Origin of the sequence: Shinella kummerowiae (assembly GCF_009827055.1) — a bacterium.
Classification (GTDB): Bacteria; Pseudomonadota; Alphaproteobacteria; order Rhizobiales; family Rhizobiaceae; genus Shinella; species Shinella kummerowiae.
Map to the genome: position 1 here is coordinate 401539 of NZ_WUMK01000003.1, position 57671 is coordinate 459209.

The following is a 57671-nucleotide window of genomic DNA, read 5'->3' on the forward strand; positions in this document are numbered from 1 at the left end:
GAGCGTTATACCGTCGCCGATTTCCTCGACGGGCGCACGCCGTCCGCTCGTTATGCCACGCGCGCCCGAAGCCCGGCATTGCAGGCTTCGCCTGCCCTGCGGCAGCAGGATTGCCGTGGAAATTGAGCGCTATCAGGCGTTGGTTTTCAACCCGTCATCCGCCGGTTGTCCGGCGGTGTTCGTGTTGGCGACGACCGGTGTTCGCAGGTTTCGAACGGGCCGGCCGGCCACGAGGTTGCAGTCGAGGCAGGCGAGCCCCACCGTCTCTGCCGGTGCGACAAGATCGGCGACGGTAAATCGGTCGAGCAGGCGCACGAAGAAGGACGACGCGGCCGCGACGATGTTGTCGAGCAACGGCTGGGTACCCGGAAACCCAATCGACTCTTCGACGCTTTCGCCTTCGAGTTCTGGCTGCGTGATCCGCAACACGTCCACGAGCTTGATGTTCGCCGGCTCCATGGCAAGGCGCACGCCGCCGCCCGGACCACGATCGCTATTCAGGAAGCCGTTGCGCACGAGCAAGGCGACGACCTGATAGGCATGATCCTTCGTCGCGCCGACCTCACGTGCGAGTTGCTGCGCCGGGAACTTCGTTTCCGGGCTTCGGGCACAGGCCGCCAATATTCCGATCGCGATCTCGGATTGCCGTTTCAAACGCATGGGCTTTACCCGCTCGGGGCGCTTTCAGGTTAATATACGGTTAGGTTGTCGCATATCTGGTCAGTCGTGGCCATGGTCAAATATACCAGGCTCAGGATTCCGCCCATTAAGTTTAACAGGCTCAGAGGACAAGCTTGGCAGGGGCAAGAATTCTGCAGTCGATTTCCTTGATATCCATCAGCGGTATGCTTTGGAACTGCCGCGGTCGAAGGGGAACGGCACCCGAAATTGTGAGCGACAGGGCATATTCCCCCCCTGCATCGAACGACCAGAGTTGCCAGCGGGAAGCCTCGTCATCGACCCCGTCGGCAAAATGAATGGCAGGCGCGCCTTCCGCTGGAAAGTGAATGGAGAAATCCGTCAGGGGTATGGAGAGCCCCATTCCCCGCGCCTTGATATAGGCTTCCTTCAACGTCCACAGGTCGAAGAAACGGCGGCGCTGCATCAAGGGCGGAAGGGCGAAAAGCGCCCGCGTTTCCGTTTCGGCGAAGAACCGTGCGGCAATGTCGGCAACGGTCTCCAGCCGGTCGAGCCGCTCGATATCGACGCCGGGAGATCGCGCCCGGCAGACCGCCAACACAATCCGGCCGTCCGTATGTGAGAGGTTGAAATCCAGCGCCCCGGCACCGTCGCCCACAATGCGCGGCCGTCCGTATGCGTTGGCGGCGAACTGCCATTCGGCAGGTTTGATGTCGGGGCGGTAGAGCGACAGCGTGCTGCGCACAAGCGCACGGGCGACGAGAAACTGATGGCGGTGCTGCGCGAAATGAAAACGGTCCCGGCGCGCGCCTTCCTCCGGATTGAGCATAGCGCCATAGCGGGCCAGAAGCGCCGGCGCGGTGATGGCCGGGTCGTCCGCGATATGCATGTGGATCTCGTCGGAGGGCAGAGCGTCAGGCGACGGCATGATGCGACATCCATCGACGGCGCAGCCAGCGCTGCAGCATGAAACCGGCCTTGATCGTCTCCTCGATGATCAGCGCGTACCAGACACCCTCCACGCCCAAGCCGGCATGAATGCACAGCAACCAGGCAAGAGGGAGGCCGAACCCCCAGGTGATACTGACACTGGCGACCACCGGCCAGCGCACATCGCCGACCGCCCGCAGCGACTGGAGCAGGATCGTGTTGAAGGCGAAACCCGGCTGAAGGAAAATCGTCAGCAACAGGAGGTGCTGGGAAAGAGCAAGGACCGTGCCTACCTGGCCGAACAATCCGAGAAATTGCGCCGAAAGCAGCCACAGCAGCGTCGCGAGCGCCATCGTCACCGTTGTGGCGATCAGGCTCGATCGCAGGGCCTGGCGATAGGCGCGTTCCGGCCGGCCTTCCCCGCATCGATATCCGAGCAGGACCTCGTTGCCCTGACTGATCGCCACGATGACGAGCACCAGGAAGGACATGGCGATCATGACATAGGTGCGGCTCAACACGCTCTCGACGCCGAAACCGGCGACGAAGCCGAGCAGCACCAGTTGATAGAAGCCGTAGCCGATGTAATCCGACACGCTCGGGAACGACAGGACAAGCATTCGGCGCACGGTTGCGACATGCGTCTTCAGGCTGCGAAAATCCGCACGCAGCCCAAGCTCACGTAACAGGGCGAGCCCGAACAGCAGCGCCATCAACACCCTGAAAAGGAGTGCGGCCAGTGCGGCGCCCTGTACACCCAAGGCCGGGATCGGCCCGGCTCCCAGAACCAGGACATACTCCGCGCCCATATAGAGTATCGAAAGCACGAGACCGACGAGCACGATGACGCGGCCATTGCCGAAGGCGCGCAGGCACGACATGGCGGCGGTAGCAAAGCCGTTGAAAAGCATCGCCACCGCGACGATGGAAAGATAGAGTTGCGTTTCACCCGCCAGATCCTGCGGCACGGCGAGAAACCAGAGCACGACCGGTGTCGCCACCAGAAGCAGGACACCGATCAAACAACCAAACAGCGCATTGGCACCGACGGCCAGCGCTGCAATGCGGCGCGCCTGTTCCTCGTCGCCCCGGCCGAGGCTGTGCGAGATCAGGATGACAGCGCCGATACCCACCATGCTCGACATCTCGAACGCGATCTGAAGGACTTGCCTTGCCACGGCAACCGCAGCAGCAGCACCCGGCGAATGGGCGCTGATGATCATCATGTCGACCAGCATCACTGCAAATGTCAGCAGCGATTGCACGAACATCGGAAAGCTCAGGTGGAGCAGCGTCTTGCGCGACCGGGACGCCGGGTCGCGGTCCGGTTCCGCGACGGTGTCGCCATAAGCCTGTGCTGCATCCATCTGTCCGGTTTCCAGTCTCTATGCGACGGTGCGCAGGGTTCGCCGCTGGGCGAGACGCTCGCGGCCGGCGAGCCGTGGCGTAACACGGTCATTTTCATTGGGCGAGTCCGCCCCATTGCCGGTCAGCGCGGCGATGCGACCGGCCATTGTCTCCAACGTGGGAAACCGGAAGACATCCGTGATATCCAGCAGAAGGTCCAGTCGCTCGCGTACCGCGCTCTGGAGCGTGATGACGAGCAGCGAATGGCCACCGAGGTCGAAGAAATTGTCGCTCAGGCCGACATGATCGGTTTGCAGAACCTCCCGCCAGATCGCGGCCAGCGTGGCAGCCGGTTCGCCGAAGACGGGTGGTGCCGCACCGCTTTCCACGGCCGCCGGCGGGCGCTGGCCTCGCAGCGCCTTGCGGTCGACTTTGCCGTTTGGTGTCAAGGGGAACCGATCCAGCGGCACGTAGACGGCCGGCACCATATAGGTCGGCAACGCCGCAACCATGTGGTCGCGCAGCAGGCCCGACGGATCGCCGGATACCGCACCGTGCCAGCGCAGATAGGCGACGAGCTGCTGGCTTGCCCCACGCTGCTCGACGAGAACGGCCGACTCCGCCACCTGGGGATGGGCGCAAAGTCGCGCCTCGATTTCGCCCGGCTCGATACGGTATCCCCTGAGCTTGATCTGGTTGTCGATGCGGCCGAGAAAATCCAGTGTGCCATTCTCGCGCCAGCGGGCAAGGTCGCCGGTGCGATAGAGATACAGACCGTCGTCCGCATTCAAACGGTAGGGGTTTGGCACGAACCTTTCGGCGGTCAGGCCGGGCTTGCCCCAGTAGCCGGGGCTCAACCCGGCCCCGGCGATATGCAATTCGCCGGCGACGCCGAGCGGAGCGAGCGCGCCGCGTTCATCGAGCACATAAAGCTCCGTCCTGTCGATCGGCCCGGCGACCGACACGCCTGCACCGGCAAGCATGCCGGGCTCGACCCTGATGGCCGCCGACCAGATGGTCGTCTCCGTCGGGCCGTAGAGGTTCCAGAGTTCGCGGCCGCGCTCCAGCAATTGCGCGGCAAGGCGGCTGTCGAGCGCTTCGCCGCCGCACAGGATGCGCAGGTCCGGATCACCCTTCCAACCCGCTTCGACGAGCATGCGCCAACCGGCCGGTGTCGACTGCATGAGCGAAGGGCGCATGCGCCCGATGAGATCGACGAGGTGCGCGCCGTCGCGGCTGGCACTGCCATCGGTGAGGACGACCGTGCCGCCTTGCGCCAGCGGTCCGAAAAGTTCCAGCCCGGCAATATCGAAACCGATCGTCGTCAAAGCGAGAAGGCGGTCGTCCGCGGTTATTTCCGGCCGGTGAGCCATTGCCTGAATGAAGTTGCTGAGGGCGCCGTGCCGGATGGCGACGCCCTTCGGCAGGCCCGTGCTGCCGCTGGTGTAGAGGATGTAGGCAAGATCGTCGGCATCGAGGAACGCCGGCGCCGGGACGTTCCCCGGCTCGACGATGCGCGGCTCGTCCACGCTCATGATCGGGATATCGCCGGGAAAACGCACCCGGAGGGTCGACGCGCGATCCGCCAGAACCAGCACTGTGCCCGAATCCTCCAGCATGTAGGCGATCCGCTCGGCCGGATAATCCGGATCGATCGGCAGGTAGGCCGCGCCCGCCTGCATCGTCGCGAGGAGCGCGCACAGCAGGTCCGGACTGCGGTCGAGGCAGACGGCCACGACGGAGCCCCGCCCCACGCCGTGGGCACACAGCCGCGCGGCCAAGGCGCCGACGCGTCCGGCAAGCTCGTGATAGCTGAGGGCGCTGTCTCCGGCCGCGCCGGTATAGACGACAGCCGTCTTCTGCGGCGTCTGGGTCGCCCGAGCAAAAACCTGCTCATGAATCGGAGGCGTCAAAGGCGCGGGCCGCCCTCGCCCCATTTTCAGCAAGTGCGCCCGCTCCTCTGGGAGGAGAATGTCGAATTCACCCAACCGGGCGTCCGGGCGGGCGGCGAACGCGGACAGCAATCCCCTATAATGCCGCAGCACCCGCCGGGCATCTGCCTGGGAAAGACGTCCCTGATCGACGGTCAGTGCCAGCACCGTCTGTTCGCCGGGGAAAATCCTCAGCGCAATCGGATAGCTCGTTCGCTCGTAACTTCCGGGATCGCTAAGCGAAAGCGCGCTATTCTCCCTGGCAAAGGCATCCTGCATGGACAGCGGCAGATTTTCGACAATCAGCAGCGTTTCGAAAAGCGGCCGGTTCGCCCCTGCCCCGCTCCAGCGTTGGATATCGGAAAGGGCGGCATGGCCATGCTGCTCGCGCTGGCGATGCCCGGCCTGCAGGTCGCGCAGCCAATCGACAAGCTTCCGTGCGGGCGCGGTCTCGACCCGTAGCGGGACCGTGTTGAGGAACAGCCCGACCATGGTTTCCGATCCGGGCAGCTCCGCCGGCCGGCCGGCGAGAACGGTTCCAAAGATGACGTCATCCTTGCCGCAATAGCGGGACAACAGCAGCGCCCAGGCGCCTTGTAGGACCGTGGCGAGCGTCAGGCGTTCCCGTCGCGCGATCGTCGCAAGCTGTGAGGCTGTCTCGGCATCCAGGGTTTCGCGGATTTCGAAACCCGCGTCTTCCTGCTCGTCAGCACCACGCTCAAGACCGAACGAGACGTCGTCGGGTGCGTCCGCCAGCTCGTCGCTCCAATACGCCCTTGCCGCATCGACATCCTGACCGGCGCGCCAGTCGATATAGCGGCGATAAGGCGGAGGCGCGGGCGGCAGGGCGTGGCCGGCATAGGCTTTCAGCATCTCACCGACGAGCAGCGAACTGCACCAGCCATCCATCAGCAAATGGTGGAAGCTCCAGAGGAAGCGATGCCGATCCTTGCCGAGCCGGATGAGGGCGAAGCGAAGAAGCGGCGCCTCGTCGAGCCGGAAGCCGCGGCGGCGGTCGGCTTCGAGCCATTCGACGAAGGCCTTTTCCTGTTCGGGCGCGTCGAAATGTGACCAGTCGTCAATATGCCAGTCCGGTTCAGCCTCGTCATAGACGACCTGCACCGGCCGATCGAGATCGACCCAATGGCATTCGCTGCGCAGGACGTCGTGCCGGCCGATCACCCGCCGCCAAGCCGCCTTGAAAGCCTCGAGGTCGAGTGGTCCTTCCAGCACGCACCAGCATTGCTCGAAATAGGTTCCGGACTCCGGCGCTTTCAGGGAGTGGAAGAGCATGCCGCTCTGCACGGGCGTCATTTCGAAGACGTCGACAACCTCTGCCAAGGCCTATCCCTTTCGTTGTCTGAGTTTGTCGAGCAGGCGGTCGACTTTGGCGGCCGCCGCACCGTCATCGGCCTTGATGGCCGTCAGGGCGGCAAGATGCTGGGCGGCGATCCGCTCCACCGTCTCCTGCCCGAACTGGGCGGGATCATAGTGCCACCGCAGATCGAGAACGCCCGCGCGACGGGCTGTGTGCAGTACAAGGCCATAACCGTCCGGGAGGACAGGGTTTGGAACCGACAGCCAGTCCAGGTGCGCATCGTCGATTTCCTGCCAGCAGAACAGGACATCGCCGCGGCCTGCAGCCGGATCAAGCCCCTGGCCGAAATCGGCGAGAAAGGCACCGCGACCGGCAATCTTGGAGCCAGGCCCTTGCCGTGGAACCGGCAGGAGCCGCGTGAAGTTGCCGATCGTGCGTTGCTGCGCCGCGGTGGGCCGCGTGGAGGTCAACGCATCGATGCTTGCCGTTTCGCAACCTGCTGTCTGCGCCAGCACGTGCTCAAGTGCGGCCAACGCCATTGTCTCGATCGACGCTGCGAGATGGCGCGCCGTGGTCTCCAGTCCGCGCACGGCCTGTGCGTCGAGAAATGCGGAAACCTCGGCACGAGGCGCGATGGCGGCCGGTTTTCCGGTTTGCGCCGGCTCTATGGTGGACGGAACAGTCGCCATATCGTTTGCCAGCCATCCGTCATAGTCCCCCGTCGCATGCAGCGCGGGAATGCCGCCTGCGGCCAGCCTCGTAGACGTTTCCTTCATATCGCTGGCGATCCAGGTCAGCGCCTGGGCATCGAGCAGCAGCGGATGCGCCGCAATCGCGCAGGCCCGGTCGCCGCCCCGCTGGACGGTCCGCACACCGAAAGCCATGGCCTCCCCGTCAGACGCGACTGTCCGCGCCCATTGCAGAAGCGCTGCATCATCGTCCGCCGCTGTTTCCGACATAGCGTCGTAAAGACGCCCGCGCAGTGCGGGGTGATGGTTGGCGACGATCTCTGCTGCCTGCCTCGCATCATCGGCGGAACCCGGCCAAGGTAGGATGACGAGCCAAGGCTCAAGCGCAGCATTGTGGTTGTGGCGCTGCCAGATGCTCGATCGCGACGGCGCATCATCGTTCGCCATGACGGCCGCGGCCTGGGCGGCAACTGTCTGGAGTTCGAAGATCTGGGTTGGGCCGAGGCCGAAACCCGCCGCCTGTGCGCGGGCAACGATGCGCACACCGATAATGGAATCACCGCCAAGATCGAAGAAATTGTCCTCGACGCCGATATCGTCCCGCTTCAGCACGTCCTTCCAGATGGCCAGCAAAGCGTCTTCCGTCGCGTTACGCGGGGCGACGATGACGGAACGGGCAAGCGACACCTGCGGCACAGGAAGCCGCTTGCGATCGACCTTGCCACTCGGATTGAGCGGAAACGCTCGCAGCAGAACAAAAGCCGTCGGCACCATGTAGCGCGGCAGTTGCGCCATGAGCGACTGGCGAAGCGTCCGCTCCATCTGCCCGTCCTCGATCGCGACCGACGAATCCTGGACCAGCACATAGGCGACGAGCCGCTCGTTCGCCTCGTCGAGCATGACGATCGCCTGATCGACAACCTTGTCTTGCAGCAATCGATCCTCGATCTCACCGATCTCGATGCGGTAGCCACGGAGCTTCACCTGGAAATCGGTCCGCCCGACGAATTCGATTTCCCCGTTGTCCTGCCGGACCACGGCATCGCCGGTCTTGTAGAGGCGCGGCGCGGGGCTTTCCTCGTCATAGAACGGGTTGGGCACGAAACGTGCGGCGGCCAGCCCCGGGCGGTTCCAGTAGCCCGGGCTGAGGCACACACCGCCGATATAAAGCTCGCCGGTGATGCCGCGCGGAAGCGGCTCCAGATAGGGGTCCAGTACATGCAGATGCGTGTTGTCGAGCAGGCCGCCGATCGGAACTTTGCCGCTTTCCGCGTGCCGCATCGTCACCTGCAAGGCGCTCGCCCAGATCGTCGCCTCGGTCGGGCCGTAGACGTTCCAGAGGATCTTCGTGCGTTCCAGCAGGCGGCGGGCGAGCGGCGCATCCAGCGCCTCGCCGCCGCACAGCGCCGTCAGCGTCGCGCATCCCTGCCAGCCGCTGTCGAGCAGCATGCGCCAATAGGCTGGCGTCGCCTGCATATGGGATATCCGGTCGTCGGCCAGCACCTGCCCCAGCCGCACCGGCGCAAGCAGCAGGTCCTGGCCGTAGAGGATGACGGTGGCGCCGACGCTAAGCGGCAGCAGCATTTCGAGAATGGAGATATCGAATGTCGGCGTCGTGATGGCGAGCATCCGGTCGCCCGGCTTCAGGCCCGGCACTTCCGCCATGGACCGCAGGTGGTTCAGCAGGCTGGCATGGCCGATCGGCACGCCGTTGGGCCGTCCCGTGCTGCCGCTCGTGTAAAGCAGATAGGCGATGCGCGTCTGATCCGCCGACGGCAGTGCTGCCGGCTCAGCGGCCTGCGCCACCATTACCGATGGATCCATGCAGCGGTGATCGGGATAGGCTTGCGGCCGGTCCGTCAGGATCAGGCCGACGCCGGCGTCCTCCAGCACATAGGCGACCCGGTCCGCGGGATGGTCGGGATCGAGCGGCACGTAAATGGCGCCGGCCTTGAGGATGGCGAGGAAGGCGAGGATCGAATGTCCTTTGCCCGGCAGCGACACAGCCACCCGGTCTCCCGGCCGGACGGGGTCCGGCAAGGACAGCAGCGCGAAGGCAAGCAGATCCGTTTCGTGTTCGAGATCGCGGTAGGTCCAGATGCGGCCGTCGTTTTCCAGCGCGACGGCATCCGGATGATACCCGGCAACATCCGAAATTGCTTCGTGCACGGTCTTTGCGGGAAGAGGCCGCGCCACCGGTGTGCCGAGATCGATGACCGCCTGCCGTTCATCCCGCGCCATGTACGGCAATGCCGGCAGACGAGCATCCGGTGCCTGGATGATCGAGAGGAGAAGTTGCCAGAAATGCTGCGCCATGCGCTCGATGCGCCAGGAATCGAAGAGAGCGGCACGGTATTCGATCGTCAGGAGATATCCGGACTCACGCTCCATCATGTACCAGCTGAGATCGACCTTGGTTTCGCTCAAGGGTGCTGGGTGCTGGCAGACGGAAAGACCATCGATGCCGAAATCGACCGTCTCGGCGTTCTGTTGCCGGTATCCGCCCGATTGCAGCTGGAACATGATCTGCGAGAGCGGGTTTTGGCGCGCATCGCGGTTCATGCCGAGCGCATCGGCGAGCATGGGGAACGGGAAGTCCTGATGTTCGAGCGCGTCGGAAAAATTTTCCTGCACATGCGCGACCCACGCGGCGAAGGTCATACCGGGGTCGAGCCGGTTGCGCAGCACGAGCGTGTTGGTGAAGAGGCCGATCAGTTGCGCCGCTTCGGAGTCCGCGCGGCCGGCGACGGGCGTGCAGATGGTTAGGTCCTGTTGGCCGCAATACCGATGCAGCAGCAGCTTGAAGGCGGCCGCAAGCACGATGAAAGGCGTAGTGCCGAGCTGACTTGCGAGCGCGCTCACGCTTGCCGAAATCTCGCGGGAAACGGTCCGCGAAACGGTGGCCGACGCCATGTCGATGCTCGTGCGACGCGACCGGTCGGCCGGCAGTTCAAGCGGTTTGAGATCAGCGAGGTGTTTTTTCCAGTAGGCCTCCTGACGCGCGCATTGCGCGCCCTGAAGCCAAGCCTGCTGGTCGAGGACAAGATCGGCGAAACTGCGGGGAAGCGGTTGAAGGTCCGGTTCGACACCCTTCGAATAGGCGCGGTAACACGTCGTGATCTCGCGCATCAGCACACCGCGCGACCATCCGTCGGAGATGATATGGTGCAGGGTAATGGCCAGCAGGTGATCGTGTTCATCCACACGAACGAGATGTGCGCGCAGCAGCGGTGCCGTGGCGAGATCGAACGGTTCGGTGGCGATATTTCGTGCCACCTCTTCGAGCCGGTCGAGCGACCCGGCGACTTCGGTGTAATCCAGCCGGAATGTGCAGTGTGGCAAGACATCCTGCCACGGCTCGCCGTCGGTGACGGGGAATGCCGTGCGCAGAGGCTCATGCCGGTCGACGATCGTCTGCAGGCTGCGCTCCAGGGCATGGCGATCGATTGGTCCCTGGAACCGCCAGCGATAGGCAACGTGGTAGGCCGAGTTTTCAGGGTAAAGGCTTTGTTGCAGCCAGAAGTGCATCTGGCCGGGCGAAAGCGGCAGCCGCGCCGGGCGCAAAAGCACCGTTTCCTGCGGCGCGACACGCTCCCAGGCGATTCCCCTCGCCTCCAGTTGCCGGCGGAAATCGGCCCGCTGTTCCGGGCCGAGCGCCGCCACACGCGCACGAAGCAGGTCGATCGGATCAGCAGTGTTCACGGCTGGCCCCTTCAAACGGCTTCGGCGAGCGGCACCCGGCCGGCATGGATCTTTGCCAACCGCGCAAGATGCGGCAGACCGCCCATGACCAGATCGTAGTCCTGGACGAAATCGATCAGGCAGGCGATCTCGTCGATGCCAGCGTCGCCGAGCGCCTCGACGGTTTCGGCGCATCCTTCCGGCGTGCCAATCAGCGAGCGCCCCTTGATGAAGCCCTCGACGCCGAACTCGATGAGGCTGTCGAGGTCGTCCTTGCTGAAATTCTCCAGCGCGATATCGAGCCCCATGCTGCGAGCCAGCCCTTCGAGCAGGTGGTAGTGGGTCCGCAGGTATTCGCTGAACGGCCCCTTCACATTCGCCTTGACCTCGTCCGCATCCGCGCCAAGGAAGGTGTGCACCATGATCGTCACCGTGCCGGAGGCCGGATCGTGACCGTGTTTTTCCAGCGACCGGCGGTAGGCCTGGATTTTCGGCGTGAGGGTTTCAAGCGTTTCACCCAACAGGGCGGTCAGCACGTTGATGCCGCGGCGACCCGCCTCGACGAAGGTTTCGGTCGACTGGCAGGCGACCCAGAAGGGAACGCGCGGCTGAACCGGGCGCGGCAAGGTCTTGGCCTCGACGACGCTGCCGTCCGCATCCTCGAACGGCACGGTTTCCCCGGCCAAAAGCTTGGAAAGCTGGTCATAGCTGCGCCACATCAGGCTGCGCCGGCTGCCATGCGGCTCGCGCGAGAGGACGAACTCGTTGCGCGTCCAGCCCGACGCGATAGCGACACCGGCTCGGCCACCGGAAAGATTGTCGACGACGGCGATTTCCTCGGCCACGCGCACGGGGTGATGCAGCGGCAGGACGATGCTGCCGGAGCGCAACTGCACCCGCTTGGTGATCATCGCCAATGCGGCGTGGATGGTGGACGGATTGGGATAGAGACCGCCGAAGGCATGGAAATGCCGCTCCGGCACCCAGAGGGCCGCAAGACCGTTGTCATCGGCAAAGCGCGCACTTTCGGTGAGCAGGCGGTAGCGATCCTTGCTGGGGCTCGCACCGTCGCCGTCGAAGTAGAAAAGGCTGAATTTCATGGTGTTCATGCTCCGTGGGGACTGGTCGTTGTCTGGATCTATGCTTCGCGGCGCGCGCCGACGGCCTCGATGCCGTCGAGAAGCGCTTCAAGGGTTTCCTGCTCGCGTCGGGCGGCTTCGAGTGAATCGCGGATGACTGCGGCTATTCCGGCCACCGTCGGCGCCTCGAACAGCAGGGCGCGCATCGGCAGGTCGGTGGCGAATTGCTTGCGCAGGCGCGTCACCACCTGCACCGCGAGCAGCGAATGCCCGCCGAGTTCGAAGAAATTGTCCATGGCGCCGATGCGCTCGATGCCGAGGAGTTCGCGCATGACGGATGCCACGGTCGCCTCCACCGGATCACGCGGCGCGACATAGGCCGTGCGGATGCCCTGGCGGCCGGTCGCGGCGTCAGGGGCGGCCGGCGTCGCTTCCACCGTCGCCTGCATCGCCGCAGCCATGCGGTGATGCAGATGTTCGGGCGTCACGACGACACGGATGAGTTCCGGACGGGCGAGGACGGCACGCGTGACCTGCCACACCTCGTCCGCATCGATGGCTTTGGCATAGAGGCTTCCGCCTTCTCCACGATTCTGCCCGTAAGGCAGGCACGTATCCCAGTTGATCGCCTGCCAGACCGGTTGCGTTTTGCCGCGCTGCGCCTCGACGAAAGCATCGAGGAAGCTGTTGGCCGCCGCATAGGCGGCGAGGCCGCCGCCGCCAAGGATAGAGGAGAGTGACGACTGGACGAGCACGAAATCGGGCTGAGCCGTCGAGAGCGCGGCGGCAAGGGCAGGCAGCCCGGCGACCTTGGTTGCGAAGAGGCCGCTGGAGCCCTCCATCGTCGTCTCCGCAAGCGGGCAATGAAAGAGTTCGCCCATGCCGGCCGTGTGGAAGACGCCCCGGATCGGGCTGAACCGCCGCTGGCCGTCGTCCAGAGCAGGGGCCAGCCATTCCGGATCGGACAGGTCGCCGCTGAAGAGAACATAGTGTTCTCCCGGCGTATCGATGTCGCGCAGCGTGCGAACGAAGCGGCTGACGGGATGCTGCGGACTGTGTGAGGCAAGCCAATGCTCCCATTCGGCCGGGGGTGGTAATCCGGCCCGACCGGCGAGGATCACCCGCGCACCGTGCGACTGGATGAGCGCACGGGCGTAGATAAGGCCGAGACCATCAACCAGATCGCCGGCGACGAGATAGGTCGCGCCATCTTGCAAGGTCGGAACCTCGGCGGGCTCGGCGACCGGGCTTGCCACGTGCCCCACCAGCCAGGCAAATCCACCGCGCAGCGCCGAAACCGTCGCATCCTCCCGCCACGGCCTGAGCAGGGCGCCGGAAAGGCCTGCAACCATCGACGCGGGATTGGTATCCGGCAGATCGATGCTGCGGCAGTTCAACCCCGGCAGCTCTTGCGGCAGGACCCGCAGGCTTCCCAGCACCATGGCGGCGTGCGGGTCGAGCATTTCCGAACCGGTGACCTGATGCATGCCGCTTGCCAGCACCGTCAGCAATGCAGGTTTTTCGGCGACGTCGGTCAGCGCGCGTCCGAGCGCCAGCGTGCTCGCAAAACCAGCGTTGGAACCGGGCTCTCTGCCAAGGGCGAAACCGTTGACGATCTGGTCGGGCGCATAACCCTTCGCCGCCAGATCGGCCAAGAGGGCGCGGTAGTGATCGGCATCGGCCGGATCGAGGCGATAGGTCTCGCCGTCGAAAGCAAACGAATCCCCTACCTCGACATGGATTGTTTCCACGTGCTCCGACAGCGCACCGATCGCCGTTGCCGTCACCCGACCGTTCAGCAGCAACCAGCGCCGCCTTTCCCCACGACGATCGTCCACCACGGGAAGCGTCGTGTCGCGCGTCCATGTCGGCTGGTGAAACCAGTCGGAGAGATCGGCGAGCCGTTCCGATGGACCGTCTTCTACCGCCACCGGCGACACCGGTGGGATCCAGTAGGACGTGTGCTGGAACGGATAGGTGGGCAGGCCAACGCGGCGCGACGCGCCTTTTCGCACCATTGCCCAATCGACATCGATACCGGCCGTCCAAAGTTCGCCGAAGGCGAGCAGGGCGTGGTCGGCGGCGTCGCGCGCAGAGCCCGCATCGGGCAAGGACGCCACGGCACGCATATCCGGCCGCGCCTGCTGGCGGGCAAGCCGGGTCAGCGACGAGCCAGGACCGACCTCCAGCAGGACCGGATTGGGAAGCTCTAGGACGCGGGCAAGGCCGGGTCCGAAAAGCACGGTTCCGCGCAGGTGGGCGACCCAATAGGCAGGGTCCGTCGCCTGTTCGGCCGTCAGCCAGTCGCCGGTGAGGTTCGACAGGATGTCGAGCATCGGCGGATTGAGTTTGACGGTGCCAAGAATCTCGGAAAATTCCTCGAGCGCCGGTTCCATCATGAAGCTGTGGAAGGCATGGGAGGTGCGCAACGGCCGGCTGCCGAGGCCGCTTCGATCGAACTGCTCGGCGAGCGCCGCGATCGCGTCCGTGGTTCCGGCAAGCACGCAGCTGCGCGGACCGTTGACGGCAGCAAGCTCGACGTCGGCAGATAGCACGGACCGGGCTTCCGTCTCCGACAACATGACCGACAGCATTGCGCCCGGTGCGCAGGCCTGCATCAGGCGGCCGCGCGCGCAGACGATGCGGAGCGCATCCTCCAGCGAAAACACGCCGGCAAGGCAGGCCGCCACATATTCGCCGATGCTGTGTCCCAGCAGCGCACGCGGTTGCAGGCCCCTGGCGAGCCACATCTGCGCCAACGCGTATTCGACGACGAAGAGCGCCGGCTGGGTCGCCTCCGTACGGTTGAGTGCCTCCGGGCTGGCGTCACCAGCATAAAGCAGCGTTTTCAGATCAAGATCGTCCGGCAGACCTGCAATACAGGCATCGAAGGCCGCCTTGAAGACAGGATCGCGATCGTAGAGTTCGCGCGCCATTCCGGCATGCTGCGATCCCTGCCCCGGAAAGAGGAAGACGAGGCTTGGATCACCGGGCAATACCTCGCCGGCAACGCAGTCCGGTCCTTCGCCGGCCGCAAGCAGCGCGCAGGCGGATGCCTTGTCATGGACGAGGCCCACGAAACGATGGGCCATCGGGCGGCGGCCGGTTTGCAGGGTGAAGGCGGTCCCGGCGAGGTTCGCCGGGGTTGTATCGCCAAGCGTGGCGGCAAGTGCATCGCGCATATCCCGCAGCGCTTCGGGTGAGCGGGCGGAGAGTGGCAGCAATTGCGGGCCGTCAATGACGGCTTCCGCTGGCCGCAGCGGCGCTTCTTCCAGAATGACATGGGCATTCATGCCCCCCATGCCGAAGGCGCTGATCGCCGCACGCCGCGGTCGCTCCGGCGTGCGCTGCCAATCCCGATTTTCCGTGATGACCCGGAACGGGCTTGCAGCAAGGTCAAAGCCCGGATTGGGTGTATTGAAGTTGATGCTGGCGGGCAGGCTGCCATGCCGGAGCGCCAGCACGGTCTTGATGAGGCCGCCCATGCCGGCGGCGACATCCATATGGCCGATATTGCCCTTCACCGAACCGATGCCGCATTCACGCCCCTCTGCCTTGAAGGCCGCGCCATAGACCCGGTTCAGCGACGCCAGCTCGATGGGGTCGCCAAGCGCGGTGGCCGTGCCGTGCGCTTCGACATAGTCGATGCTGGCGGGCGCAATGCGCGCATCGGCAAGGGCGGCCTCCAGAACGGCCTGCTGTCCGGCGATACTCGGAGCCGTCAGGCCGACCTTCGCGGCCCCGTCATTGCCGATCGCCGAGCCACGCACGACGGCATAGACCGTGTCGCCATCGGCCAGCGCATCGCTCAGGCGCTTCAGCACCACGACACCGACGCCGTTGGTGAAGACGGTGCCTTGCGCGGCAGCATCGAACGGCCGGCATAATCCGTCCGGGGAGCTGACACCCTCGCTCTTGTAGACATAACCTTCCGGCCGCGGCTGGCCGATCGCCACCGCACCGGCGAGCGCCATATCGGCCTCACGCGCAAGCAAAGCGCGTGCGGCGAGATGCAGCGAGATCAGCGACGACGCGCAAGTCGCCTGCACGCCGACGCTCGGACCTTTGAGATCGAGGTGATAGGCAACGCGCGAAGCGATCAGGCCGATGACATTGCTGAGGCCGGCATGGATCGGATCGACGGTTTCGCGCAGCGTCCGGTTCGCCTGGATATTGCTGAAATTGTAGGTCAGCGCGCCGCCAGCATAGACACCGATCCGGCCTTGATAGGTCCGGCTGTCATAGCCCGCATGTTCCAGCGCACCCCAGGCGCATTCGAGAAAGACGCGCTGCTGCGGGTCGAGAAGCTCGGCATCGCGCGGCGAATAGCCGAAGAAGCCTGCATCGAAACCGGTCGGATCGTCGAAACCACCCCAGACGCGCACGTAATCCGGGCGCGAGGACACCTCGGCATCGACGCCAGCCTGCTCGAGTTCCGCATCATCGACCGACCGAAGCCCGCTTTCGCCGGCACGAAGCAGGCGCCAAAACGCGTCCACGTCGTCAGCGCCCGGAAACCGGCCGGCGAGGCCGACGATGGCGACCCGTTCGTCGCGCTCCGCCTGGAATTTTTCGAGACGCTGGCGCGCATCCCGGAGGATGGCGAACATCGCGTCCTGATCAACGCCTTCGGAGGCGGGAGCCGGCTTGTCGGCAGAGGTCATCGCTGGTGCTTTCGTTCGTTGATCAAAAGAGTGCGGATAAGCCGGTCAGCCTGCCGTTTCGGAACCGAGCAAAGCCTTCAGGGCCGCGAACTCGGCGGCGACCGATGGTTGCTGCAGGCCGGCTGCGGGCACGGCCGTCTTCGCATCGTTCGCCGGCACGTCGTGCCGGATCTCGGTGTCGTGCATATCGGTGCGAACGATGCTCCAGAGATGATCCGTCAGGGCATCGATCGTCGGATGCTCGAAGATGAGCGTGGGCCCGACCTGGACGGCAAGTTCACGCTCGATCGTTGCGCCGATATTGACCAGCGCGACGGAATCGAGCCCGAGATCGAAAAATCCGGCCGCAGCATCCGGCAGTTCACCCGGCCCGAGGCGTGCGAGAAGACCCACTTCCTGCCGGATAAGGCGCCGCAGCGCGTCCTTGCGCAGCGCTTTCGGCTGGCGGTGCAACTGTTCCTGCCAGCTCGGTTGCTCGGCCACCTCCGGCAGGTCGATCCTTGCGCCGGGGCGGGCATCCCAGCGTGCGACGACACGCAGGTCGCCGCTGACGACGCCCTGACGGCAGGCGAAGCGGCGGACTTTGCCGCTCGGCGTGCGCGGCAGGCTGCTCGGCCGGATAAGCGCGATGATCGCGGCCTTCAGATTGTGATTGCGTGAAACAGCGCCGCGAATGGCCCGGAACACGTCCTCGGCATCGATGTCGCGCAGGCCCTCGCGCGTCAGTTCGCACACCACGCCCACCTGTTCCTCACCATCCAACTCCAGGGAGAAGGCGCTGGCCCGACCTTGCGCCAGCGCGGGATGGCAGGAGAACACCGATTGCTCGATGTCTTCCGGATGGTGGTTCTGTCCGCGGATGATGATGAGGTCCTTGAGGCGGCCGGTTATGTAGATCTGGCCGGCGAGGCGGAAGCCGAGGTCGCCGGTGCGTCGCCAGCCGCCGGTGCCATCGAGCACCTGATCGAAGGTTTCCGCGTTCAACTTGGCGCGACCCCAGTAGCCCGGCGTAACATTCGGACCCTTGATCCAGATCTCGCCGACGACACCATCAGCGACGCGGGCGCGCCGGTCGGGGTCCACCAGGGCGAGATCGAGACCGTCGGCGGCGCGGCCGCAGGCCGCAAGTTCAAGCGTCTCCTGCGTGTCTTCCTCCTGCCCGGTCTCGATGGCCGTGCCCCGCGCCGTCAGTTCGTCGCGTCGGATGGAGAGAATGTGCGGCGGGTCGTCCGGGCGGTTGCCGGTCTGAAAAAGCGTCGCCTCGGCTTGGCCATAGCAGCAATACAAGGCCTTCCAGCGGAAGCCGCACGGCTCGAATGTCGCGGCGAAACGCCGGAGCGTCTGCGGCCGGATCGGCTCGGCGCCATTATAGGCGATGCGGATCGTGGAGAGATCGAGCGCTGCAACGGCGTCCGGCGAGGATTTTTCCACGCAATGCTCGTAGGAAAAGTTCGGTCCGCCGATCACAGTCGCGCGCACATGGCTGGCGAGTTCCAGGAAACGCAAGGGCCTGCGCAGGAACGAGGCCGGCGCCATCAGGGATACCGGGAAGCCATTGAAAACCGGCGACAGAATGCCGTCGATCAGCCCCATGTCATGGTAGTGCGGCAACCAGCAGGCGGAGCGGTCGGACGGGCCATATTCGAAGGCCACGCTGATCTGCCGCAGATTGGCCATCAGGTTGCCATGCGTGACCATCACGCCCTTGGGATCGCTCGTCGAACCCGACGTATATTGCAGGAACGCGACGTGTTTCGGGCCGGGCGAAAAGAACGGCCGGCCGTCATCGTTCTGTTGGCAGGCAATGGCAGGATCGCCCCCCATCGGCGCGACGCAAAAGCCATGGCCGACGGCCTGCTGCAAGGGCGTGAGCGTCTCGATAAGATCCTTGTCGCAGAGGATTCCGGTTATGCCGGCGTCGCGCGCTATATGCAACCAACGATGGATTCCATCAGCACGCCTCGGCGCCGGCACGGGAACGGGAACGGCCCCGGCATAGAGGCATCCGAGGAACGCTGCGATAAAACCAAGGCCTGGCGGATAGACGACGAGAATGCGCACGCCGGGGAGAACGAGACCCGTCGCGGCAAGCTCCCGCCCCACGTTGCGCGCCCTGTCGCGAAGCTCCTTCCAGCTCCACGCATCGAAGCGACCTTCGGCGACGGCCGTGGCGTCATCATAGAAAAAACGCATCGCCATATCGGCAGGAATTTCCAGAGAACGCTTCTCAATCGCCTGAATTATTGAATAAAATTCTTCGTTTTCTTTTCCGGCCCGTGTCGTCCATGACGTATTTTGCACTGCCTGTTGCTCCTTCGTGGAACGGAGAGTGGACATTTGAAAAGACGCCAAAAGGCGCCTTTCCCGCTCCCCTGAAACGAGAATCTTTCCCTTGAATTCCTCGTCACCGGAGCCGGGCTTCGATGACGAATTGCCTCTTGCATATAATTCTTGAATGCCGTAGTCAACAATACAGACGGCAATTGATTGCCTCGCCAGAGTGGTTTTTCGACGTAATCAGAGGTTGCAATGATTTTGGCACCGGTTCCTGTGCGAACCTCTCCGGTCATCATCGATACTGGCCGTCCGGATACGCTTTCGAGGCACGCCGGCCTGCGTGTTTGCAGAACGACGGAGGCCACCCGATGAACGTGCGCGAGACAATCGAAACGCTCCTGGAAAACCTTGCCCGACAGGAGATTCGGGTGTGGAGCGATGCCGGCACGCTTCGGTGCTCCGGCCCTGCGCAAGCCCTGACGCAGGACGTCACCACACTCGTGCGTGATCGCAAGACCGAGATCCTGTCCTTCCTGACGGCTGGCCAGCCTGCCGGTGACGGCCGCGCGATCATTGCACGCAACAATCCCTCGCCACCGCTCTCGTTTGCCCAGAAAAGGCTCTGGTTCATCGAGCAGATGCTACCGGAAGCCGGGCTCTATCACATGCCGTTCGCCGTCGAGGCGTATGGTGCGCTCGATGTCGGCGCGCTCGAAGCCGCGCTCGAAAAGGTGGCCGCGCGGCATGCCATCCTGCGCACCCGCATCGAGACCCGCGAGGGCGAGCCGGTCCAGCAAACCGTCGCGGACGCGCGCATTCCCGTCACGTTGATCGATCGCCGCGCTGACGGCCTTGATGCACAGGATCTGGAGGCTGTGATCAAGGCGGAAGCCCGGCGGCGATTCGACCTTGCAAGCGAGCCGCCGCTTCGGCTGAGCGTGGTTTCGCTCGGTCCGGATCGCAACATCCTTCTGCTCACGCTGCACCACATCTGCGCTGACGGCTGGTCGATGGACGTGCTTTTGAAGGATCTCGCATTCTTCTACGAAAGCGCCGTTTCGGGCAGAACCGGTAACATCCGCACGCTGCCGATCCAGTATGGCGATTTCGCCGCCTGGCAGCGGGATTTTCTGCAAGGCCCGAGGCTCGAACAATCCCTGGCGTTCTGGCGGGAGCATCTCGAAGGACCGTTGCCCGTAACCCGCCTCCCCGCCGATTTTCAGCGGCCGCCGGTGCAAAACAACGAAGGTCGCCTGCACGAGGTCACGATCGACGCCAATACCGTCGCGCGCCTGCGCGGCCTTGCCGGTGCAGCAGGGACGACACTTTTTGCGGCCCTCTTCACGGCGTTCAACATCCTCGTCTACCGCTATACGGAGCAGGCTGACCTGGTGATCGGCACACCGGTCGCCAACCGCAATCACCGGGAAACCGAAGACCTCGTCGGACTGTTCGTCAATCCGCTGCCGGTTCGCGCATGCCTGCGGCCGACGGCCGGTTTCCTAGACAATCTCAAGCGTGTCCAGGAGACCCTGTGGGGCGTTCTGGATCACCAGGACCTGCCTTTCGAGCGGCTGGTCGAAGAATTGCGGCCCGAGCGTGATCCGAGCCTTCACCCGCTGTTCCAGCTGAAATTCCAGCTTGACGCGGAGCCGAAGCAGAAGATCGGTTTGCCCGGCCTGGAGTTGCGCCGGATCGTCAGCCGCGACAGCGTCGCCAAACTCGATCTCAGCCTGAACCTCTACGAGGCGGGCGATGGCGTCAAAGGCGCCTTCGAGTTCGATACGGCGCTTTTCAGGCCGGAGACGGTCCGCGCACTGGCAACACACTTCCTCGCGCTGCTCAAGGCCATCGCTGAGAGCCCCGACCTGCCGATCGCGGGCCTCCCTCTCCTGCCCGCCGAGGATCGCCAAAGACAACTCGTCGAATGGAATGACACGCAGCGCCCCTATGACACGACGGCACGCTTTCACACGCTTTTCGAGGCGCATGCGGCCAGAACACCCGATGCCACAGCGCTCGTCTACGCATCCGGCGCGGATATGCAGGTCCAGAGCTATGACACGCTGAACCGCCGCGCCAACCAACTCGCCCACATGCTGCGCGCGAAGGGCGTGGGGCCGGAAACCGTCGTCGGCATCGCACTCGATCGCGGCTTTGACATGATTGCGGCCTGGCTCGGCGTGCTCAAGGCCGGTGGCGCCTATCTACCGCTCGATCCGGCCTATCCGGCCGAGCGCCTCGCCTACATGCTTGCGGATTCACAGGCGCCGCTGGTCCTGACGCACCAGGCGATGGCGCTGCCGGAGGAGGTGACGCGGATTAACCTCGACACCGGTTGGCCGCAAGACGCGCCGGAGGATAATCCCGACAATATCAGCCGGGCCGAGCATCTTGCCTATGTCATCTACACATCCGGCTCGACCGGCCGGCCGAAAGGTGTGCTCGTCGAGCATGCCGGCCTGGTCAACCTGACGGAAGACAAGATCCGCTGCGGCGACGTGCGGCCCGGCGATTGCGTGCTGCAATTCTTCAGCTTCAGTTTCGATGCCTCGATCCCCGAACTGGTCATGAGCCTTGGCGCCGGTGCGCGGCTGCTGCTGCTCCCGGCGATGGAGGCCCTGCCCGGCCCCGGCCTCGCCGAGCACATGCGCGAACAGGGCGTCACCCATATCACCACGACCCCCTCCGCCCTGCTGACCCTTCCGGCGGGGGATTACCCTGCACTTCGCATGGTGCTGGTCGGCGGCGAAGCGCCGACGCCGGAACTGATCGAGCGCTGGGGCAGCGGGCGCCTGTTCATCAACGCCTACGGGCCGACCGAAACCACGGTCAATGCCAGCATGGTGGCGTGCGGAAACGGCAACCCTGTCGATGCCACGCTATGGCCGGCGGCAAACAAGCAGCTCTACGTTCTCGACGCCAATATGCAGCCCCTGCCGATCGGCATTCCCGGAGAGCTCCACATCGGTGGCCTGGGCATCGCCCGCGGCTATCACGGCCGGCCGGCGCTGACGGCCGAGCGCTTTGTCCCGGACCCGTTCGCGCCAGAGGGTCGGCCCGGCGTGCTCTACCGCACGGGAGATCGGGCCTGCCAGCTGCCGGACGGACGCATTCGCGTGCTCGGGCGGCTCGATGACCAGGTCAAGATCCGTGGCTACCGCATCGAGCCGGGCGAAATCGAAGCCATGCTTCTGACCCATCCCGACATCGCCGCGGCAACCGTCGCGATCCGCGATATCGATGGTGAAAAACGCGTCGTCGCCTATGGCGTGGCCAAGGCAGCAGGCCCGGCCGCAGCCAGGGCGATGCGCAGCTGGTTGGCAGAGCGCCTCCCCCGGTTTCTCGTGCCCGATGCGTTCGCCTGGCTCGAGCAACTGCCGCTGACGGTCAACGGCAAGGTCGATATGAGCGCGCTTCCCCTGCCGGATTTTTCGCACGACCGCGACGGGCGTCTGCCTCAAGGACCGATACAAGAAGCGATCGCAGCGGCCTTCAAGGATGTGCTCGGCATCGCATCGGTTTCGGCCGGCGACGATTTTTTCAACCTTGGCGGCCATTCGCTGGTGGCCACCCGGCTGTCCGCTCTTGCCAGGGAGCGCTACGGACTGGAGATCGGTATTCTCGATATTTTCAACGCGCCGACCGTCGAAGGTCTTGCCGCGCGCCTTGAAAACCGGTCGGCGGGTACGCCCGCGCTCGATTCACTGCTGCGCAGCGATATCCGCCTCGACGAGACGATCCGCCCCTCCGCGGCCATCCCGATCTCCGATCAACCACGCAATGTCCTGCTGACCGGCGCCACAGGCTTCCTCGGCGCCTACCTTCTGCACGAACTGCTGCGGGATGAAGGACGCCAGGTCTGGTGCCTGGTGCGCGGAGAGACCGGTATTGGCCGACTGAAAGCATCCCTCGGCCAATACGGTCTGTGGCGCAGTTCGATGGCGGGGCGGCTGCACGCCGTGGCGGGCGATCTCGCCAAACCCGGCCTCGCCCTTTCACCATCCGATTATGAAGGTCTCGTCGCAAGGATCGACTCGATCATCCACAACGGGGCCGAAGTCCACCATCTTCACCCCTACGAACGGCTGCGTGCCGCCAATGTCGAGGGAACATCGGAAATCCTGCGGCTCGCCTGCGCAGGACGGGGCCGGCCGCTTCACCTCGTCTCGTCGCTCAGCGCCCTGCCCCGCAACGATATCCGGACGCCCATATTGGAAACCGACCGTATCGAGGCGTTCTCGCCCCCAGCTGGCGGCTACAATCGCAGCAAGTGGGTCGCAGAGCATCTGGCTGACGAGGCTCGGCGCAGGGGCGTGCCGGTTACCATCTATCGCCCCGGCGCCATATCCGGCGACAGCGAAACCGGTGCGTTCAACGGGGCCGATATCCTGTGCCGGCTGACGCAGGGTTATTTGCGATCCGGCATGGCACCGGAAGGCGACACCGCATTGGAAATGCTCCCGGTTGACTACGTGGCTCGGGCGATCGTCACGCTCTCCGACAGACCGGAATCGTCCGGGCAGATCTTTCATCTCGTACATTCCACACCGGTCTCTTCCGCACTTCTCTTCGACGCCTGCGCGCTTGAAGGGCTCACGATGCGGCGCATCCCGCGCCCGGCCTGGCGTGAGGTTCTGGACCGGATCACGCGCGAGGAACCCGACCATCCCCTTTATCCACTGATGGGACTGTTCGAACAGGGCCCCGCCGGTGGCGCGAAAACCGCTGAATCCGGCGGCCGGACCTTCGACCACCGACAGGCGCGCGAAGCACTCGCCGGCGCACCGTTTGCCGAGCCCGTGCTCGATACCGCGCTGTTTCGCAAATACCTGCAGGCTTTCCTCCGGGCCGGCGCTCTCAATTCCCCTACCGTCGATGGAAACACAGATGCTTGAACAAGCCAGCAATTACGATCACTGGGCATGGCTCTACAACCAGACGCTGGGGCCGCGTTACGGCGAGCACAAGATCGGCCCGATCGAGCGCGTCGTGCTTCCGCACGTTCCCGCGGGCGGCACCATCCTCGACCTATGCTGCGGCACCGGGCAACTCGTGGCCCAACTCGTCGACCGGGGCTATTCCGTCACCGGCTTCGACGGTTCGGCGGATATGCTGCGCCACGCACGGGAGAACGCACCATCCGCTGCCTTCGCCCAGGGCGACGCACGTGACTTTAGCTTTGAAACACCGTTCGACGCGGTCCTGTGCACCAGCGCCTCGCTCAACCACATGGCAAGCCTCGATGACCTGCGCGGTGTCTTCACCAGCGTCAGCCGGTCGTTGAAGGCCGGCGGCATTTTTGTCTTCGACGTCAACCACCCGGCGCAGATGTCCCGTTACTGGCACGGACGGCCGACGGAAGGCGAAATCCACCCCGACTTTGCCTGGTTGATCACCCCCAAATATGATCCTGCGGCCGGACGCGGCGCCTTCACGGTCGACATCTATCGCCGGCCCGATGAACGCAGGCGTTTTTCGCTGAAGAACCTCGCGGGCCGCGTCACGCGGACGGACAGCCTTCGCAGCTGGCGACTGGCTCTGCTCTCCCGCTACAAGACCTTCCGTCCGGATTGGGAGCATCGCTCGGTCGTCAATGTGGTCTGGGGCCACGACCTCGAAGCCGTCACCGTCCTTCTGCGCGAATGCGGCTTCGAAGCCGACCTGCGCAGCACCAAGGGCGGGCCGATCGACGAGAAGAACGCCGCCTATTTCTTCTGCCGGAAATCGGCGGCGCTGGAGGCATCCCGATGAACGCGTTTGCAGGCACGCACACGCCGGCCTCGGCCACGGCGGCCATCATCGCGGCCTTCAACCAGCGCACTCAGGGTTCGAAGGACGCAAGCGCCGCAAACAGGCATTTTCTTGCCGACAAGAGCGCGATCGGCGTGCCGTTTTCGCCACTCGCCAAGGAAGCGCTCTATCCGATCGTGGCGACAAAGGCCGAAGGGGCCAATCTCTGGGACGTCGATGGCAATCGCTATGTCGACATCCTGATGGGCGTGGGCATCAACCTTTTCGGCCATAACCCGCCGTTCATTCGAAACGCCATCGAGGAGCAGCTTGCAAAGGGCTTTGCGGTTGGTCCGCAGTCCGAGCTTGCCGGCGAAACAGCGGAGCTTTTTTGCCGTCTCACCGGCAAGGAGCGCGTGACGTTCAGCAATACCGGCACCGAGGCGGTGATGACCGCAATCCGCATTGCGCGCGCAGCAACCGGCCGCCGGAAGATCGCGATTTTCGCAGGCTCCTATCACGGGCATTCCGACCAGGTGCTGAACAAGCCAGCTGGCCCGACGGACCTGCGGGCCGTCCCGGCCTTTCCCGGTGTCACGGACACGACGGCGCGGGATGTCCTCCTGCTCGACTACGCCAATCCGCAATCGCTCGACACCCTGCGCAAGCGGGGCCGTCATCTCGCCGCTGTACTGGTCGAGCCAGTCCAGAGCCGCAATATCGACGTGCAGCCGCGCGCCTTTCTGCACGAGCTTCGGACCATCACCGAGCAGACCGGAACCGCGCTGATCTTCGACGAGATGATCAGCGGTTTCCGGGCTGCCCAGGGCGGCGCGCAGGAACATTTCGGCGTGGAAGCCGACATCGCGACCTATGGCAAGATCGCGGGCGGAGGATTGGCCCTGTCGCTGATCGCCGGCAGCAACCGCTTCATGAACTATGTCGATGGCGGCATCTGGTCCTATGGGGATGCCTCTGCCCCGGTCGTGCAGCCGACATTTTTTGCCGGCACCTATTGCCGGCATCCGCTCTCGCTCGCGGCTGCGCGCGCCACGGCCCGGCATATGCTCGACGAGGGGCCGGCGCTGCAGGAAGGGCTGAACGCGCGCACGAGTGGCCTTGTGAGCCGTCTCAACGCTTCGCTGGCAACGGCTCGGCTGCCCGTCATCTTCACCTCTTTCGGCTCGTTCTTTTCCGTGGCGGCCGGTCGCAGCGGCGCTCCGCCGCTCGCGCTCAATCTGCTTTCGCTTCTGCTGTTGACGGCAGGCATTCACCTGCGCGGCGGCGACAAGGGCGGCTTCCTTTCGACCGCTCACACCGATGCCGATCTCGACGTCATTCACGACGCCTTCCTGCATGGTTTTCAGTCCCTTGCAGGCTTCGGCCTTCTTCCCCTCACTGATGGAACCAACACGCCATGAGCAACCCGGATCAAGTCACCGAATTCCAGTATCGCGTCGTCATCAGCGACGAGGAACGCTATTCGATCTGGCCGACCTACAAGGACATTCCCTTCGGTTGGCGCGACGGCGGCTTTGCGGGACCGAAGCAGGCGTGCCTCGACCATATCAGCGAGGTGTGGACCGACATGCGTCCGCTGGCGCTTCGTCGCCTCATGGACGGCGATGCCGCCGCGCAACCCCGGCAGGAGTAGCGTCCTTGACCCAGCATCAGCGTTTATTGGATCCGGCGCCGGGCGATGCGCCGGCCGCAAGTCCCATCGATCAGCCGTTGCGCGAAACGGTGGCGCTGAGCGATGGTAAGCTTTCGGGCCTGGAAAACAATGCCTGGCTCGACCTCCTGCTGCCGGACAAGCTCCCTGCCGAAACCACCCTCACCACTGCAGAGCGCAACAGGATGCATTCCGTGCTCCGCACATTGCTCGAGGCTCTGGAACTCGATCATGCGGCGAGCGTCAGGAAGCTGGAGGCGCTTCTTCTCGAGCTTGGCAAACCCGACGGTCTTCCGGCCGCGGTCGATACGACGGGCCTGCCGCTGACGGCATTCCAGGCGAGCGACTACGATCGTTACTTTCGGGTCAACCGGTTGACCACCGGCGAGCCGGCCGTCGCGATGGCGCGCAGCCTGATCCAGACCGTGCACGCCGTCACCGCGCTGTTCGACAGGGGCAAGGACCTGCCCGCGATCCACATCCGCCGGCAGATCGAGGGTTTTGTCAGCCAAACCCATCTGCTTGCCAGAACCTTCGGGGTGGAGCCGCTGCGATGAATGCCAGCCATCCCTCTCCCTTCGCCATCTGGCGGGAGTTCCATTGGGCATTCTTCCTGAACGTCCAGGGCCTCGTCGTTGCCCTCCGGCGTTTCCAGATGCAACTGGAGCGCGGGCTGTTGGCGTCGGCCGAAGAGGAACTGATGACGGCGGCGACGCTGTTGACCTCCTCGGCAGCCTCGATGGAACTCGCCGCGAGTTTCACCAAGGATGTCTATGAGAGCACCATCCGTGTGTCCATGACGCAGCCGACCGTGGAATCGGATGATTTCAGCGGCCTGATGTCATGGGAACACGCCGTGCTCGTCGGTGTCTGGCGTGATCTGCGGCCGGTCTTCGAACAGCTTCCGGAAGAGTTGGCCGTCGCCCACTCCGCCTTCGTTGCCGCCTATCGGCATCTTGCCGAGAGCCATGTCGGCGTCTGCTCGCGCTTCGTCGACAGCGATGCCGGCAGCCTGCGGCTGGGTGACCGCAGTGCCGTGGAAACGCTGCGCCGCTTCGAGCGCGGCCGGCTCACCCTTATCGACCCCGCGGGCAAGGGATGCCCTTTCCATTCGTGATCAGACGAGGCGTTTGCCTCAGCCATTCAAGGGACTTCGCCCATGCATGATATGTCCGCAGCTTTTTCGGCCGGTGACAAGGGGCACCACATCGCCGTCATCGGCATGGCCGGCCGCTTTCCCGGCGCGCCGGATGTCGAGCGGTTCTGGCAGAATCTTGTCGAAGGCCAGGAAACCATTCAGCGCTGGACGCGGGATGAATTGCTGGCACGGGGCGTTCCCGCAGAGCAGATCGACCGGCCGGATTTCGTGCTGGCCGCAGGCCCGCTGGAGGGCGCCGACCGCTTCGATGCGGAATTTTTCGGCTTCAGCCCGGCCGAGGCGGAAATCCTCGACCCGCAGCAGCGCGTCTTTCTCGAATGCGCATGGCATGCGCTTGAAACGGCAGGCTATGTCGGCGATCGCCACAAGGGCGCCATTGGCATCTATGCCGCCGCGGGCATCAACACCTATCTGCTGAACCTGCACGACAATGCCCGCATCCGCAGCACCGTTAGCCCCTATGAGCTGTTCGTCTCCAACGACAAGGATTTCCTGGCGACGCGCACCGCCTTCAAGCTGAATTTGCGTGGCCCAGCCGTCACCGTGCAGACCGCCTGCTCGTCGTCGCTGGTCGCCGTGCACATGGCCGTGCAGAGCCTGCTTGCCGGCGAATGCGACATGGCGCTTGCCGGCGGCATCGCGCTCGCGCAATCGTCCGGCTATCGCGCCCGCGAAGGCGGCATCCTTTCCGGCGATGGGCATTGCCGGGCGTTTGACGCAAGTTCGACCGGCACGGTGCCCGGCAGCGGCGTCGGGATCGTGGTGCTGAAGCGGCTTGAGGATGCCATCGCCGATGGCGATACGATCGATGCCGTCGTGCTCGGTTCGGCCATCAACAATGACGGCGCCCTGAAGGCGAGCTTCACCGCCCCCCAGGTCGACAGCCAGGCCGCGGTGATCGCCGACGCCCAGTCGGTGGCCGGGGTTCGGGCCGACAGCATCGGCTATATCGAGGCGCACGGCACCGGCACGGCGCTTGGCGACCCGATTGAAGTGGCCGCCCTGACGCAGGCTTTCCGCCGGGACACGGACCGTCGTGGTTTCTGCGCGCTCGGTTCGGTCAAGAGCAATATAGGCCATCTGGACACGGCCGCCGGCATTTCCGGCTTCATCAAGGCGGTTCTGGCCCTGAAGCGCGGGCGGATCCCGCCGAGCCTTCATTATGCAGCACCCAATCCGCAGATCGATTTCGAGGCCAGCCCGTTCTTCGTCAATGCGCGCCTGAGCGACTGGAGCCGTGACAAGGGCGTTCGCCGCGCCGGCGTCAGTTCCTTCGGCATTGGCGGAACGAACGCCCATGTGGTGTTGGAAGAGCCGCCGGTCCGGCCCGTCTCAACCGCAGATGAAAGCCCGCAATTGCTCGTTCTTTCCGCGCGCAATGCAAAGGCGCTTTCGAAGAGTGCTGCGGATCTCGCGGCCCGGCTGGAGGTATCTGCCGCCCCGTCGCTCGCCGACATCGCCTTCACGCTGCGCACAGGTCGTCGTGATTTCAGCCATCGCCAATGGGTCGTCGCGCGAGATGCCAAGACGGCCGCCGAGCGCCTGCGGGACCTTGCCGACTTCGGCACGACGACTGCGGGTGCGCCGCCGGAGGCCGTCTTCCTGTTTTCGGGACAGGGCAGCCAGTATCCGGCCATGGGCAAGTCGCTTTATGCGGACCTGCCCGCCTTTCGTGCCCATTTCGACGATTGCGCCGTTCATCTCGATCGTCTCATGGTGCGTGATATCCGGGCCTGGCTGTTTGCCGGCGGGGATGACATTCACCGCACCGATCTCGCACAGCCGGCACTGTTTGCACTCGAATATGCGCTGGCCCGTACTTGGATGTCGTTCGGCGTCACGCCACGCGCCCTGCATGGCCACAGCATCGGCGAGTATGTCGCTGCCTGCCTTGCTGGCGTCTTCGATCTGGAAACGGCGCTTTCGCTCGTCGTCGAGCGCGGCCGACTCATGCAGAATGCGGCGCCGGGGGCCATGCTGGCCGTCATCCACCCGGACCGGTCGATTACGCCATGGCTTTCGGCGGACATCGCGCTGGCGGCCGCCAATGCGCCCGGCCTCAGCGTCGTGTCCGGAACGACAGAAGCCATTGCCGGGTTGCAGAAACGCCTCAAGGAGGACGGCATTGCCAGCCGCCTTCTGAAAACCTCGCACGCGTTCCATTCGCCGATGATGCAGAATGCCGCCGCGCAGTTCCGCGCGGTCCTTGCCGGCGCCCGTTTCGAGCGTCCCCGAATCCCGCTCATTTCGAACGTGACGGGCACGTGGATGACGGATGCGCAGGCCGTCGACCCGGATTACTGGGTGCAACATCTCCTTCAGCCGGTGCGCTTCGAGGATGGCACAAAAACCCTTTTGTCGCTGCCGGTACCACTCTTCATCGAAGTCGGCCCCGGCAGGACGCTTGGTACCTTGACGGCCGAAACGGCGGGAGACGGTGCGCGTATCGTCGCAACGCTCGGTGATGGCGACAGGACCAGCGAGGCGGACCAGGCGCTTGCAGCCATCGGGCGCTACTGGCAGCTCAACGGCAAGCTGGACATGCCCGCTTCCGCCGGGCGGCGGCGCGTGGCGCTGCCTGCCTATCCGTTTCAGGGCGAGCGTTACTGGGTCGAGCCGGACACCAAGGGACAGGGGCGAGCGCCGGAAGCGGCGGGAGTTGCCGGGCCTGGGCTCTATCGCACGGTGTGGCACCGCACGCCACAGCGGGCCGTCCCGGTCGCAAAGGCGAAAGGCCGTTTCCTGGTGTTCGACGATGGTCGGATCGGGACGGCGCTGGCAGCCGAACTGGAGCGCGCCGGCGCCGAACCCTACCGCGTCATTGCGGGAGAGCGTTTCGATGAACCGGACTATCGCTGCTTCAGCCTGCGGCCGCAGGCTACCGAAGACTATGACAGCCTTCTCTCGGCACTCGATGAACGCGGCGCGGAACTCGACCACGTCCTGTTCGTCTGGCCGCTGCTTGCAGGCAACGAAGCCTCCCCGCCCGATGCTCGCGCCCGCGCCTTGCTGCTGCTGGTCCAAACGCTTGCAAAGAGCGGCCGGACCATCGGCCTGACCGTGATCACGCAGGGCGGGATCGATGCGACGGGCATGGAAGATCTCGACGTCGCACAGGCCCTGACCGGCGGAACCTTGCAGGTGGTCGGCCAGGAATACCCCCACCTCTCCTGCCGCCACATCGATGTTGATGCAGCGCAGACGGCAAAACCAAGCCTGCTGGCCAAGCGCCTTCGCGAGGAACTGTTTGGCGAAGGCGCACAGGTCACATTGCGCGGCGTGCATCGCTGGCTTCCCGAGACGGAACGGTTCGATGAAACCGGGCCGGCGGCAGGCCCGGCCTTGCGCCAAAACGGTGTCTATGTCGTCATCGGGAACATCGCGGAGGGCGTCGGGAAGACATGGGTCGCGGGGCTCTCCGATCTGCCGGGCGTCCGGCTCGCGCTTCTGCATTCGGGTAAGGGGTTGTCGCCCGAGCGCATCCAATGCCGCGAATACGATGTCGACGGCACGGACGCGATTGCCCTTGGGCATGCGCTCGATGCCGTTTCCGCCGAATGGGGCAGGATTGACGGTGTTTTCCTGAGCGTGTCCCAGTCGAACAGCAGGTCCGCCGCGCTCATTGCGGACATGCGTGATGAACTCTGGACGCATAATTCCAACGCGACGCTCGCGCCTGTTCTTGCCCTTGCGGCGGCCATTGCCGGCCGGAAGGTTGGCTTCTGCTGCATTCAATCGTCGCTTTCCACGATGATCGGCGGCCTCGGCCTTGCCGCCTACGCGGCCACGCATCACGCCGCCGACCTTACCGTTGCGCGCGAGAACCGGTCGGGCACGACGCCGTGGTTTGCCATCGGCTATCCGCTGATCGAGGACGTGCCGGGAACTGCCGTGCAGGCGACCGGCCGGGCCAATCCGTTCGCCGTATCGCCCGCCGATGCCTGGGAGCTGACGAGACACGTCATCGACGGCGGCTATGCCGGCCAGACGATAATTTCAGGCGGCCCGATCCCGCCGGTCGGCGCGACGCCGACCGAGGATGGAAGTGCTGCCACCCACGATGGCGGGCGCAGGCGGCCGGACATCTCAGTTGCATTTGCCGCGCCGCGCAATCCGGTCGAGGCAACGATTACCGGGATTTTCGAAGAGATTCTCGGCATCGAACCCATCGGCGTGAACGACGGCTTCTACGAGCTCGGCGGACACTCGCTGCTGGCAATCCGCGCCGTGGCGAAACTGCGCGACGCCTTCCCGGTCGATGTCGCCATGCGCGAGCTGCTCTTCGACAATCCAACGGCGGCGGCGATTGGCGAAACCATATCGGCCCGCATGGCGGAGAAAACGGACCTCGACGCCATGGCCGACCTTCTCGACGAGGTCGGGAACCTCTCCGATGACGACGTCAACCGCTTGCTGGCCGGGAGCGACATGCGATGAACGAGATCTTTCAGAAGCTCGCGGCGCTCTCTCCCGAACGGCGCCAACTGCTCGAAAAGAAGTTGCAGGCGCAAGGGATCGTCGTTCCGACAAGCACCGCCATCCCGCGGCGCAGCGATGGCGATACCGCCTTGCCGCTCTCCTTCGCCCAGCAGCGTCTCTGGTTCATGCAGCAGCTCGAGCCGGATACCGTTGCCTACAACATGAACCTCGCCCTGCGCCTCGATGGCGCGGTCGACCAGGCAGCGCTCGCGCGCGCCTTCGCCGTGCTCGTCGCCCGCCACGAGCCGTTGCGCACGCGCTTCACCCTTGCCGCAGACGGCCAGCCGCGACAGATCGTGGAACCCACCGTTGCGTACGGCCTCGCCTATCATGACTATCGCAGCGAGGCCGATCCGGACGCTTCTGCGAGAAAACAGGTCGACGCTCTGGTCGGAACGCCATACGACCTCACCCGGCCGCCGGTTCGTGCCGTGTTGCTGCAGGTCGGCGAGGGCGCGTATGTGCTGGCCCTCGGCATGCATCACATCATCAGCGACCGATGGTCCATGGGTGTTTTTGCGCGCGACCTGTCAAAGCTCTACGAAGCGGAAGTGACGGGGAAAACGGCTGATCTGGTGGTGCTGCCGGTGCAGTTTGCCGACTGGACGCTGTGGCAGCGTGAGCTTTTGGAAGGCCCGGTTCTGCGCGACCAGCTCGCCTACTGGACAGACAGGCTGTCCGGCGACCTCCCCGTTCTCGAGCTTCCCCTCGACCGGCCGCGCAGCACGACGGCGAGCTTCAGCGGCGCCCATCACCCCGTCCTGTTCGATCGAGATCTCGCGCTGCGCCTGCGCAGGCTTGCGGTCCAGCAGAACGTCAGCCTCTTCACGCTGCTGCTCACCGCCTTCAACATCCTGCTGCACCTCTACGGCGACAGCGACGACATCGTCGTCGGCAGCGAAGTGGCAAACCGCGACCGCCCGGAAACCCAGACGATGATGGGTCCGCTCGTCAACACGCTGGTTTTGCGCAACGACCTTTCCGGCGACCCGACATTCGAAGCCCTGCTTCAGGCGGTCAACGGCAACGTTCGCCGCGGCCTCGCCCATCAGGACGTCCCGTTCGAGCGGCTTGTCGAAGCGCTGAACCCGGACAGGTCGCTTGCCGAACTGAACCCGCTGTTCCAGGTCAAGTTCGATATCCAGCACAATGTCGCGCCGACGCCGGGTCTGCACGGCGTTTCCATCGAGCCCTACCCTCTGCGGGAAGTCGCGACGAAATACGACCTTCGCTTCAATCTTGAAGACGACCAGCCGGACATCAAGGGCAAGGTGGAATATTCGCGCCAGATCTTCGACGAGCGCACCATCGCCGACATGGTTCGGCGTTTCGAAACGCTGCTGGCGACGCTGACCGACGATCCGCAGCGGCGGCTTTCCACGCTCGCGCTGTTGTCGCCCGAGGAAACGATCGCCGCGATCGCGGCCGGCTCCGGGCCGGAGCGGGATTTCCCGACGACGCAGTGCCTCTACGACCTCATCGCCGCCCAGACGGACGAAACACCGGATGCACCTGCCGTGACTGACGGCGAAACGGATTGGTCCTATCGCGAGCTGGAAGCGCAGTCGTCCCGCATCGCCGCGGCCCTCGTCAACGCCGGCGTCAGGCCCGGCGACCGCGTCGGCATCTGCATGCGCCGCTCGCCCTCCATGATCGCCGGCCTGCACGGCATTCTCCAGGCTGGCGGCGCCTATGTGCCGCTCGATGCGGATTATCCGGCGGATCGCCTCGCCTTCATCGCGGCCGATGCCGGGGTCGGCATCCTGCTATCGGATCACCGCCCGGCCTTTGTGTCCAGCGATACGCTCCAGTTGCTCGACGTCAATACCCTGCCGGACGCGCGGCTTGAAACACGGACGCGTCCCTCGCCCAACGATCTTGCCTATGTAATCTACACCTCCGGCTCGACCGGACGGCCGAAGGGGGTCGCCATCGAGCATCGGTCTGTCGTCGCCTTCATGCATTGGGCGCGGGAGCGGTTCACCCGCGCGGAACTGGCCTATACGCTCGTCCCGACGTCGATCAGCTTCGACCTGTCCGTCTTTGAGCTCTATGCGCCACTCGTTATAGGCGGGGCGTTAGTCGTCACGGATCATTTCCTCACGCTCCCCAGCCTTGCCGGCAAGGTGGACGTCACCTTCATCAACACCGTTCCGAGCCTGTTGCAGGAGTTGCTGCAGGAACATCGCCTGCCCGACAGCGTGCGCACGGCAACGTTCTGCGGGGAACCGCTCCCCGCCTCCCTTGTCGAGAAACTGCGGGCCGACTATCCCGACCTGCACATCCACAATCTCTACGGCCCGTCGGAAGACACCGTGTTCTCGACGGAAGTGCCGCTGCATGGGGCCGGTTATTCCGGTGGCGTCGTGCCGATCGGCGTACCGCTTCCCAACACGAAGGCCTACATCCTCGACCGAGCGGGACGCATCCGCCCGCCGGGTCTTTCCGGCGAGCTCTATCTGGCCGGCACCGGCCTGGCGCGCGGCTATTTCGGGCGGCCCGACCAGACGGCCGAACGTTTCCTGCCCGATCCGTTCTCCGACACTCCTGGTTCGCGCCTCTACCGGACCGGCGACCGCATCAGCCGGAGCGCCGATGGCATGCTGGAATTCCGCGGACGCCTCGATCATCAAGTAAAGATTCGCGGCCTTCGCATCGAAACGGGTGAAATCGAGCATCACCTCGAAAAACATCCCGATATCGCCAAGGCCGTGGTCGCCGTGACCGGTGGTGCCGACAAGCAGCTTGCGGCGTTCATCGAACTTCGGGAAGGCGCCGCCTCAGATGAGACCGCCCTCAGACGGGCGGTCGCGCAGGTCCTGCCCGCCCATATGGTGCCGACCCTCTGGTGTTTCGTTCCGCGCCTGCCGCAACAGCCGAACGGCAAGGTCGATCGGGCCGCACTTCCCGCACTGACCGATGTCTCGGTCGCAGGCAAAGTGGCGCCGACCAATGACCTCGAACGGCGGATTGCCGATGTCTGGGCCGAGGTCCTGCAAATCGAGGAAGTCGGCATCACCGACAATTTCTTCAAGCTCGGCGGGCATTCGCTTCTGGCGATGCGCATGATCGCCCGTCTTTCCTCCGCGCTTTCGACCAAGGACGTGCTGCGCACGCTGTTCGAATTCCCGCGCCTCAAGGATTTTGCGGCCGCAATCGCCGAAGCCCTCGGTGCATCTGACGCGCCCCACCACGGCGTAACGGCTCTGCCAGAGGGATCACCGGTCCCCCTCTCCTTCGCCCAGCAGCGCCTCTGGACGCTTTCGCAGCTGGAACCCGACAGCCCGTTCTACAACGTGCCCGCCGCCATCCGCTTCAGCGGCCCCCTGAACCAGACCCACCTGCGCGCAGCCTTCGAACACCTCGTCGCACGGCACGATGCCCTGCGCACCCGGATCGTCTCGGAAAACGGACAGCCGACGATCGAGGTTCACCCGCAGGCGGAACTGGATTTCGCTTCGCACGAGACGAACGAAGACCGGCTGGCAGAGGATATTGCGGCGGAATGCGCCCGTCCTTTCGACCTTGCGAACGGGCCGCTGTTCCGGGCCAGGGTATTTTCCCTTGGCGCACAGCAGCATGTCGTGCTGATCGTCATCCACCACATCGTTTCCGATGCGCAATCCGTGCAACTGGTGATGCGCGACGTGGCCGGCTTCTACAATGCGCTGGCGCGCGACGATGACACGCCGAACCTGCCGCCGCTGCCCTTGCGTTACGGCGACTTCGCGGCCTGGCAGCGCCAACAGCCGCTCGACGAACATATCGAATATTGGCGCAGCAAGCTCGAAAACGCCCCGCCGCTCCTGGAACTGCCGACCGATTTTCCGCGCGGCGCGCAACAGGATTTCAGCGGGCACAGCCTTCGTTTCGAGCTGAACGCGGATTTGACGACCCGCCTGGCCGGGCTTGCCATTGATCATGATGCGACGCCATTCATCGTGGTTCTATCGGCTTTCACGACGCTGCTGGCCCGTTATGCCGGCACGAGCGAGGTCGTCATCGGCACGCCGATCTCCCAGCGGCCCGATCCGGCACTGGAGCAGGTCATCGGCCTGTTCGTGAACACGCTTGCCCTGACACTCGATCACGACCCTTCCACCTGCTTCTCTGGCCAGGTCGACAAGGTCAGGGACGTGCTGCTGGACGGCTTCCGGCATCAGGATGCACCGTTCGAATCCGTGGTCGATGCGCTGGCGGTGCCGCGCAACTGGAGCCACAATCCGGTTTTCCAGGCGATGTTTACCTGGCAGGGCACGGAGCCGACGACCGTCGGCCTCGATGGTCTGGCGAGCCACCCGATGCCTCTACGGCAGGACACCTCGAAGGTGGATCTCACGCTCGATGTGCGACAGCGTGACGGGCGGCTGGCCTGCGCATTCATATACAGGACGGATCTCTTCCGACCGGATACGATCGGCAACATGGCCGAGGCCTTTCAAGAGCTTGTCGAATCGCTCATCGCCACACCAGACACGCCACAGGCGCAAATTTCGTTCCTTCCCGAAAGGCAGCGACAACAGATCGCGCAGTGGAACGATACGGCAAGGACCTACGCAGCGGAGCCGAACAGCCTGCATGGCTTCTTCGAGCGCAGCGCGGCGCGGACACCTGATGCGATTGCACTTACGGACCGCGCGCGCAGCCTGTCCTACGCGGCCCTCGACCGCCGTGCCAACACCCTGGCGCGGCACCTGATGTCGCTCGGCATCGGGCGTGGTGCGTGTGTCGGTATCTGCATGAATCGCGATATCGACCTCGTTGCCGCCATGCTGGCCGTGCTCAAGGCAGGCGCGACCTACGTTCCGCTTGATCCCAAATATCCGGTCGACCGCATCGCCTTCATCGCCCGCGATGCAAAACTGGCCCTTTTGCTGACACGAGAAGAACGCGAGCATTTCAGCGGATTGCCGATGCTCGACCCCACGACAGTATGGGGCAATGCGTTGGCGGAGCCCGATGCCGCAGAGCCTGAAGCCTCGCAGATCCCGGCGGGTGGCGTCGATGGCCGCGACCTCGCCTATCTCATCTACACGTCGGGTTCGACCGGTACGCCGAAGGGTGTGGCGATCGAACATCGCAATGCCGTCGCCTTCACGCACTGGGCGCTCGAAACCTTCACATCGGACCAACTCGCCGGCATGCTGGCCTCTACCTCCGTGTGCTTCGACCTCTCGATCTTCGAGATTTTCGTCACCCTTGCCTCGGGTGGCCGCATCTTCATCGTGGAGGATCTCTTCGACCTCCCCGACGCCCCCTTCGCCGATGAGGTCACGCTCATCAATACCGTCCCGACCCCGATGACCGAACTGATGCGTTTCGGCCCGCTCCCCTGCAATGCACGGACGGTGTGCCTTGCCGGCGAGCCGCTGCCGCCAAGCCTCGCCGCCGCGATCCTCGACAGCGGCACGGTCGACGGGCTCTACAATCTCTACGGCCCTTCCGAGGACACCACCTATTCGACGGGCTACCGCCTTCTCGCATCCGGCGACCCCATCCATATCGGCAAGCCCATCACGAACACGCAGGCCCATGTGCTCGACGCAGCAATGCAGGAGGTTCCCATCGGCATGCCGGGCGAGCTCTACCTTTCAGGCCAGGGCATTGCCCGCGGCTACCACGATCGCCCTGATCTCACCGCGGAACGTTTCCTGCCCAATCCGTTCAGCGAGACCGGTGCTGCACGCGTGCTTTACCGCACCGGCGACCGGGTTCGCCGGCTGACGGACGGCAATATCGACTATCTCGGCCGCTGCGACCGCCAGATGAAGATCAGCGGCTTCCGCATCGAGCCAGGCGAGGTCGAGGCCGTGCTGATGCGCTATCCGGGTGTCACGGGCGCAGCAGTGGACGCCTGGCGCGACGCGTCGGGCTACACCCGGCTTGCCGCATGGGTGGAAACGGCGGCCCCCATCGCCAAGACCGGCCTCTCCTCCTATCTCGCCGACCAGTTGCCACGCCACCTCGTGCCAACGCTTTTCGCGCAACTCGACAAGCTTCCGCGCCTGCCGAACGGCAAGCTGGATCGCAAGGCCCTGCCGGATCCGTCCGTCGAGACTGAAGCAGGCGTGGAAGACGATGCACCGCGCGCAGGTTTCGAGCAACGCCTTGCCGCGCTTTGGGCAAAGCTGCTTGGGCGCGCGACGATCGGCCGGAACGACAACTTCTTCGCGCTCGGCGGCGATTCGATCCTCGCCATCCAGGTCGTTGCGCTGGCGCGCCAGCAAGGCATCGCGATCTCGCCGCGCCACCTGTTCCAGTACGCCACGCTCTCCGCCCTGGCTGCTTCGGTTTCCAATCTTGTCAACGATGCGTCTGAGCGTGGGCCCTTTACAGGAGAGGTCCCCCTCGGCCCGGCACAGCACTGGTTCTTCGAGCAGGACTATGCCGAGCCGAACCATTGGAACCAGGCGCTGCTGCTTCGCCCGAGCCGCAGGCTGGGGGCTGAGACCGTGCAAGGGGCAATGGACGCGCTGCATGCGGCGCATGATGCCCTGCGCAGCCGGTTTGAACAGGGGCGTGGCGGCTGGAAGCAGATCGTTGCCGGCATAGAACCTGCCCCGCGCCTTCGCACCGTATCCTGCAGCGCGGAGGAATTCGCGGAGGTCCTGTCCACGGAAACGAACGCGCTGCAACGCAGCTTCGATCTCGGCCATGGCCCCGTCTGGGGTGCGGTTCTTATCAACCTTGCCGAGGGAGAGCAGCGGCTTGCCATCGCCGCGCATCATCTCGTGATCGACGGTGTATCCTGGCGCATTCTTCTCGATGATCTGGGCCATCGCCTCGCGTCGTCCGGATCGGCCGATGAGCCTCCGGTGCGCCTGCGCTCAAGTGCCTTCGGCGACTGGGTGCGCAAGCTTGCCGATACGGACAATCTCGACGCCGAATTCGATTACTGGACAAGCGTCAGCAGCGGGGACAGCGCCCCCATTCCAGTCGACCGCGCCGAGGGCAGCAACCTTGCCGGCGACACGGAGCTTGTCGAACTTCTGATCGACCCCGAAATGACGAACCGCCTGCTCCAGGAGGTCCCGGCGCATTTTCCGGTCAAGGCGGACGAACTCATGCTGGCGGCGCTCTTCGCCGCCGTCCGGCAATGGACCGAACACGACCGCCTCCGCATCGTTCTCGAAAGCCATGGCCGGCCGGATCTTTTCGAAACCGTCGATCTCACCCGGACGGTCGGCTGGTTCACCGGGCTCTATCCCGTGCTGCTTGAAGCCGATCCGCAGGCGGATGCCCGCGCGACGCTTCTTGCGGTGAAGGAAAGCCTGCGACGCGTGCCGAATGACGGCATCGGCTATGGCGTGCTCAAATACCTTCACCACAAGTCGCTGCCGCGGTTGGAGGACGTCGCCCAGATCCGCTTCAACTATCTCGGCCAGACGGATCAGCTGTTCTCCGGCGATGCAGCCTTTACCCGCGCTGCAGAAGCGGCCGGGGATGCGCGCGGAGCAAGCAATGCACGCGGCGTTCTTATCGACGTGAGCGGCATCGTCACGGGCCGGAAGCTAAGAGTCCGCTGGGCCTACTCCGCAAGGCAGTATGACCGCCGGACGATCGAAAGCCTTTCCGATGGCTTCCGGCAACATCTCGCCGCGTTCATCGACGTCTGCCTGAGCACAACGGACAGCGGCTACACGCCGGCCGACTTCCCGCACATGGATTTCGGTCAGGACGACCTGGAAGCCATTCTTCGCAATCTTTGAGGCATCCCATGCAGCAAGCCGCAAGCCCTTCCAGCGGGCAAAGAAACAACATCGCCGACATCTATCCGCTGTCTCCGATGCAGGAGGGCATCCTGTTCCACACCGTATCGGCCCCGCAGGACGGCCTCTACATGCCGCAGACGGCGATGCGCATATCGGGCCCTGTCGATGACATAGCCCTGAAGGCCGCCTGGCAAAGCGCTATGGACCGCCACCCGATCCTGCGCAGCAGCTTCCATTGGGAGGAGCGCGACCAACCGTTCCAGGTGGTCTTCAAGCACATCCCGATCGCCTTTTCGGCGCTCGATTGGAGCGACACCGACGAGGCGGGGCAGCGAACCAGGCTCGATGACCTCTTCGCGTCAAACCGGGCGACACCTTTCGATCTCCGCCGCCCGCCGCTGCTTCGGGTTCAATGGATCCGCACAGGCCCCGAACGTTTCATCCAGCTGGTCTGCTATCACCATATCATTCTCGACGGCTGGTCGATCCGGCAGTTGCTCGACGAGGTGCTCTCCCTCTATCGCCGCGAAACCGGCGGCACAGCTTCCGTCCTGCCGGCGGCGCGCCCCTACGGCGACTATATAGGCTGGCTCAAGGGCCGCGACCGTGAGGCATCCATCCGCTTCTGGCACGACTATCTACAGGGTTCTGCCGGCCCGACGCGGCTTCTGAACAGCGATAGCACGACGCGTTTTGAGCGTTATCGATGGACCTGCCCGCCAGCGCTCCACCAAGCGCTGAAGGCATTTTGCGCCACGTCGGGCCATACGCTCAACACGCTGCTGCAAGCAGCGCTCGGCCTGCTCATCGCCCGCCAGACGGGGCGTCAGGACGTGATCTTCGGCGCAACGACCTCGGGCCGGCCGGCCACACTTGCAGGTTCGACATCGATGATCGGCCTGTTCATCAACACCCTGCCGGTTCGTGTCGTCATCGATCCTGAGCAGCCCGTGCAAGCATGGTTGAACGATCTGCAAAGCCAACAGGCGCGCACGATGGACCACGATTATGTCCCTCTGCCGGAAATCCAGGGACGCGGTGTATCCCTGTTCGACACGCTCCTCGTCGTGGAGAATTTCGGTGGGGAGGCAAACGGCGACAGGGACACATCCCTGAAGACGGAAGGCATCGATTTCGACGAACGGACGCATTTTCCACTCACCCTGTGGGCTACACCCCAAGCGGAAAGCCTGACCCTGCTTGTCGGCTATAGCCGGGACACGGTCGAACCTTCCGTAATCGCGATGATGGTGCAGGTGTTTGCGGACGTGCTCGCCGACATGGTGGCGTCCCCTTCCGAGCCGGTCGGTCAAATCCTGGAACGCATGGCCCCGGCCTGTGATGCTCCCGGTCTTGCGTCGAGCACCGGGCCGTTGCCGACCACCGCCGCGCGCCTTCCTCGCGCAGGCACGCCGCATGCCGCTACGCCCACGGAGCAACTCCTGGCCAGAACCTGGGCCGAAGTTCTCCGATGCGGCCCGCTTGATGCGCAGGCGAATTTTTTCGAGCTCGGCGGACATTCGCTGCTGGCCGCGCGTGTCATCAGCCGGCTGCGGGGTGAGCTGTCCGTCAATGTCCCGGTGCGGAGCCTTTTCGAGCGGCCGGTTCTGGCCGACCTTGCGGCCTATATCGATACACTGAAGTCGCCAGCCGCTGCAGCACAGGGCCATATCGAGATCGAGATATGACGCTACAGCAGTCGCGCCCAACCCTTCTGTGCCTTCCGCCGGCAGGCGTCGGCCCGAGCCTGTTCCGGCCCTGGACCCTCTCCGCCGCCGGCGCGATGCGGGTTCATCCGGTATCGCTCCCCGGCCGCGAGGCGCGCTTCAACGATCCGCTTCCCGCCAGCCTGGATGCCTTGGCCGACCGGCTGGCGGAAGAGCTGGAGCCGCAGATTGCGGGGCGCTATGCGGTGTTCGGCTATTCGATGGGCGCGTTGCTGGGCTATGAGCTCGGCCGTCGCTGGGTGCGCTGGGGCTTGCGCGCGCCGGACACGTTCTTTGCCCTCGGCTGCAACGCGCCCGATCGCATGGTGCTGGATCGAGAGCCGTTTCACACGATGAATTCACAGGATTTTCGCCAGGCCCTGGTGGATCTCGGCGGCATTCACGATGAGATCCTGAACAATGCCGAAGCCATGGCGCTGTTCGAACCGGTCTTGCGCAACGATTTTCGTCTCTGCGAAACCTATGAGCACAGCCTTGAGCGTGGAAGGCTCGCCTGCCCGGCCCATGTCTTCGTCGCCGATGGCGATGATTTCATCGGATGGGAGGCCGCCTGCGCCTGGTCCGAGTTCGTTGACGGTAAGGTCGAGATGCACAGGCTCGAGGGCCGGCATATGATCGACCGGAACACATTCGACGTCCTGCCGGCGCGGCTGGAGGCGCTATGGCTGCACGCCGGAACCGTCGTCGTGCCGCAGGAAACCTGACTTTCGAAAACGTTAAATTTTTCTTTAGGCCGGAGTCCCAAAGCGAGACCTCCAATCGTCAGACCCTATGAGCGGTGTGTGATCCGTTTCGAGTGGTGGACTGCGGCGCCTTGAACGCCGCACGATTTGGGGGTTTTGATGAAGAAGAATGTTTCCGTCAGGGCGGGCCTGCGGGCGGCGCTGCTGGCCGGTACGGCCGCTTTTGTGTTCAGTCCGGTAACGGCGGCTATCGCACAGGCGCAGACGCAATCGGCAGAGCGGTCGATCACGGTGCCGGCAGGTCCCCTGACCCCGGCGCTGAACAGCCTTGCCGCCCAGACCGGGCTTCAGATTCTTTATGACGCCTCCCTCGCCGAGGGCAAGACCACATCCGGCACGCGCGGCAACCTGACGCCTGAGCAGGCGCTGAACACCGTGCTTGCCGGCACGGGCGTGGACGCCCGCTTTGCCGGCAGCAACCAGGTGACGCTCAGCATCGACCCGGCAGCAACGGGTGCCACCACCGGGCAGACGGAAGAGGGCGCAACCCTTCTGGAGGAAATCAGGATCTACGGCGCGCGCAACGCGACGACGCTGAACAACACGACCGCGAGCGTCGGCATCGTCGATGCAAAGGCGCTTGAAGACAGCCAGATAAGATATACACAGGACGCCTACCGCCGTCTTGCGAACGTGATGGACAGTGCGACGGTCAATTCCGGCTTCGTGATCCGCGGCATGAGCTCCGAAGGCCTCGTTCCTTCCGGTGGGCCGGCCGGCTCGCTCTATGTGGATGGCATTCTCCAGACCCGCTACAATGCACGTTTCGGTGCCCGAAACCTTTGGGATGTCGAACAGGTCGAGGTCTATCGCGGCCCGCAGTCAACACTCTCCGGTCGTGCGGCCATGACGGGGGCGGTGTACATCAAATCGAAGGACCCGACCTTCGACAAGGAAGCCGAATTGTCGAGCACCGTCGGCAGCAACGACCTAGTGGGCGGCGCCTTCATGGTGAACACGCCGCTTGTCGAGGATCAAATTGCGCTGCGTATTTCGGGTGCGTTCGAGCGGTCTCACGCGGAGCCACGCTACTCCGACTTCAAACACTACGACAATTTCGATGACCTTACGACAGATATCAGCGGAACAATCCGCGCCAAGCTGCTCATCACGCCGTCGGAAATGCCGGATACCCGTGCACTTGTGACCTACTCTTATTCGAAAGATCGGCCGAACGACGCACTGGTTGGCCTAAAAAGTGGGCGGGGCGATTTCAACAACAACCCTGTCACCTATACAGAATATCGCTGGACCGAAGCTCACAACTTTGGGCTCGAAATCACGCACGACTTCTCGGATGCCCTTCGCCTCACGTCGCAAACCGGCTTCCACTACGGCATCAACAATCGGCGCTCCATCGATGAAGGCACGATTGGCGTCCCGGGCAATCTCCTCGGAGTGAACGGCATCACAGGTGAAGATGACAATTCGATCTTCACCCAGGAATTTCGCCTGAATTACGAGGCAGATCGGTGGAAGTGGGTTGCAGGCGTCTATGGCAGCTATGAGACTTGGGACGGCGCGACCGATATCGCAATATTCGATACGTATCAGCAGAGTGACTCCCAGGAGCGGGAAACATCTAACTTCGCTATATTTGGGGAGGCGACCTATGAATTTGCCCCAACCTGGTTCGCAACGCTCGGCGGCCGCCTGGATTATCTGAAGGACAAAGATCTTCAGAAAAATTACTTCGGCGGAATCAACCCGGACCCCGTTCTTGTCGGAAAAACTTCGTCCCTCAGCGAGTTGAACTTTGTTCCGAAGATCGGCCTTGCCAAAGAATTTGGCGACAATCACACTGTCGGCTTGAGCTATACGCAAGGTTTCCGCTCGGGTGGATCTTATGTCAACCGTACAGATCCAGAGCTTGCACTCGTAACGTATGACCCTGAATATTCTCAGAGCTACGAGTTGTCCTACAAAGGACATCTTCTGGATGACCGGCTGACCCTCAACGCCAATCTCTTCTACACTAAGTATGAAGACCAGCAGATCGAAATCCGCCCCAACTCAACCATTCCGGGTTATCGCATCATTCAAAACGCCGCGTCCTCACGCGCGTGGGGATTTGAAATCGAGCCGACCTATCAAGTCAACGACCAGTTCTCGGCATTCGCCTCCATCGGATATCTGAACACAAAATTCCTATCTTTCGATTTTGGCGAAGGCGAAGACGCACTCGATTTTTCTGGAGAATCCTTCCCTGAAGCACCGGAATGGACGTTCGGCTTCGGTGGCCGGTATGAGTTTGAAAACGGCGTTTTTGTTGGCGCCGACGCCAAATACACCACCGACTACAATTCCCGTTTTGGTACGAAGGGCATGTACAAGATCGACTCCCGTTTCCTCGTGAACGCCCAGACGGGCTTCAAAAAGGACAACTGGGAAGTCACGGCTTTCGTGGAGAATCTCACCGATGAGAAGTATTTCACAGTGGTTGATTCAGATTATTCCCTGCCATTTGGTCAAGCCGGCAAGCGCCGGTCTTTTGGCCTGAATGTCCGCACCAAGTTCTAAAAAGCACAGCTTGCGGGGCCCACGCCCCGCAAGCCACTTTCTGTTCATCCATCTGAAATGGTATCCGTCTTGCGCCTCTGTCTCGCCCTGCTCTTCCTCCTCTTCCCCCTCTCGATCGCGCAGGCCGCCTGCCCGGGGAAGGAGATAACGGAGGGCGTCTACAATGCGCCGTTCTGTGTGCCTAAGGAGGTGAAGCGCATCGTCACGCTCGATCCGCTCATCACGCTCGGCCTGCTGATCGAACTTAAGGCGCCGGTCGTCGCCACGCCCTATATGGCGATCCAGGACGCCGGGATACTCGAGGTGGTCAACGCTCAGAAGATGGTCGATCTCGGCAACCCGAAGGAGCCGAGCCTGGAGCGGGTCGCGGCGCTGAAGCCGGATCTCATCATCGGCAGTGCGGAAGGGCATGCGCCGATCTACGAACAGGCATCGAAGATCGCACCGACCGTCTTCTTCAACCACATGGACTGGAAGAAATACCTCCGGCAACTGTCTGTCGTCACCGGCACCGAAGGCACGGCCAACGAGGCGCTCGCTGCCTACGAGACGCGCGTCGCCGCGATCCGTGATCGGATGAAGGACAAGGACGTGACCGTCTCGACCGTGCGCTTCGCACCCGGCCGGTTCGTCGTCTTCGTCGATGGTCCTGCCGCCTATGCGCCCTTCGCGGTCCTGCACGAGGCCGGCGTGAAGCGCACGGCCTACGAGACCGTGACGGACGGCACGATCGTCAAGCGGCCGGACTGGGAAGAGCTTGCCAATCTCGACGGCGACGTTCTCCTCTACGTTTCCGCCAGCGGCTTCGAGAGCGGACCGGATGACGCGCTCGAGAAGGAAGTCATCGAAAACCCGCTCTGGCAGCTCCTGCCCGCCGTGCAGAACAAGCGCGCCCACCGCGTCGATCGGGTGGCCTGGCAAAGCTTCCACGGCATCGCCTCCGCCAACCGGATTCTGGACGATATCGAGCGCTACATCCTGGCGGATCGATGAGCCGCAGCAACGGCAACGCGACAGCGCGGCTTCCAGGCCGTTCGGCCATGAGCGACGGGAGCAGGTTTTTCGCCTTGCTCCTCGTTTGCTGTCTGCTCGTCACGGTCTCGATGTGGGCAGTCACGCTCGGCACGGTGCATATCCCGCTTCGATCGGTATGGCAGGCTATCGTCGGCTTTGACGGGTCGCGCGAGCATCTTCTGGTGATGACGATCCGCCTGCCCCGCGTGCTGGCCGCGCTGCTTGCCGGCAGTGCGCTTGCGGTCTCCGGCGCGATCATGCAGGCGGTGACCAACAATCCACTCGCCTCGCCGGGTCTGCTCGGCATCAACGCAGGTGCCTCCTTCGCCGTCGTATCGGTCATGACCCTGTTCGGCGCGGGCACGGGTGACGTCTATATGTGGTTCGCCTTTGCAGGTGCCGGTGGCGCGGCCCTGCTGGTCTACACGCTCGGCTCCTTCGGGCTGGCGGGACAATCGACCATCGGGCTCGTTCTCGCCGGTGCGATCGTCGCGACCTTCCTGACCGCGCTGACCAGTTCCGTGCTGATCTTCGACCAGAGCACGCTGGATGCCGTTCGCCTCTGGACCGCGGGATCCGTATCCGGCCGCACCATGGCGCAGGCGGCGGCCGTGGCGCCTTACATCCTGGTCGGGCTCGCCGCTGCACTGCTCCTCGGCCGGCACCTCGTGACGCTGAGCCTCGGCGCCGACGCGGCGCGGTCGCTCGGACAGAACCCGATGGTCTGGCGGGCCATTTCCGTCGCTATCATCATCCTCTTGGCCGGCAGTGCCGTCTCCCTTGCAGGCCCGATCGGCTTCGTCGGGCTTGTCGTTCCGCATATCGCGCGGCTGACAATCGGTGTCGACTACCGCTGGGTCCTGCCCTTCAGCGCAATCGGCGGCGCCTTGCTCGTGGTTGCAGCCGATACGGCCGGGCGCATGATCTTCGCCAGTCAGAGTTTTCCCGTCGGCGTGACGATCGCCCTCGTCGGCGCCCCCTTCTTCCTCTGGCTGGCACGGAACCGGGCGGGGGGCGCGACATGATACGCCTGCTTGTTCTTCTTGCGGCCCTCCTCGCCGGTGTGGTTACCGCCAGCCTGGCATTCGGGGACATATCCTTGTCCTGGCACGCGCTTTTCGAAACGATCATAGGGTCGCCGGAGGCGAGCCCGCAGAACAGCATGATCGTCTTCGATCTCCGCCTGCCGCGTGTTCTGCTCGCCCTCCTCGTTGGCGCGGCGCTGGCGACGGCCGGCACGATCACGCTCGCCATCATGCGCAATCCGCTCGCCGAGCCGGGCGTACTCGGCATCAACAGCGGCGCGGCCGCAGCGGTCATGGCGATGATCGTGCTTGTTCAGGAGCCGCCGGTTCTCCTGCTGCCCGCCGCCGGTTTTTTCGGCGCCGCTGCGATGGCCGTGGCCGTTTACCTATTGTCGTGGCGCGGCGGCACGTCCTCCATGCGCATCATCCTGATCGGCATCGGCCTCAGTTCGCTTGCCAGCGCGGCCACGACCTTCCTCTCGGCCTTCGGCGAGATCGGCGATGTGCAACGGGCGATGATCTGGCTTGCCGGAAGCGTCTATGACGCCAACATCGTGAAGGTGCGCCTACTGTTTTTCTGGCTGATCCTGCCATTGGTGCTTGCCTGGATGTCGGCGCGTGAACTAGACCTCATCCGTTTCGGCGACAATTCGGCGCGAAGCCTCGGCCAGCCCGTGGATCTCGTCCGCGCGCTGATGATCGTGCTGTGCACGCTGATATCCGGCGCCGCGGTTGCGGCAGCGGGCCTGATCGGTTTCGTCGGTCTCGTCGCACCGCATATCGCCAGCCGCCTGGTCGGCCCGTCCCACGCAAGGATCTTTCCGGTCGCCGCGCTGATCGGGGCAAGCCTTGTCGCAGCGGCCGATCTCGTCGGCCGCGTGATCATTGCGCCGACCCAGCTTCCGGCCGGGATCGTCACCGGCCTGATCGGCGCACCCTTCTTCGCCTATCTTCTATGGGGGCGCCGCCATGTCCGCGGATGACAGACACACATTGGGAAAACTTGCCGGACAGCGGGTGTCCATCGCCTATGGCGAGCACCGTATCGTCGAAGACCTCGACCTCGTCGTGCCGGAACGCCGGTTCACCGCGCTCATTGGGCCGAACGGCAGCGGCAAATCGACCATCCTGCGCACCTTCGCCGGTCTCATGTCGCCGGCCAGCGGAACCATCCTGCTCGACGGCAGGAGCATCGATACGCTTTCCACGAAGGACTTGGCCAAGCGCGTCGGGGTTCTGCTTCAGGGACCGGTGGCGCCCGAGGGGCTGACGGTGCGCGATCTCGTGCGCCAGGGCCGTTACCCGCATCGCTCGCTGTTTGCGCGCTGGTCGGATGAGGATCAGGCGGCGTGCGACGAGGCGCTGATGCTGACCGGCACCACAACGCTCGCCGACACGCCGCTCGACAGTCTTTCCGGTGGCCAGCGGCAGCGCGCGTGGATTGCCATGACACTGGCGCAGCGCGGCGAGGTTCTGCTGCTCGACGAGCCGACGACTTATCTCGACCTCGCCCACCAGATCGAGCTGATGAACCTGATCACAGTTCTGGTGCGCGACCACGGCAAGACCGTTGTCGCGGTGCTGCATGATATCAATCAGGCGGCGCGTTATGCCGAACATATCGTCATATTAAACAACGGCAGGATCACCGCCGCCGGCCGACCGGAGGATGTGATTTCGGCGGAGGCCATCGCCAGCGTGTTTGGTGTACGGTCGGTCATTATCCGCGATCCGGTTGCCGATACGCCCCTGTGTATTCCGCTGTAGTTGCAGGTCGGCTGGCAGGCGTGTAGCGAAAATGCAACACGCCTGCCTTTTCTTGTCCGCTCGACAAAGGCCGGGATTTTCCAGCCGCGCGACACCCGGGAGGATTCGGGCAACAAAATCAGACATAAGATGAGTTTTTTAGTCTTGATTTAATGTCCCGGCTGACCGAAACTTCGAAACATTCTAACCTATTGCGCTTGCAGGCATTTTGCAGATTGGGTAGCCATTCTGACGTTGCCGCCCGCGTGGAGATCACGCGTGGGGCATAGCATTGGGGCTCCTTCGCGCTGGGACGTAAGCGACGCTGGCGGCCCCTGAATTGGAATCGGGAACCATGTGCTGATGTCGAGCTCCTCCTCCCCGCTCACCTGGGATGGCCTTGATAGCAACGACCTGCTGAACCGGGCGATGGAGGCCCATTATGCCGATATCACCTCGGCGGTCAGGCGTCGGGGGCATCCGCGTTCCACCGCAAGGGACGTCGTGCACGACCTCTACGTCAAGCTGGCGGCCCAACCCGATATTCTTCGCAACAAGCGCTCGATCAAGGCCTTCCTTTGCCGCTCCGCCATCAATCTGGGCATAGACCGGCTGCGGCGCGAAAACATGGAAGCGCGGCTGTTTTCCGGCACCGAGCAGGAAGCCATGACGATTGCAAGCGCCGGGCCGGCGCCCGATCGCGGGCTTGAGATCGAGGCGCGCGTGGCCATCCTGCGCACGGCGATCACCGAGTTGCCCGAGCGCCGCCGCGTAGTGTTCATCCTGCATCGGCTACACCATCTCTCGCCCGACGCAATCGCGGAAAAACTCAATATATCCCGCAACATGGTCGACCGTCATCTTCGGCGCGCGCTTGCGCACTGCCTCGACCGGCTTCTTTAGATCAGGTAAGAGTCCTGAATTGACGATGCCAATCGTCTATGGATCAGGACTGGATGCTCCTGGAGAAGCCAATGTCGGGCAACCGAGCCACGCATGAGCAGCGAAAACGAAACAGGGAAGCGGCAGACTGGCTTCTGCGCAATGGCGATCCGGGGCAATCCGAACAGGAAAAAGCGCGTTTCGCGGATTGGCTGAGCGATCCGGAGAACTGTCGCACCTACAGCGCCGCCGAGCGGCTGATGGGCGATGCGCGCACGGCCATCCAGTCCGATCCGGCCCTCGTCAACATCCGGGTGAAGCCTCAAAGCTCTGCCAAACCGATCACAGGCTCCGTTCTGCTCTTCGCCTGCGCGGCCACCGCCTTTCTGCTATTCGACGGCCCGATGCGGTTGCAGGCCGACGCCATCGCCGGCGCTGACGAAATGCCGATTCTCACCCTAGAAGATGGCTCCACCGTACAGTTGAACGCGTCCTCGGCAATCGCCGTCGATTTTGACGGGAAGCAGAGGAACATCCGCCTCCTGCGCGGCCAGGCCTTCTTCCAGGTGGCGCATGCGCCGAAACGGCCCTTCACGGTGGAGGCAGGTACGACGCGCGTCACAGCGCTCGGCACAGCCTTTGACGTGCGTTTCGGCGCGTCGGACACGGATGTGACAGTTACCGAGAACACGGTCCTGGTCGAGTTGAACGACGCGAATCCGTCCTCCCTGCGCGTTACCCAGGGCGAACAGGCGACCTACGAGCCGGAAAGCGGCAGGACATCGGTCAAGCCCGTCGACAGTCTTGTGGCGCTCGCCTGGCAGCGCGGACAGATCGCAGTAGAAAACGCCCCCCTCTCTTATATCGTCGAGGAAATGGGGCGCCACTTTTCCGGCCGGATCATCGTTGCCGGAAATGCGCTCGCGCGCCGGCGGGTGAGCGGCACCATCACGGTTGCCGATACCGACGCCGCCCTCGCCTTCATCAAACAGGCCCTCGGCGTCAAAGTGACCCGGCTCGGGCCGGTGATAGTCATTCGCTGACGGCCTTTTTGCTGCACAGGCTCGCCGATTCCCGGATGGGTCTGCGGCTTGCCTTCCATGCGCGCGCGCTCAGGGCGCCTCCATTCTGCTCCTCTGCCTCCACCTGTTACCGAGGGAACACCTCGCGGCTTCCACGCCGACTAGCAATCGGCACACGCCCGACGGCGTGGAAACCCCATTTGCGAGGAAACCATGAGCAATACATCGAAGTTGATTACGCCGTTGCAGGTAACACGCGCGCTTGGCGTGGAGGCCGCCGGTTACACCATCCCCGGTGTCGGCAACCAGACGCTCTATGGCGACGCGGGCAAGAACGTTCTCAGTGGCGGTTCCGGTGTGGATACGATCACCGGCGGCCTCGGCGCCGATACGATCAGTGCCGGTACCGGTGACGACATGATCCGCGCCATGAGCGTTGCCGAACTGTCCGGCGACCGGATCGATGGCGGCCTCGGTTTTGACGAACTCGAAGTCGATCTCAGCGCTTCCACCAGTGCGGTTTCCTTCGTCGCCTTCGACCCGGCTCTCACCGGCGTTCGTTTCGGCGCCACCATCGCCGGCGTGGAAAGCTTCCGGCTGAACGGCGGTGCCTATGACGACACCTTCACCGGCGGGCGTTGGAACGACTGGTTCGTAGGCGGCGGCGGCAACGACACCCTGAATGGCGGGATTGGCAAGGACTGGCTTGAGGGTGGAAACGGCAACGACAAACTTTACGGCGGCAATGGCAACGATTCCCTCTTGGGCGGCGCCGGGAACGACTACATGAGCGGTGGCTACGGCGTCGACTGGTTGTCCGCCGACGATGGCAACGACACGCTGTTCGGCGGGGCTGGCGGCGACTACATGTATGGCCACGACGGCAACGACACGATCAACGGAGAATCCGGTGGTGATACGATCGAGGGCGGGAGTGGGCGGGATGTGATCGACGGCGGCGACGGCGACGACTATCTGCGCGGCGGCGGCGATAATGATACGGTCCGCGGCGGCGAGGGCAATGATCGGATCGCGCACAGCATGGAAAGCTGGGCGGGTGACGGCATGGACGTCCTGGATGGCGGCGCCGGCACGGACACGCTGTCGCTGAGCGGCGTCTCGGGAACGTTCACGGCCAAGACGTCCACGACAAAGCAGACCCTGTCCAACGGTACCACGATCATCAATTTCGAGGCCTATGACATCAGTGGCTCGGAAGGCGCCGACCGGTTCACGGGATGGAGCGGCAACGACACGCTTTCCGGCATGTCGGGCAACGACACGCTCATCGGTCTCGGTGGCAACGACCACCTGAATGGCGGTCTGGGCGTCGATATCCTGGATGGCGGTGATGGCGATGATCTGCTGATTGTCGGCAGCGGCGGCAAGGACACGATCAAGGCAGGGAAAGGCTACGATTCCGTCTGGGTCGGTCGCGCTGACCTGACGACCAACCTGACCTTCAGCGTTTCGGGCGCCACGGGAACACTGTCGGACGGCACCGTGATCACGGACGGCGAAAGCTTCACCATCGAAACCGGCAGCGGAAACGACGTGCTTTCCGCCGGGACCGCGCTGCATGTCGACTTCGACGCCGGCAGCGGCAACAACACCATGACCGGCGGCAAAGGGAACGATCAGTTCTATAGCACCAGCGGCAACGATACGGTGAAAGGCGGCGACGGCAACGACCGGATCATCGACAGCGGTGGCGGTACGAACAAACTCGACGGCGGCAACGGCGATGACTACATCTCGGCCGACACATGGACCGGCACGGCGGCGACGGCCATTGTCGGCGGAGCGGGTAACGATGTCGTCACCATCAACAATGCCAGCGGATCGACGGCCGGGCGCTTCGTCGCTGATGGCGGCTCCGGCATCGATACGCTCTGGATCAGCCGCTACGACAGCACCAAGAACCTGTCGTTCACGCTGTCCGCCAACGCGACCCTCGTCAATGGAGACGTCACGGCGAGAAACTTCGAGCGGGTTCATATCATCGCAGGCCAGGGCAACGATACGCTGACCGCCGGCAACCTCGCCGACGACCTCAACGGCATGGCCGGCAACGACACGCTCAAGGGCCTCGGCGGTGACGACAAGCTGACCGGCTGGTACGGCGCAGACACGATCCTCGGTGGTGACGGCGATGACACGATCTGGGGAAGCGGGGGCATCAAGGATACCCATGCTGACAAGTTGTACGGCGAAGGCGGCGACGATCTCATCACCATGAATGTCAGTGACTACGCTTCGGGTGGCTCCGGCGCGGACCGCGTCGTGGTCGATTTCTCCGAGGAGACCTTTGGCGTTTCGTTCGTATTCAGCAACAGCCTCGTCAAGGTGAACGCGAACACCTCGTTCACGGGCATGGAAGCCATCGATTTTCTCGGCGGTTCTGGCAACGATACGGTTACCGGTGGTGCTGATGTCGACTATCTCGATGGCGCCGCCGGGAACGACACCCTGAGGGGCGGTGCTGCGGACGACTTCCTTGTTGATGGAAGAGGCAATGACAAGCTCTATGGGGATACGGGCAATGATGTTTTCACGCGCTATCTTGATGAAGTCGGCGCGGACTATTTTCATGGGGGTTCCGGTGCGGATACGCTGAACTTCAACATCGTTTCAGACCAGTCGGTGATTGTCGACCTTGAGAACAATGCCAGGAACGGCGGTGTCGCATCCGGCCTGACTCTGGTGAGCATCGAGAATGTCACCGGTAGCTACAAAGACGACACGATCCTCGGCAGCGCCGCGGGCAATGTGCTCAAGGGCGGCCTGGGCGACGACAGGCTCGACGGACGGGCCGGCAATGACAGACTGGAAGGTGGCGGCCATGGCGATCTCCTGACAGGCGGCGCGGGTGCGGACCACTTCATCTATGCCTCCGACGAGGCGGTCGGTTCAGGTGATCGGATCACCGACTTCACGCGCGGGGAGGACAAGCTTGTCATCGACGACTATGTCTTCGGCTTCACCAAGCTGGTGCTCTATTCCGGCAACGACCTGAAGGCGACAGGGACGGCAGCGCAGTTCTTCTTCGAGAAGGACAACGGCCGCCTCTGGTACGACGCCGACGGCACGGCCAACGAAAGCGATGCCGTTCTGGTGGCGACCCTCGACAAGGTGACGTCACTTTCCACCTCGGACTTCCTGCTGATCTGATCTTTCGGCGCCGAGCGGCGTTTCAGCCAAAAGCATCCGGCCGCTTCGCGCGGCCGGATGCTCCACACCTACGACGGCGCGCCGAGCCGCGTCTGCGCCAGAAGGCGAACGATCCAGTCGACGAAGACGCGCACCTTGTTGCTCAGGTGACGGTTCGGCGGGTAGACGATGTAGAGCGGAATGGGTTCCGACCGCCAGCCGGGCAGCACCGGTACAAGTTGGCCGCCGGCCAGCGCCTCTGTCGCCATGAAATGCGGAAGCGGTGCCACGCCGAGGCCGGAAAGGGCGGCGGCAAGATAGCTCCGCGCATCGTTGACCGCTACGAGATAGCGGCTGTTGACCTCGATCTTTTCGCCGTCCTTCTCGAATTCGAAGGGCATGGTACGGTTGGTCTGCGCGAGAAAATAGTTCACGCAATGATGGTTCGTTTCCAGGTCGGACGGGTGCTCCGGTGCGCCGAACGTCTTGATGTAGCTGGGTGCCGCGCAGGCAACGACGTCGATCTCGGCGACCCGGCGGGCAATCAGCGACTGATCCCCCGGCGCACCGCCGCGCAAGGCGCAGTCGACGTTTTCCGCCAGATAATCCACCGTCCGGTCGCCGACGCCCAGATCGATATGGATGTCGGGATATTTTTCGTGAAAATCGCCGAGCGCTGGAATCACCAGCAAATCCGCGAAGGCGCCGGCCATTTCGACGCGCAGCCGACCGCTCGGGCTGGTGCGCGAATGCGAGAGGCTGCCGTCAAGCTCGTCGAGCTCGTTCACGATCTGGATCGCGCGTTCATAGTAGAGCGCGCCATCGGTCGTCACCATCACCCGGCGGGTGGTGCGGTTCAGGAGCTTGGTCTGGAGATGCGTCTCCAGATTCTGGATGAGATTGCTCACGGTCGCCTTGGGCATGCCAAGCGTCGAAGAGGCCCGGGTGAAGTTGCCGGTCTCCACCACGCGGAGGAAGGCACGCATTGCGGAAAGCTGATCCATGGAACATTCCCACGTTGGAAGGCACTATTGTTCGAAAATCTGGATAGTGAAGTCAGTTTTGGCATACTTATATCGGCGAGGCCACTCACGATATAAATGGTGAGGGACCAGCCTATATACAGGTGGCTCAAGGAACAAAACGATGTCGGTAGAAATCAAGGATATGACGTTCGACAAGGTGGCCACCGGCCCCGTGTCGGTGCGCGTCTATCAGGGCGCGGAATTCGCCAAAGGCGCACCGATCCTGCTCTACTTCCACGGCGGCGCTTTTCTTGAGACGGGCCTTGGTCCTTGCCCGCTCGCCGAAACCCTGGCCGCAACGGGCGCCATCATTGCCGTGCCGGATTATAACGCGCCGGGTGGCGGTGTCTTTCCGAAACCGCTCGAAGTGGGCTTCTCGATCTTTTCCTATCTCGCCAAAAAGCGCGCCGGCCTCGGCGACCGCAAATCGCCGCTGCTCATTGGCGGCGAGGAAGCCGGCGGCAATATCGCGGCTGGCGTGGCGCTGAAAGCCCGCGACCACTTCGCCAACGAGCTGGACGGCCAGGTGCTGATCTCCCCGCTGCTCGACCCTTTCATGGGCACGGCGTCCTTCCGCAATGCCGAGGCGATCGGTATGCGCGAACGCTGGGCGGATGGCTGGAGCCACTATCTTAGCGGCGGCGTCTGCCACCCCTATGCCGCCCCGAGCCTCTGTTCGCGCCTGTCGGGCGTGGCGCCTGCCCTCGTGCTGTCGGCGGCGGACGACCCGCTGCTCGACGAAGCGCAAGGTTATGCCGACCGCCTGAAAGCGTCGGGTGTCAAGGTTCAACAGCATGTTCTCCCCGCAGGGACAGGCTGGTCTTCAATTTACAGCGGGAAATCCGATGTGACCGGAAGCTGGAAGCAAAGCCTCTCAAGCCAGTTTTCCGATTTCATTCAAGACATAAGCATTCACTGATTTGAATTGAGAACAAGCGGATAGAGCGTGGCCTGAAGAGCCACAAGGAGAAGAGAAAATGATGTCGAAGCGCAAACGCTGGGCCCTGACGGGCGCCGGCCTGGGACTGGCTGTGTCTGTTTCTGCCGCAGCCCTGATCTTTCAACTGCCGGGCAATGTCGCCCAGGCCGAAGCAACTGTTACCGCCGAAGTGCCCGCCGTGCCGGTCACGGTCGCCGTCGTCGAGAACCGTGACGTCGTGACCTGGCAGGAATTTTCCGGCCGCCTGGAAGCGATCGACCGCGTGCAGATCCGCTCGCGGGTCAGCGGCGCCATCCTCTCGGTGAACTTCCGCGAAGGCGCACTCGTCAAGGCGGGCGACCTCTTGTTCACCATCGATCCGGAACCCTTCCAGACCGCGGTAACGCAAGCCGAAGGCCAGTTCGCCTCGGCCGAAGCCCGGGTGAAGCTCGCCACCACCGAGCTTGAACGTGGCGAGCGGCTTGCCCGCAGCAACAGCATCTCGCAAAGCGATGTCGACACGCGCCAGAACGCGCTTGCCGAAGCACGCGCCGCGCTCAAGACGGCCGAGGCGGCCCTGCACGGCGCAAAGCTTGAGCTGAGCTACACCAATGTCCGGGCCCCGGTCGCCGGTCGCGCCGGCAAGGTGGAGATCACCGCCGGCAACCTCGTCGCCGGGGGCTCGACCTCACCGGCGCTGACGACGCTCGTCTCCGTTGACCCGATCTATGCGGGCTTCAATGTGGCCGAGGAGATCGTTGCTTCCGCACTCGCCGCCCTGCCGGCATCCGATGGCGCGCTGGCCCCGATCGAGCAAATCCCGGTCGAGGTCGGCACGCTCGCCGACAAGGGCACGCCGATCCACGGCAAGCTGCAGCTCATCGGCAACGAAGTGGATGCGGCAAGCGGTACGATTTCCGTCCGCGCCGTCTTCGACAATCCGGGCGGCAAGCTGATCCCCGGCCAGTTCGTGCGTATCCGCATGGGCGAGCCGCGCGCTGAAAGCAAAATCCTCGTCAGCGAGAAGGCGATCGGCACCGACCAGGACAAGAAGTTCGTCTTCGTCGTCGACAAGGACAACAAGGTGACCTACCGGCCGATCGTGCTGGGCAGCCTGTCCGGCAACGAGCGCGTCGTCGAAAGCGGCCTTTCCGGCGGCGACCGCATCGTCGTCAACGGCCTGCAGCGCATCCGCCCGGGCGTCGTGGTCGACCCGCAGATGCAGGAAAACGTCGCCTCCGCGAAGTAACGCGAGGGCCGGCAGGCCGCGACGCGGCCTGCTCTGAACATCAGAAATTCCATATCCGCCGGCGGGTCCCGAGCCCGCCGGACAGGATCGTTCGTCCCGTATTTCACCCTTTGGAGAGGGTACCGAAATGAACATCTCCCGTTTCTTCATCGATCGTCCGGTCTTTGCCGGGGTGCTATCGATCCTCATCGTGGTCGCAGGCTTGATCGGCATGCGGGCCCTCCCGATTTCCGAATATCCGGAGGTCGTGCCGCCGTCGATCGTCGTGCGCGCCACCTATCCAGGCGCCAACCCCGTCGTCATTTCCGAGACCGTCGCCACACCGCTCGAAGAGCAGATCAACGGCGTGGAAGACATGCTCTACATGAACAGCCAGGCGACGTCCGACGGCGTGCTGACGCTGACCGTGACGTTCAAGCTCGGCACGGACCCGGACAAGGCGCAACAGCTCGTCCAGAACCGCGTGTCGCAGGCCGAACCCCGCCTGCCCGCGGAAGTGCGCGCGCTCGGCGTGACCACCGTCAAGAGTTCGCCGGACTTCATCATGGTGGTCAACCTCGTCTCGACGACGGACCGCTATGACATCACCTATCTGCGCAACTATGCGACGCTGAACATCAAGGACCGCCTCGCCCGCATCGAAGGCGTCGGCCAAGTGCAGGTCTTCGGCGCCGGCGACTATGCAATGCGCGTGTGGATCGACCCGCAGAAGGCAGCCGAACATAGCCTTGCCGCCAGCGACATTTCCAATGCGATCCGCGAGCAGAACGTGCAGGCCGCAGCCGGCATCATCGGTGCTTCGCCGGTGTCGAACGACGTGAACCTCCAGCTCAACGTCAACGCTCAGGGTCGCCTGCGCACGCCGGAGGAATTCGGCAACATCATCGTCAAGGCCGGTGCCGAAGGCGAGATCACCCGTCTGCGCGACGTCGCACGCATCGAAATGGGCGCGGCCGACTATTCGCTGCGCTCGCTGCTCGACGGTGAGCCGGCCGTTGCCGTCGCCGTCCTCCAGGCACCCGGCTCGAACGCCATCGAGATCGCCGACAATGTGCGCGCGACGATGGACCAGCTCCAGATCGCCATGCCCGAAGGCGTGAAGTACGAGATCGTCTACGACACGACGGAATTCGTGCGCTCCTCGATCGAAAAGGTCGTCGACACGCTGCTCGAAGCCATCGCGCTCGTCGTCCTCGTCGTCATCATCTTCCTCCAGACCTGGCGCGCCTCGATCATTCCGCTGCTCGCTGTCCCGGTCTCCATCATCGGCACGTTCGCGGTGATGTATGCCTTCGGCTTCTCGATCAACGCGCTGACCCTCTTCGGCCTCGTGCTGGCG

The 57671-nt window shown here is 63.9% G+C and carries 31 protein-coding genes (2 of these 31 only partly in view); 22 read left to right on the forward strand and 9 right to left on the reverse strand.

Features of this window, described 5'->3' with window-relative positions:
* Positions 1–126: the 3' end of an Rrf2 family transcriptional regulator gene (locus GR138_RS09675; RefSeq protein ID WP_210253450.1), read on the forward strand. 351 nt of this gene lie to the left of the window's left edge; only the last 126 of its 477 coding nucleotides appear in the window; its start codon lies off the left edge, out of view; its stop codon occupies positions 124–126.
* Positions 127–132: 6 nt separating this feature from the next.
* On the opposite strand, the gene GR138_RS09680 is transcribed toward GR138_RS09675, so the two are convergent.
* The 8 genes from GR138_RS09680 to GR138_RS09715 form a co-directional block, all read right to left on the reverse strand.
* Positions 133–660 carry an Rrf2 family transcriptional regulator gene (locus GR138_RS09680; protein WP_160858787.1) on the reverse strand — a complete coding sequence of 176 codons (528 nt, stop codon included), beginning with the start codon at positions 658–660 and terminating at the stop codon, positions 133–135.
* A gap of 121 nt (positions 661–781) precedes the next feature.
* The gene (locus GR138_RS09685) at positions 782–1567 is read right to left on the reverse strand and encodes a 4'-phosphopantetheinyl transferase family protein (protein ID WP_160858789.1); all 786 of its coding nucleotides are present in this window, start codon (positions 1565–1567) and stop codon (positions 782–784) included.
* Positions 1554–2936: an MATE family efflux transporter gene (locus GR138_RS09690; protein ID WP_160858791.1), complete on the reverse strand. Its 1383-nt coding sequence runs from the start codon at positions 2934–2936 to the stop codon at positions 1554–1556. The genes GR138_RS09685 and GR138_RS09690 overlap by 14 nt, the downstream gene beginning before the upstream one ends.
* Before the next feature lie 18 nt (positions 2937–2954).
* Positions 2955–6188 (reverse strand): amino acid adenylation domain-containing protein, encoded by a 3234-nt coding sequence (locus GR138_RS09695; protein ID WP_246200340.1) that lies wholly within the window; start codon positions 6186–6188, stop codon positions 2955–2957.
* Between the two features lie 3 nt (positions 6189–6191).
* Positions 6192–10556: a non-ribosomal peptide synthetase gene (locus tag GR138_RS09700; RefSeq protein ID WP_160858793.1), complete on the reverse strand. Its 4365-nt coding sequence runs from the start codon at positions 10554–10556 to the stop codon at positions 6192–6194.
* 11 nt (positions 10557–10567) lie between these two features.
* A complete protein-coding gene (locus GR138_RS09705; RefSeq protein WP_160858795.1) occupies positions 10568–11635 on the reverse strand; it encodes an LLM class flavin-dependent oxidoreductase in 1068 nt (355 codons plus the stop codon).
* 38 nt (positions 11636–11673) lie between these two features.
* Positions 11674–16278: a type I polyketide synthase gene (locus GR138_RS09710; RefSeq protein ID WP_246200341.1), complete on the reverse strand. Its 4605-nt coding sequence runs from the start codon at positions 16276–16278 to the stop codon at positions 11674–11676.
* 45 nt (positions 16279–16323) lie between these two features.
* Positions 16324–18471 carry an AMP-binding protein gene (locus GR138_RS09715; RefSeq protein ID WP_246200342.1) on the reverse strand — a complete coding sequence of 716 codons (2148 nt, stop codon included), beginning with the start codon at positions 18469–18471 and terminating at the stop codon, positions 16324–16326.
* 452 nt (positions 18472–18923) lie between these two features.
* Here GR138_RS09715 and GR138_RS09720 point away from each other — a divergent pair, with 452 nt between their 5' ends.
* The 18 genes from GR138_RS09720 to GR138_RS09805 all read left to right on the forward strand — a co-directional run bounded on the left by GR138_RS09720 (position 18924) and on the right by GR138_RS09805 (position 53160).
* A complete protein-coding gene (locus GR138_RS09720) occupies positions 18924–23453 on the forward strand; it encodes a non-ribosomal peptide synthetase (RefSeq protein WP_160858799.1) in 4530 nt (1509 codons plus the stop codon).
* Positions 23446–24309, forward strand: coding sequence for a class I SAM-dependent DNA methyltransferase (locus GR138_RS09725; RefSeq protein ID WP_246200343.1), 864 nt, complete (start codon positions 23446–23448; stop codon positions 24307–24309). The genes GR138_RS09720 and GR138_RS09725 overlap by 8 nt, the downstream gene beginning before the upstream one ends.
* Entirely contained in the window at positions 24306–25709 is a 1404-nt protein-coding gene (locus GR138_RS09730; protein ID WP_160858803.1) for an aspartate aminotransferase family protein, read from the forward strand. Before GR138_RS09725 ends, GR138_RS09730 begins: the two co-directional genes overlap by 4 nt.
* The gene (locus GR138_RS09735; RefSeq protein WP_160858805.1) at positions 25706–25942 is read left to right on the forward strand and encodes an MbtH family protein; all 237 of its coding nucleotides are present in this window, start codon (positions 25706–25708) and stop codon (positions 25940–25942) included. The genes GR138_RS09730 and GR138_RS09735 overlap by 4 nt, the downstream gene beginning before the upstream one ends.
* Before the next feature lie 5 nt (positions 25943–25947).
* Positions 25948–26517, forward strand: a complete 570-nt coding sequence (locus tag GR138_RS09740) for a hypothetical protein (protein WP_160858807.1) — start codon at positions 25948–25950, stop codon at positions 26515–26517.
* Entirely contained in the window at positions 26514–27077 is a 564-nt protein-coding gene (locus GR138_RS09745) for a siderophore biosynthesis protein (protein ID WP_160858809.1), read from the forward strand. Before GR138_RS09740 ends, GR138_RS09745 begins: the two co-directional genes overlap by 4 nt.
* 42 nt (positions 27078–27119) lie before the next feature.
* Positions 27120–31556, forward strand: a complete 4437-nt coding sequence (locus tag GR138_RS09750; RefSeq protein WP_160858811.1) for a type I polyketide synthase — start codon at positions 27120–27122, stop codon at positions 31554–31556.
* Positions 31553–39307, forward strand: coding sequence for a non-ribosomal peptide synthetase (locus GR138_RS09755; protein WP_160858813.1), 7755 nt, complete (start codon positions 31553–31555; stop codon positions 39305–39307). The genes GR138_RS09750 and GR138_RS09755 overlap by 4 nt, the downstream gene beginning before the upstream one ends.
* Before the next feature lie 8 nt (positions 39308–39315).
* Positions 39316–40998, forward strand: a complete 1683-nt coding sequence (locus tag GR138_RS09760) for a condensation domain-containing protein (protein ID WP_160858815.1) — start codon at positions 39316–39318, stop codon at positions 40996–40998.
* Entirely contained in the window at positions 40995–41741 is a 747-nt protein-coding gene (locus tag GR138_RS09765; RefSeq protein ID WP_160858817.1) for a thioesterase II family protein, read from the forward strand. The genes GR138_RS09760 and GR138_RS09765 overlap by 4 nt, the downstream gene beginning before the upstream one ends.
* Before the next feature lie 138 nt (positions 41742–41879).
* Positions 41880–44300 (forward strand): TonB-dependent receptor, encoded by a 2421-nt coding sequence (locus GR138_RS09770; RefSeq protein ID WP_160858819.1) that lies wholly within the window; start codon positions 41880–41882, stop codon positions 44298–44300.
* A gap of 69 nt (positions 44301–44369) precedes the next feature.
* Positions 44370–45293 (forward strand): iron-siderophore ABC transporter substrate-binding protein, encoded by a 924-nt coding sequence (locus tag GR138_RS09775; RefSeq protein ID WP_246200344.1) that lies wholly within the window; start codon positions 44370–44372, stop codon positions 45291–45293.
* Between the two features lie 47 nt (positions 45294–45340).
* Positions 45341–46339: a FecCD family ABC transporter permease gene (locus GR138_RS09780; RefSeq protein WP_420853634.1), complete on the forward strand. Its 999-nt coding sequence runs from the start codon at positions 45341–45343 to the stop codon at positions 46337–46339.
* Entirely contained in the window at positions 46336–47322 is a 987-nt protein-coding gene (locus tag GR138_RS09785) for a FecCD family ABC transporter permease (RefSeq protein ID WP_160858825.1), read from the forward strand. The genes GR138_RS09780 and GR138_RS09785 overlap by 4 nt, the downstream gene beginning before the upstream one ends.
* Positions 47309–48106, forward strand: a complete 798-nt coding sequence (locus GR138_RS09790; RefSeq protein ID WP_160858827.1) for an ABC transporter ATP-binding protein — start codon at positions 47309–47311, stop codon at positions 48104–48106. The genes GR138_RS09785 and GR138_RS09790 overlap by 14 nt, the downstream gene beginning before the upstream one ends.
* Before the next feature lie 342 nt (positions 48107–48448).
* Positions 48449–48988 carry an RNA polymerase sigma factor gene (locus GR138_RS09795; RefSeq protein ID WP_160858829.1) on the forward strand — a complete coding sequence of 180 codons (540 nt, stop codon included), beginning with the start codon at positions 48449–48451 and terminating at the stop codon, positions 48986–48988.
* Between the two features lie 71 nt (positions 48989–49059).
* Positions 49060–50010 (forward strand): FecR family protein, encoded by a 951-nt coding sequence (locus GR138_RS09800; RefSeq protein WP_160858831.1) that lies wholly within the window; start codon positions 49060–49062, stop codon positions 50008–50010.
* Positions 50011–50202: 192 nt separating this feature from the next.
* Positions 50203–53160, forward strand: coding sequence for a M10 family metallopeptidase C-terminal domain-containing protein (locus GR138_RS09805; RefSeq protein ID WP_160858833.1), 2958 nt, complete (start codon positions 50203–50205; stop codon positions 53158–53160).
* A 68-nt stretch (positions 53161–53228) separates the two neighbouring features.
* On the opposite strand, the gene GR138_RS09810 is transcribed toward GR138_RS09805, so the two are convergent.
* Positions 53229–54143 (reverse strand): LysR family transcriptional regulator, encoded by a 915-nt coding sequence (locus tag GR138_RS09810; RefSeq protein ID WP_160858835.1) that lies wholly within the window; start codon positions 54141–54143, stop codon positions 53229–53231.
* Positions 54144–54285: 142 nt separating this feature from the next.
* On the opposite strand from GR138_RS09810, the gene GR138_RS09815 reads away from it, so the two are divergent.
* From GR138_RS09815 to GR138_RS09825, 3 genes are all read left to right on the forward strand, one after another.
* Positions 54286–55083 (forward strand): alpha/beta hydrolase fold domain-containing protein, encoded by a 798-nt coding sequence (locus GR138_RS09815; protein WP_160858837.1) that lies wholly within the window; start codon positions 54286–54288, stop codon positions 55081–55083.
* A 58-nt stretch (positions 55084–55141) separates the two neighbouring features.
* Positions 55142–56332 carry an efflux RND transporter periplasmic adaptor subunit gene (locus tag GR138_RS09820; protein WP_160858838.1) on the forward strand — a complete coding sequence of 397 codons (1191 nt, stop codon included), beginning with the start codon at positions 55142–55144 and terminating at the stop codon, positions 56330–56332.
* Positions 56333–56459: 127 nt separating this feature from the next.
* Positions 56460–57671: the start of an efflux RND transporter permease subunit gene (locus GR138_RS09825; RefSeq protein WP_160858840.1), read on the forward strand. It continues 1992 nt past the right edge of the window; 1212 of the gene's 3204 nt are visible here — the first part of the coding sequence; its start codon is at positions 56460–56462; its stop codon lies beyond the right edge, outside the window.

Bases quoted from the DNA above. Each gene is read 5' to 3' on its own strand.
- GR138_RS09680 (WP_160858787.1), bottom strand. From the start codon at position 660: ATGCGTTTGAAACGGCAATCCGAGATCGCGATCGGAATATTGGCGGCC.
- GR138_RS09685 (WP_160858789.1), bottom strand. From the start codon at position 1,567: ATGCCGTCGCCTGACGCTCTGCCCTCCGACGAGATCCACATGCATATC.
- GR138_RS09690 (WP_160858791.1), bottom strand. From the start codon at position 2,936: ATGGATGCAGCACAGGCTTATGGCGACACCGTCGCGGAACCGGACCGC.
- GR138_RS09705 (WP_160858795.1), bottom strand. From the start codon at position 11,635: ATGAAATTCAGCCTTTTCTACTTCGACGGCGACGGTGCGAGCCCCAGC.
- GR138_RS09710 (WP_246200341.1), bottom strand. From the start codon at position 16,278: ATGACCTCTGCCGACAAGCCGGCTCCCGCCTCCGAAGGCGTTGATCAG.
- GR138_RS09715 (WP_246200342.1), bottom strand. From the start codon at position 18,471: ATGCGTTTTTTCTATGATGACGCCACGGCCGTCGCCGAAGGTCGCTTC.
- GR138_RS09720 (WP_160858799.1), top strand. From the start codon at position 18,924: ATGAACGTGCGCGAGACAATCGAAACGCTCCTGGAAAACCTTGCCCGA.
- GR138_RS09725 (WP_246200343.1), top strand. From the start codon at position 23,446: ATGCTTGAACAAGCCAGCAATTACGATCACTGGGCATGGCTCTACAAC.
- GR138_RS09730 (WP_160858803.1), top strand. From the start codon at position 24,306: ATGAACGCGTTTGCAGGCACGCACACGCCGGCCTCGGCCACGGCGGCC.
- GR138_RS09735 (WP_160858805.1), top strand. From the start codon at position 25,706: ATGAGCAACCCGGATCAAGTCACCGAATTCCAGTATCGCGTCGTCATC.
- GR138_RS09745 (WP_160858809.1), top strand. From the start codon at position 26,514: ATGAATGCCAGCCATCCCTCTCCCTTCGCCATCTGGCGGGAGTTCCAT.
- GR138_RS09750 (WP_160858811.1), top strand. From the start codon at position 27,120: ATGCATGATATGTCCGCAGCTTTTTCGGCCGGTGACAAGGGGCACCAC.
- GR138_RS09755 (WP_160858813.1), top strand. From the start codon at position 31,553: ATGAACGAGATCTTTCAGAAGCTCGCGGCGCTCTCTCCCGAACGGCGC.
- GR138_RS09760 (WP_160858815.1), top strand. From the start codon at position 39,316: ATGCAGCAAGCCGCAAGCCCTTCCAGCGGGCAAAGAAACAACATCGCC.
- GR138_RS09765 (WP_160858817.1), top strand. From the start codon at position 40,995: ATGACGCTACAGCAGTCGCGCCCAACCCTTCTGTGCCTTCCGCCGGCA.
- GR138_RS09770 (WP_160858819.1), top strand. From the start codon at position 41,880: ATGAAGAAGAATGTTTCCGTCAGGGCGGGCCTGCGGGCGGCGCTGCTG.
- GR138_RS09780 (WP_420853634.1), top strand. From the start codon at position 45,341: ATGAGCGACGGGAGCAGGTTTTTCGCCTTGCTCCTCGTTTGCTGTCTG.
- GR138_RS09785 (WP_160858825.1), top strand. From the start codon at position 46,336: ATGATACGCCTGCTTGTTCTTCTTGCGGCCCTCCTCGCCGGTGTGGTT.
- GR138_RS09790 (WP_160858827.1), top strand. From the start codon at position 47,309: ATGTCCGCGGATGACAGACACACATTGGGAAAACTTGCCGGACAGCGG.
- GR138_RS09795 (WP_160858829.1), top strand. From the start codon at position 48,449: ATGTCGAGCTCCTCCTCCCCGCTCACCTGGGATGGCCTTGATAGCAAC.
- GR138_RS09800 (WP_160858831.1), top strand. From the start codon at position 49,060: ATGTCGGGCAACCGAGCCACGCATGAGCAGCGAAAACGAAACAGGGAA.
- GR138_RS09805 (WP_160858833.1), top strand. From the start codon at position 50,203: ATGAGCAATACATCGAAGTTGATTACGCCGTTGCAGGTAACACGCGCG.
- GR138_RS09810 (WP_160858835.1), bottom strand. From the start codon at position 54,143: ATGGATCAGCTTTCCGCAATGCGTGCCTTCCTCCGCGTGGTGGAGACC.
- GR138_RS09815 (WP_160858837.1), top strand. From the start codon at position 54,286: ATGTCGGTAGAAATCAAGGATATGACGTTCGACAAGGTGGCCACCGGC.
- GR138_RS09820 (WP_160858838.1), top strand. From the start codon at position 55,142: ATGATGTCGAAGCGCAAACGCTGGGCCCTGACGGGCGCCGGCCTGGGA.